This window comes from Salinivibrio sp. ML198, from assembly GCF_001996015.1.
Taxonomy (GTDB): domain Bacteria; phylum Pseudomonadota; class Gammaproteobacteria; order Enterobacterales; family Vibrionaceae; genus Salinivibrio; species Salinivibrio siamensis.
Genome location: NZ_MUEZ01000012.1, coordinates 1 through 57,522 on the forward strand (window position 1 = coordinate 1; position 57,522 = coordinate 57,522).

Below are 57,522 nucleotides of genomic sequence, written 5' to 3' on the forward strand. Positions count from 1 at the left end.
TGTGGCGGAGAGATAGGGATTTGAACCCTAGAAGGGCTATTAACCCTTGCCGGTTTTCAAGACCGGTGCTTTCAACCACTCAGCCATCTCTCCGGAACGGGTCGTATAGTATGAGCAGAGGTGGCTGATGTAAAGTGACTTTTTGCACTTTTATCGCTAAACGCTGAAATAATCAGCAAACGCCCCTGCTCTATACCCAATGGCGCTGGGTCAGCGCCATATCGGCTTAACCAAAGCGACCGTTTATGTAGTCAGAGGTCAGTTTGTGCTCAGGGTCATTAAAGACTTTTTGTGTGCTGTTGACTTCAACCAAGTCGCCAAGGTGGAAGTAAGCGGTGCGATCAGACACACGTGCCGCTTGCTGCATCGAGTGCGTGACGATCACAATGCTGAAGTTTTTCTTCAGATCGGCAATCAGCTCTTCAATGATACCGGTGGCAATGGGGTCTAACGCCGAGCAAGGCTCATCCATCAAGATCACTTCAGGCGCGACAGCAATGGTACGTGCGATACACAGACGTTGCTGCTGGCCGCCTGATAGTCCTGTTGCGGGCTGATCCAGGCGATCTTTCACTTCGTTCCAAAGCCCTGCCCGCGTCAGTGATTGCTCGACCAAGCCATCCAACTCATCTTTGCCGTCAACCAGGCCGTGAATACGTGGGCCATAAGCCACGTTATCGTAAACCGATTTCGGGAATGGGTTAGGACGCTGGAATACCATGCCCACTTGCGAGCGAAGCTCCACAATTTCGGTGTCGCGATGATAGATATCCTCGCCATCCAAAATAATATCACCCGATACTTGGCACCCAGGAATGGTATCGTTCATGCGGTTTAGGCAGCGCAAGAAGGTGGATTTACCACAGCCTGACGGGCCAATCATCGCCAAGACTTCTTTTTCGCCAATATCTAGACTGACATCGGTAATCGCTGATTTTGAGCCGTTCTCGTAATTCACAAATACATTACGGGCAGTCATGCGTGGGTTTTCTACGAAAGGTACACCACACGTCTCAGTCGGTGCCGCGGTATTTTGCGGCGTGGCATCTACTACTTCTTCGGTCATGGCTACATTGTTCATTGTTGTCGTCGTCATGGTTGTTTCTCCCGACTTACCAGCGTCGCTCAAGACGCTTACGCAGAATCACGGCACAGGCATTCATAAGCGCGAGGAATGCCAGCAATACCATGATTGCGCCAGAGGTGTTTTCGACAAAGCCCTTTTCAGGGTTCTCTGCCCATAAGTAAATTTGAACGGGTAACGCAGTGGCAGCATCCAGTGGCCCTGAAGGGATATCTACAATAAAGGCCACCATACCAATCATCAGTAGCGGCGCGGTTTCACCCAGCGCTTGTGCCATACCGATAATGGTCCCGGTTAGCATGCCAGGCATAGCTAATGGCAACACATGATGAATCACCATTTGCATTTTCGATGCGCCGACACCCAAGGCGGCGTCACGTACCGAGGGTGGCACCGCTTTGATAGATGCACGGCTCGAAATAATGATAGTTGGCAACGTCATCAGCGTCAGTACCAAGCCGCCAACAACCGGCGCTGAACGCGGTAGGTCGGCAAAGTTGAGGAACACGGCTAAGCCCAGCAAACCAAACACAATCGACGGTACCGCTGCCAGGTTATTGATGTTGATTTCAATAATCTCAGTGATGCGATTACGTGGCGCGAACTCTTCCAAGTAAATCGCGGCTGCCACCCCGATAGGGAAGCTTAATGCCAGTGTCACCAGCAACGTATAGAAGGAGCCTACGGTCGCGCCCCAGATCCCAGCAAGTTCAGCATCACGGCTGTCACCATTGGTGAAAAAGCGCGAGTTGAACACGGTGCGAACACGATCGTCTTCTTTAAGCTGATTGAACCAGCCAATGTGTTTGTCCTTAAACTGGCGATAAGACTCCGGCAAGCTGCCATCGATATTGCCTTTATTAAATTGGTTGACGTTATCGCCGGCGAGTGCCCAAATTTCTACTTCTTGCCCCACCAAGTCAGGGTTGGCCGCCACACGGTCACGCAAGTCATACTCGGCGCCGTTAGACAGAAAACGGAACAGCTCACGTTTGTCACCACGCGACGTCACGTCTGGCATGGCATCAAAAATGGCATCCGCCAGCACTGAGCGATAACCCAAGTATTTAAGGGTTTCGTCATTTAATGGCTTGCCTTCAATCCCTAGGTTTTCTTCACTTAAATCAACGGTCAAGCGAATTTCCGTGGTGTAGAAAGCCGTATAGCCTTGCGAGACGATCGAGCCGAGCAATAAAACCAAGAAGGTAAACGCAAGGAAAATAGAGCCCATTCCGTAAAAACGAAAACGTCCTTCTTTCCCGCGGCGCTTTGCTAAGCTTGCCCTTACCCTTGCGCGCTTTTCTTGCGCCATTTTTTCGATTTTATCAGTCATATTGTTCCCGGTATTTCTTCACGATGTTCAGCGCAATCACGTTAAGTGCGAGTGTCACAACAAATAATGTCAGACCCAAAGCAAACGCCGCCAAGGTCTTTGGACTATCAAATTCTTGGTCACCCACGAGTAAGGTTACAATTTGCACCGTCACTGTGGTCACTGAGTCAAGTGGATTGGCCGTTAGATTCGCAGACAGACCCGCCGCCATCACCACAATCATGGTTTCGCCGATTGCACGTGAGACAGCCAGCAATAAGCCGCCCACAATGCCGGGTAACGCAGCCGGTAGAACCACTTTACGAACCGTTTCTGACGGGGTGGCACCCAGTCCGAACGAACCATCACGCAGCGATTGGGGGACAGCGGTGATCACGTCGTCTGACAATGACGAAACGAAAGGAATAATCATGATCCCCATTACCGCGCCCGCAGCCAGAGCACTCTCTGACGAGGCACTGCTAAAGCCGATCGCCTGTGCCACATCACGAATAAACGGCGCGGCCACCAATGCGGCAAAGAAGCCATAAACCACGGTTGGAATCCCCGCCAGGATTTCCAAAATCGGTTTGACGACACCACGCACACGCGGCGATGCATATTCGGCCAAGTAGATGGCACTCATCAACCCGACTGGCGCCGCAATACACATGGCGATAAACGAGATCATCAAGGTGCCAGTGAACAAGGGAATCGCACCAAATGAGCCACTCGCCGCCTGCTGATCGGCGCGCAATGCAATTTGCGGCGACCACTCAGTACCAAAGATGAACTCAGTGACCGGAATCATTTGGAAAAAGCGCAACGCCTCAAACAGCACCGAGAGCACAATGCCCAGTGTGGTTAAAATCGCGAGTGTTGAGCAAAGCAGCAAAAACGCCTGCATCACATTTTCAACGCGATTTCGAGCGCGAAGACGTAATCGCAGAGAGCGCCAGCCAAAAGCCAAACCCGCTAACGCGAGCGATGTCATTGCGGTGAAACGCAATGTCGTTCCCAGTTGGTTCAGCATTTGATAGTGGTCAGCCGCTGCCAACAAGACAGCATCGTCAGTTTGGGTGATGCCACGAGCGACGTTTCCAATCTGACTGTATAGCAAGTCGGCGTTGCCGAACTGCGTAACATACGCATCAGATATCTGTGCCATCACCAAACTGTGGATCAAGTTGGGTTCTACCGCTTGCCACAACAATAAGAGAACCAGTGCCGGAATAGCCGCGAGAATCGCAACATAAGAGCCGTAATAATTAGGACGAGAATGAAGCTTACTCAATCCGCCAGCCGTATCGGCGAGCTTGATTGAGCGTGCTCGAGCAATAAAAAAGCCTGAAATTGCAATTACAGCAATTACGGTCATCAGCATGGGTGTTGTCATTGTTCCTCCTGAACACGCACAAAGGTGGCACCTCATGTGTGCCACCTTTTCGTGTTCACACTGCGCTTACAGGTTTGGTTTTAGGTCAACTGCGGCGCTGCGTACTTGTTTCCATTCACTGTTGTCGAGTGGGATAAGGCCACGGTCAGCCAGGTAACCCATGTTGCCGATAGCATCTTCAGCAGTGAATGCGGTCACGTAGTCTTTTAGACCTGGGATCACGTCTTCGTGTGCTTTTTTCACGTAGAAGTACAGTGAACGTGATACGGGGTAGTCACCGCTACCAATCGCGTCAAACGTTGGTTCAACACCCGCGATTTTTGAGCCTTGTACCTTGTCAGCGTTTTGCTCTAGGAAGCTGTAACCGAAGATGCCAAGTGCGTCTGGGTTTGCTTCAAGCTTTTGCACGATAAGGTTGTCGTTCTCACCCGCTTCGATGAAAGCGCCATCTTCACGCATGCCGTGACAAATCGCTTTGAATTTGTCTTCGTTGCTGTCTTCAAGCGCCGCCACTTCTGGGTACTCGGCACAGCCCGCTTCCATGGCTAGCTCAACAAAAGCGTCACGCGTCCCTGATGTTGGTGGTGGACCTAGCACCTCAATTTTGGTGTTAGGCAGTGATGGGTTCACGTCTTTCCACGTTTCATTTGGGTTGTCGATAAAGTTGCCGTTGCCGTCTGGCACGGTTTTAGCGAGCGCGGTGTAGATCTCTTTCAAGCTCAAGTCATATTGCTGAGACATTTTCGAGTTTGCCAGCGCAATACCGTCATAACCGATTTTGATTTCAACAATGTCGTCAACACCGTTTGACTTACAACGGTCGATTTCCGAGCTTTTGATTTTACGTGATGCGTTAGTGATATCTGGCGTGTTTTCACCCACACCTGCACAGAACAGCTTAAGACCGCCGCCTGAACCGGTAGATTCGATTTTTGGTACTGAGTATTGCGACGTGCGACCGAAGCGCTCAGCAACTACAGTAGCAAAAGGGTAAACAGTAGAAGAGCCAACGATGCTAATGTAATCACGGTTTGCGGCCGTTGCGCTACCTGAGGCCAGCACGGCCATTGATACTGTAGTAGCTGCAAAGAGAGCTTTAAGTTTCACATCAACCTCCAAGTCGATTATTTAAGTTAGTGCTGTGCAAATCAATTTATCTACACATAACGAAGAACTCGGTTAACGGGGAGACACATTAAGAGCACAAAGTGACAGTTCCTTTATGCAATCATGAAGGTTTGATGACAGTGCGGCGCATTGGTAACAGATTCAAAAGTTGTTTTTACCACGCTGGCGCTGTGCGTATGGCGGGCTAGGATAGACTCACCAAGGACTGACGCGCGTAGACTCGATGCACCATCGAACGCCCCGTCCTCCACCTTTTTTGATGAGTAAAGGCAATGATAGATGCCAAAGATAATGTCTCGTTAAACGCGCGTGCCGACGAGACACCGATGCATGGCGATACCGTGCCGAGTAAGCCGGTCGTTTTGTTTTTATGCGATGGTAAGCACGGTGCCTCTTTGATGGCCGCCGCGGTGATGGTAAACAAAGCCAGCAGTTTTTTTGATGTCCACTGCGCACATACATCCAGCACTATGCATACTGCGCAAGCGTCAAAAGCGTTAATTCAGTTTCAACTCTCTACGTCCGGGATCACGCCGTCCCCGCTGGCCGAGCTGAGATTGACGTATGTTGATTATCTGGTTGCGATGAACCCCGCTGCCGTGCAGTCCGGATTACCATTACCTGATTATGGAAAATTTGTACCCTGGGATGTGACTGAGCATAGCGAGGCAGGCTTGACCGCCGTGCTCCGAACGATCAATCAAAACATTAACTATTTTTTGTCTTTGTACTTATTTCGCTAACGCTGACAGACATTGCCAAGGTAATAAAAAAGTGCGCCGCGTGGGCGCACTTTTTTTGTTTAGTGCCTCGTGCTTAGTGCACATCATCCGAGCCTAAAGGCTTCCGCTTGCTCTTTGATACTGGCGTTTTCTTTTTCCAACCGTTCGTACGCTTGACGGGTTTGCTCCGCCGTCTCGGCAAGTGATTCCGCTGCCCGGTGAATCGCTGACACATTTTGGTTCAAGTCGGCCGCTGCCGTGGTTTGCTCTTCGGTCGCGGTAGCAATCGCGCCTGTCATTTCTGATACCTGCTGCGTCGCATCATTAATGGTGTCAATCGCTTCTGCCGCCCGTTTGGCATCGTCCAGCCCTTTTTGCGTCAACGTTTGGCTATCGCTCATCACTTTGTAGGCTTGACGCGCTTTCGTTTGCAGCCCTTCAATGATTTGATTGATCTCATCGGTCGATGATTGGGTTTTGGTCGCCAATCCACGCACTTCATCAGCCACGACCGCAAAACCTCGACCCGCTTCGCCCGCGCGAGCAGCTTCAATGGCCGCGTTGAGCGCGAGCAAGTTGGTTTGCTCGGCGATGGTGCTAATCACTTCCGAGACTTTACCAATATTTTCGCTGTCTTCGGTTAACGCCTCAATCACTTGCGATGCTTCATTAACTTGGTCTTTTGCCGCCACGCTTTGCTGGTAAGATTGTTCAAAGGTCTGCCGGCCTTGCTCTGCGTATTCACGCGTCTTATCAGTGTGCTCCGCGGCATTCACCGTATTGCTCGCCACTTCACCAAAGGTCGACTCCATTTGCGTCATCGCACTGGCAAGCTGTGACAGCTCCCCACGCTGTTGTTCAACACTGTTCACGGTATGACTGACCTGGGTCGACAGCTCATCACTGACTGTTTGTAAGCGCTTAGTGCCTTTCACTAACGACCCTATCAGGTCGGTAATGCTTTCTTGCATTTGCGCAAAAGTATTGGCGGCTTGCCCGAGCTCGTCGCGGTTAAAAGCGTTAAGATCCAAACGTTGGGTAAGGTCACCACTTTCCACCCGTTGCATTTGAGTGACCAGCTGCGCCAGCGGCCCACGTATACGCTGTTGTAGCAATAACGCCACACCCGCCATCAGCACAATCAGTGCAACAATCACGGCAATACCGATATAGATTAGTCGCTCGATTTTTTCCGATTCTCGCGTCTTAATCGCGTTGGCTTGATCTTCCAACGTCTCTTGCAGCGTGGCCAAGTTGGCAACTATCTGGTCAAACGGTGCCAGCATAGGCCCCAGCATTTTGCGGCGCGCATCGTCCAGTCGGCCATTATCGATAAGCGAAATGTAATCGTTTTGCATGTCGCGGTAATTGTTGAGGCGTGTCTCGATGGTGTCTACCGCCTCTGTGTTGCTATCACTGACCGTTAATGCCTTCATTTTGTCGAGCGCTTCACCGACTTCTTGATCGTTGCGCTCAATTTTCACCAGAATATCGCGATGCGCTTGTTTGTCATCGGTTAAACCGTAATCGAGTGCGAAGCGGCGATAGGTGACGGTAAAATAGCGAAGATCAGATACAGTGCTAAGCAGGCGAACATTACGCTCTACCACATCATTAAACTGTGCCTTGACGGTGTTTATCTCGCTAAATAGATACGACCCACTCGCCGCGACCGCAATGCCGAGTGCAAGAAACACCACGCGTAAATACTGTATGATCGTCATTGGTTACCCCGCTGCCCTAAATCTCATTATTAAGTTAATTGTTTTTTTGCGCACGAAGTAACGGGTACGGCCTATTACTGCAATAGGTTCATTCTCAGTAAGGTTTTTCTTGGTGGTCTTTTTACCGTTCACACCACAAAAAGCAGCAAGCCATGGCAGGCCACAACCGCCACCGTCAAGCGACCACGCATGGTTTGATAGGCGGAAGACGTGTCCTCACTCTCACTTTTTCGGATCCATTTTTCCGCTAACCATACCGCTAAATAACCGATGGCAAGCAACCCGGTGGCAATCAAGTATTGGGTCGCCCCTTGAATCAACGCCCCCCAGGCCAGTAGTGCAAACAAGTTACTTAGCAGTAACGCATTTCGGCTCAGTTTATGAGAAAAATGATCGATACCATTCCCCCACAGTACACCAGACAAAAAGCTCAAAATCACCGCACTGTAGCTTAAAAATAACTGCTCTCCACTGAGACCAAATAAGGTCAGATCGGCCCAAGTGACGAGGACACCGCCAATAAAAGGCAGCAAGCCAAGGTATCCAAGTTGCAGCATGGTATCGCGTGAAGCGGATTGTGGTTTCATCATCTCACTCCTAAACAATCTATTAAGGTTTTAATCAATCTTGAGTGTACGAAGACAATCTTCCACTGGCCGTCTTATCGACACATTTCGCTGCTTTTCTCAGCACTTCAATCCAACACAATGTGATTAATGGCTCTTTTTTTTGCAAAAAATGGTCGCGTTGCGTAAATTGTTGCGCGTTTTGTTGTTAAAAGAGGAATGATTCATGTCAACACGAAGTACGTCGGATGCGAGCAATGCGAGTGCATTGCAGCATCCGTTTGCCGATTGCGTCACACAAACCGGCCTGTTTAAAGGTGTTCATAAAAATATGATGATCGCCGCCACGCTTCTGGTTTGTGTCTTCGTGTTTTTTACCGGATTTAATACTGATTTAGCTGGCCGTGTATTTGCCGCTGCTCGTGGCTGGGTGGAATCGACCTTTGGTTGGTATTACATGCTGGTACTGGTGCTGTTACTAGTCGCCAGCTTGACGATTGCCGTCACGCGTTTAGGTAACATTCGTTTAGGTGATGACGACGACCGGCCCGAGTTTAGCACCTTCTCGTGGCTATCCATGTTGTTTTCCGCGGGTGTCGGCGTTGGCATACTGTTTTTTGGGGTAGCCGAACCCACGCTCTACTTTGATACAAGTGGTGCGTTCGGCTACCCCAACAACCCGTATGCAGATATGGCCGGTGCCACCACCATGGGCTTTGATCGCGCCGCCGATGCGTTGCGTGTCACCTACTTCCATTGGGGCTTTCACGGCTGGGCGGTGTATGTGATTGTGGGCCTCGCGCTCGCCTATTTCTCGTTTCGGAAAAAGCTGCCTCTGGCACTACGTTCCACGGTGCACCCACTGATTGGTAATCGCATTTACGGGCCCATCGGCCATATTATCGATATCTTGGGGGTGCTTGGCTGCGTGTTCGGTGTCGCCACCTCTCTGGGGCTCGGTGTCAGTCAGATTGCCGTGGGGCTCGATCGCCTATTTGGCATCGATCCAGGTATCGCGACTCAAGTTATCCTTATTGCACTGATTTCTGTGGCCTCTATCTTGTCGTCTCTCTCTGGCGTCGGCAAAGGGATCAGAATCATTTCTGAGTGGAATATCATCGTCTCCGCACTGGTGATTGCCTACTTTTTATTCGGCGGGCCTACGGCTTGGTTAGTGCAAATATTTGGGGCATCACTGAGCGACTATTTGGTCGAGTTTATCCCGATGGGGCTGTGGTTCCCGGAGGCGAAAGGCCCCTCTGCATGGCAAAATGCCTGGACCATTTTCTATTGGGGCTGGTGGATTGGCTGGGCGCCCTTTATTGGCCTATTTATTGCGCGTATTTCTCGCGGCCGCACCTTACGAGAGTTTGTCGTGTGCGTGCTGTGTGCGCCAACCCTAATGATTTTTGCTTGGCTGGCGATTTTTGGCGGTAACGCGTTGCATCAAGAGCTTGTCGCTGATGCCGGGATTGGCACCGCTGGGATTATTGATTTGGTCAATGGTTGGGACTTACCCGCGGCGCTGTTTGCCACCGCCGATGGCATTACTGGCGGCGGGATCTGGGGATGGATACTCAACGCCATGATGATCTTCTTGCTATTTAGTTGGTTCATTACCTCGTCCGATTCGAGCACCCTTGTGCTTACCACGATTCTGTCGATGGGCAATGATAACCCGCCTAAACGCTTTCGAGTATTCTGGGGCACTATGATCGGTGCCGTCGCTGCCGTATTGTTGGTTGCCGGTGGGTTAAGAGCCCTGCAAACCGCGAACATGGTCACTGCCCTGCCCATCAGTGTGTTAGTAATCTTGATGACCATCAGCGTGATGAAGTCTTTACTGGCAGAGTCGGTGGGCAAATCCACCGCCTCGACACCATCACAAGCGAGCAGCTAAACCGCATTTAGCAAACCAAAAAAACGCCACCGCATTGGGTGGCGTTTTTCTTTGCGACGAATATTACGGTGCTACTGGCTCTCCAACCGCCATCGCCAGCACACTCACCGGATGCAAGGCCTCCAGCGATGTGTTTTCTTCAATTTGCCATTTACAGGTTTCACAGTCGGTGATTGCAAAGTCCGCCTGCGCGGCTTCAATCTGAGCAAATAAGCCACTACCGATGGCAATCGAGGTTTGATAGTTCTCGGTTTTAAACCCATAGGTACCTGCCAAGCCACAACACTCGCTATCGAGCACAATAACCTCTAATCCGGGGATCATACGCAACAGCTCAATGGTAAACATCGCATTACCACTGCGCTCCAAGTGACAAGGGGTATGGTAAACCACTCGCTTATTAATTGGGTTGAGCTTGGGCATCTCGCCATTCATGGCCGCTTTGAGTAAAAAGCGGGTCACAAAACTGATCTGCCCTGCCACGTGGGCGTTATCTACTCCCAGTACGTGGGGATACTCTTCTTTTAACGTCAACGCACACGATGAGGAGGTGGCTATTACAGGGCGATGCTCGGCAACCGCATCGGCAATCATCGCCGTATTGGCGGTCGCGTTACGGCGCGCTTTATCGTAAAAGCCATTGGCAATTAAAGGCACGCCACAGCACTTATGTTTCTCGAGCAATTGCACGCCATACCCCATCGCATTCATCACTTTCACTAAGTCTTTACCAAGCTGCGGGTTGTTAAAATTCACATAGCAGCCATGAAAGTAACTGACTTGTTTGGGATAATCCGCTTGTGTCGCTGCTTGGCTTTTCATCCAACGCCGAAAGGTGCCAAACGAATACTTGGGTAGGGATTTATGTTTATCCACCCCAATCGTGGCATGCATCACCGCTTTCACCGGTTTCAGATCCGTCATCACGTTCACCAACGGTGCCACTGGATTAGCGAGCGTGCCAAACAAATCGGTATGGCTCAGCACGTAATCACGCATCAACTTAGGATTGATGTTTTTCTTGCCGTGTTTGCCGCGTGCCACCGCAATGATGTCGCCAATTTTTACCCCGGAAGGACAGGCGGCCTCACAGCGTTTGCAGTTGGTGCATAGCTTGAGCAGGTCATCATAATACTCAGGGTTTTTGATCCGCAGGCGCTCACCATCCGGGCCACACTCTTTGGGGCCAGGATACGCAGGGTTCGCCTTTGATACCGGACAATACACAGTACAGACCGTGCATTTAATGCATTGGTCAAAACTGGTGGGTTGCGGCGCATGGTCGCTATAGTCACGCTGTTTCAGCCATTCAGTTAGCATGGGACGCCTCCTTAGCGCTCGCCATCACCGCGAGCGCACGTTGCGCGGCGGCGTAGCCGGTTGCGATCGCAACGCCACCGCCACAGCCCTCATAGACGGGATCGTAACCACTGAGTACCGCACCACACACAAACAGGTTTTGGCAGCGCTTGCCGCGTGCGGTGGGACGTAGTTGGTTGTCGGTGTTAATGCCAAAGGCCATAAAGGGGTGGCTTTGCTGACTGAAAAAGTCGTCGTTGCGCCACTCACTCCGATCAGGGCTTTGCACCATGTCTAATCCCAACGTCGGTTCGCTCACCTGAGTGCGGTCGGCATTGAGACCGCGACTAAAATAGCTGCCCGTGGCTAAGATCACTGCCTCTGCGGTTAACGGAATATCTTCGAGCTGACGCGTATGCAAGGCGGTAAGGCGACCGTTGTCGTCAAACTCACCGCCAGTGACTTGATCGCCGCGCAGCAATACCCCACCCGCGCTAGCAAAGGCCCGCTGTAACGCACGCTCAATGCGGATCCCCAGCAAAGAAGGCGGCATGGTCGGCACTTCGTGAAAACAGCGATCGGTGCGCTGTTTAAGCGCATCCATCCCCCGCTCGCCGGCCACATCGGCAATGATGGCGGGTAAAATCACCAGCTCATCTGGGCCGGACTGCGCGATTAGTTGCTCGCACAGACTGTCAAAGGCATCAGGCTCAGCCAATAAACGAGAAAGATCCACTGAGCGCAGCTCATTGCGGTTACGGCGTAATCGCTCGGCTCCCGGAATCGACAGCGTAATGGTGCGACTTGGGCAGGATGCAAAATCACGCTGGGCGGTAATGGTGTCTTTCGCTAACGTCGGTTGCGCATCGCGATAGCCTTCAATGGCCACAAAACACAAACCAGAGAAACGACGCGGGCCGCGATGCTGATACACATGCCCTTGCGATAGCCAAGTCGGGCGCACGGTGCCCAATGGCGTAATACGGCCGTGGTTGGCGTTATCTTCTTGATGATACAGACACACCTTTTGCGCACTCAATTGATGTTGGAACCAAGCGAGTGACTGGGTGATTTCCTCTAAACTGACTTTGGCATAGGGATGCTCAGGATGCTGGCGCACCAGTTTCGTAATCGCTTCAAAAGGCTGACTGACCGGCTCACCATTGGGAAAATGGCCCAATACATCAATGGAGCCTGACGAGAAATGTAGCGCGCTTTGTCCGGCGCTAATCATTACGGTTTTCTTGCCCGCTTCCAGTGATCGCAATGCGGCAGTAAACCCGGCAATGCCGCCACCAATCACTGCGATATCGTAGTGGATCATTGTGATACCTCCTGATCAGCCGCTGACGTCGGTGCAGCACGCTTTATCTCAGCGCTACTGCGCGGTGCCTTCGGCGGCGTTGGCACCTCACCGGCGCCAAACAATCCTTGATAAATCCAATAGCTAAATTCGGCTTCGCGTAGCGCATCGCCCCAAAAAATCGGTTTCACGCCTTTCCAGCGCTCTTCGAGAAAGTCCACCAGCAGCCCTGCACTGGCTTGGCCATCTATCCCAGCCAGCTCACTGAATAAGCTAGCGGCACGATAGCTGCACAACTCGCCCTGACAAGGCCCCATACCCAGACGAGTGCGCCGACGCAGATCGGTGAGATTTTTCACATCCAGCGATTGAATCGCATAGTTCACCTCGCCCTTGGTCACCATTTCGCATTCGCAAATCACCGCTTGGCTGTCGTCACTTTCATCTAAAAAATGGCTAACGCGCTCACCGTGGCGGTAATAGGCGGATTGGTAGACAGGTTTCACCAAGCTAGCACTGGCTTTACGGATCCCTTTAGAAGGCTCAGAGCCCGGTAGCGGGCGAATCGCAGTTTGGCAACGGTTGCGGTTACCCAACTTTTCAGCCACCAAGTCTGTGGCTTGCTCGGCCATCAAACGATAGGTCATGAGCTTGCCACCAGTGATAGTGATCAAGCCTTCCAGCCCATCGCGTGCTTGGTGATCGAGTAACACAATGCCGCGACTGATATTACGACCACTGCCGTCGTCATCTACCGAGACCAAAGGCCGCACGCCCGCATAGGCGCGCAACACGCGTGTATTGGCCATGATGGGGGCGAGCTTAGCCCCTTCGCGCATCAGCACATCCACTTCTTGTGGCGTCACCGCGAGCTTATCAATCTGATCGTACTCGATGTGCTCAGAGGTGGTGCCGATTAAGGAAATGGTGTCACCGGGCACCAAGATGTCAGCGTCCGCCGGCTTACGACAGCGGTTAATCACCCGGTTATTAATCCGATAATCGAGGATCAGCAATGAGCCCTTGGCGGGGAACATTTTAATATTCAGATCGGCATACTCGCAGATTGTCTGCCCCCAAATCCCTGCGGCATTGATCACTTGCTTCGCCATAATGGCAAAACGCTCGCCGGTGAGGGTATGCAAACAATGCACGCCTTGCACCGTCGCCCCTTGACGAATTAATCCCGTCACTCGGGTATGGTTAAACACCTTGCCACCGTGCTCTTTGCCGTCCAGTACGTTCGCGGCACACAAACGAAAGGGATCGATAATGCCATCCGGCACCTGTACCGCGCCAATCATCGCTGGATTCGCGTTGGGTTCGAACGCTAACGCTTCACGTGGCGTCAGTTTTCGGGTCGGAATACCGGCTTTATCGCAACTGGCAATAAAGTTGTCTTGGTACGCTAAATCATCTTCCGGCAAGGTGATAAAAAGTCCGCTGGTGTCTTCCACGCAGTGGCGAGCAACGGCTTTAAGGATGGTGTTTTCTTGAATGCATTCACGGGCCGATTCGGTATCTGTGACCGCGTAACGAGCCCCAGAATGCAGCAGTCCATGATTGCGCCCCGATGTGCCTGCCGCAATATCGTCACGTTCGAGCAAAATGCATGAGATGCCACGCAGTGCGCAATCTCGCATGATGCCGGTGCCGGTTGCACCCCCACCGATGATGACCACATCCGTTTCAATATACTGGCTATTTGGCATGGGGCCTCCTTGTTACTGTATCGTAACGGGAGTGTGGCATTTTCCGTGTCACAAAGACGGCGAGATCATCACACAATGCGCGAATTCGAAACACAAACTCACACTTGTTTGATTTAAGACAAACTTTTGGCCGCCAAAAGACGCGCGAATGGTGACACGGGAAGCCACCGCTACAAGGGAAAGGCCCGACGATCGCACCGAAGGCTCCGTCAAGTTGGCAAATTCAATGCGATGCACAACAAACACATTAAGAAAATGCGCGAAAACGCGCATTGTTAATGATTTGTATAGTTACTTGCTACTGGTGCCAGCCACTAAACGCTGACGTGTCATGTACCCGCGGTAACACAGTGCCACTACAAAACATAACCCTGCGGGAAACAGCAGGGCAGCAAAATGGAAGTGCGCAAAAAGCGCCGCACCCACTACCCCGCCGACGATAAAGCCAGACGCGATCAGTAAAAAGAGCATCAGTTTGCGCTTATCCACTGAATTGCCGCGCAGCTTGCCCCCTAGCATTAATCCTAAATCGGTAAAGATGCCGGTTAAATGGGTTGAGCGCACGATCGCGCCGCTGTAGGTGGTCGCCATCGCATTCTGCAAGCCGCACGCTGCCGAGGCTGCTAACTGACCGATGGCAAACCCGCGAGACAGAAAATAAAACGCCACCATAATCAGCCCAGCTTCGACAAACAGTGCCGAGTCATAATGGCGGCCCAATTTAAGCGTGCTGCCATGCAATAAGCACCCGGAAATCGCGGCACCGAGGAAAAAAGCCAACAATAAGCCACCCAGTTGAATAACTTGTGTCCACTGGCCGGCAAACAACCCCGAGCCAAATTGCGTCGCGGTGCCTGACACGTGTGAGACGGCTTGATGTTCAAAGCCCAACAAACCGATCGCATTGATGGTACCGGCGATCAGCGCTAACACAAACGCCCCGGCTTCAACCCACCGAGGCAAACGGGTAATCATTGGCTTTCCTAGTCGTTATTGGATGAGGATGATGGCTGGTCGAGCCTATCCAGTTGGTTGTGGCGGATCATCGCTTGCAACTCCTTCACATAGGCCTGACCACGCTCTGAATAGCGTACCAGCCCATTGGCGAGTGCTGCGCCTGACAGCGGTTTATTCTGCTCACGCAAGCTGGCGCGGATCTCGCGTAGCCCTTGGTACGCGGCATGGGTATTCAAGTTATTGATGTAGCTTTGTACCGAGGCTTGCGGGTTATCAAACGCTGCGACTTCGTGCACTTTCCCTTCCGCACGTTGCTTGGGCACCAGTCCACACCCTTTACTAAAGCACCACTGCCCGAAGTAGTTATTCCCTTCCCGTGCAAACCGCGACGTGCCCCACGCACTCTCGTTCGCCGCCTGCGCTAACACCAACGACGGAGGAATCATATCCACCCGTTGGATCAATGCCATCCAGTCGGCTTCTTGGCCGACATCAAAACCCTCCAGCTCATACTGTTCGGCGAGCGCTCGGACACGTTTTATTTCTCGGCTACTTAGCTCACTTTTACGCGCATGCCATGCCATTAATGCGGTGCGATCCGCCAGTACTTGGCTGTTAATGGCATTAACCACAGGGGTGAAGTAATCAAAAAACGCCTGCTTACGCTCAGCCCCCGCGGCAAAGGATTGGAAATCAGGCACAAGGGGAGCTTGGGGCCGCTGACACGAAATCAAAATGGTGATGGTCACAGCAAGAATCGCCATGCCAATAAAGACGAAGGTACGATGTTTCATAGTGCCCCTAGTGTTGTCGATGTGGGCGGTATTATACGCGAAATACCTGATGGCGACGAATGCCGCCCTTTCAACTTAGCACTGGCTGAGTCACATCATGTTAACAAGGTAAGATGACCCGAAAGCATGCGCCGCCTAAATCACTATGGTCGATTTCAACATGGCCACCGTGGCGGGTGACAATTTGTTTGACGATCGCCAGTCCCAAACCATAGCCGGAACGCTTTTTATCGCGGGAACGATCCGCACTGTAAAAGGCATCAAAGATAAACGGCCAATGTGACGGGTCAACGCCCTCACCATCGTCGTGTACCGCAATCACCAGCTGCGTGTCTTCACAATATACACGCACGGCTATTTGACTAGTCGCATACTTCTCCGCATTACCGATTAAGTTGGTAAGCACGCGTTTAAGCAGGTGCGGATCGGCCTCAATGCAAGGCAAGTCTTGCGGTGCATCCAAAATCACAGACTTATTGCTCAGCGTTTGCCAACGCGGCCATTCATCGTGTAGCCACACCGAAGTATTCAATCTCTCCGGGCTAAAAGGTGTATTAGGGTGATCAACACGTGCCAAATAAAGAAGCTCATCAATCAACCCTACCATTTCGTCGGTATCTTCAACGATACTGACGATTTTTTTTTGCTGCTTGGGGCCCAGTTGACTCTCACTCAACAATTCAGCTTGCCATTGGATCCGAAATAAAGGAGAGCGCAATTCGTGCGCAACCGCGTTGGTTAGCGCTCGACGACTACTGACCAAACTCGCAATTCTGTCTGCCATATGATTAAAGGTCGCGTTTAAACTACCCACGGTATACTGACTCTTTGTTGACGCCCGCGCTTGTAAATTTCCGTTGGCAAATTGGAGAGCCGCTTGCTCGAGTGACCGTACTCGGCGGCTGAGAAACCGCACCATGAAAAAACTGTAGAGGGCGAACCCCAAAAAGAGAAAAACAAACAGCAGATCTTCATTAAACTCTATTGCCCCATGTAGCTCGGAACCCACCGCGGTTCGTAAGCTATAGATTCGCTCCTTATCGGCCAGGCGGAACCATAAGGTTTCGTTTTTATCATCAAACACCGCGGAGGGATCGAGTTGGTGGGAAAATGCCTCATTCAAATGAGAGGGAATGTTGCCAAGCTTGTGTACGGATAATGAATATTCGACGTTATCGGCATAATCCTTTAGCGCGCCTAAAGCCTCTTGTGTTCCCGCCTGTGACTCAATCAACGCTAACATATCAACGACACTTTCAGCCTGTCGCTTCGCCAAGGTCGCCTCATAATTTTCCGTCAGTTCATACACAAGGTATTCGTAGGTCAATGAGCTCACCATAAAAATGACGATCAACCCAAAGAAGAACTCTAAATATATCCGACGCATTACTCACCACTCATACATATTTCTGTTATGCATTTACCATGCATCAGGCACAAACAAGTAACCTTTTCCACGTACTGTTATAATTTTTTGGGGGTTGGAGGACGTATCACCCAGTTTTTTTCTCAAGGTCACAATTTTATTATCCACCGTTCGGTCAACACCGTCATACTCAATACCACGTAATGCACGCGTTAACGTATCTCTTGTATGTACCTCGTCAGGCTGACTTGCCAGGTGCCAAAGCAATGCAAATTCACTGTCTGTCAACGCAATGGGTTTATCATCTAACGAGCAGTAACGTCTCGCCTCATTGAGTGCCAACACACCATAATTAAGAACACTGGGTTTGGACGAGGCGGCTGCAGTGTCGTCTCTCAGCTGGCGTAGTTGCACTCTTACACGAGCCATCAATACCCGAGGTTTAATCGGTTTACTGATAAAATCGTCCGCGCCAACCTCTAGTGCTGCCACATGATCAAAATCATCATCACTAGCGGTTAGCATCACAATTCTGCCTCTAAATCCATCACGGATTTGTCTACAAATTGTCAGTCCATCGTCACCGGGTAACATTAAATCGAGTAAAACCAAGTCAGGTTGTGCGGAAATAACATAGTCAGCCGCCCCTGCTCCTTCAGCAAGTGCCGTTACGCGATAATCTTGTGCTTCAAAATACTCTGTCAGCATTTCTCGCATTTTGGGGTCATCTTCGACAACCACTAAGTGCAGTTTCTCTTCCATTAATCTTGACCTAGAAAAATAAACAAACGAAAAGCCTTGGTATAAATCATTAAAAACTCTGTGCGTCTACAGGCGTAGATACCACGACAGTTATACGACAAATCATGACACTCTGCAGATACATTACCGCGCTCTTCAGCCGTAAAGTACCACTCAAACGTTCCCCCTTTAAGCGAACGTTCCAAAAAGCAATGACTATAAGTCATACGTTCTTAAAAAACACCTACGACGAATAATAGGTTCTTTACAATGAAAAAATTAGCACCTTTAGCTTTACTGATTCTCGCACCGGCGGCTTATGCCTCTTCTTATATGGGAATGGAATTTGGAGCTGGTAGCGCTGATGTGAGTGGCTTAGATAGCAGTGAGTTCAAAAGTGATCTTGAGGACCGAGGAACAGTCAAGCTGTATGGCGGTAAGTATATCACTGACTCAGTACGCACCTACGGCTACTGGCAATCGGGCGCGTCGAGCAAGTCAACGATCAAAGCTGCAGATGAAGAGCTTTCGTTGGAAAATACTGACTATCAATTCGGTATGGGCTTAGACTATGTCCACGAGTTCACTGACAATTTGTACGGTATTGCTGGTGGTACGCTAGGCTACCAACGCAGTAAGCTAGAAATTAAGGACAAAGATGCTCAGGGGACTGACACCTATAACCTCAGAGACTCTGGCCTAGCGAGCGACGTCAATCTCGGACTTGGCTATCGTTTTGACTCCGGTATCGCTTTGGAAGGCGGCCATAAATACGGCTTAACGAAACAAAAGTATGCGGAGGGTATTTCCTTCAAGAACCCAAGTGTGTTTTACCTCGACGTTAACTATAAATTCTAACAAACGATTATAGACGACAGTTGGCTAAACTTATTCGGACAGACCGTTTAAGGTAAGACAAAGACACTATCTCGCCCCCTTATCCAAATAGGCATCCACTCAGTGGGTGCCTATTTTTCTTTCAATAGCGGTGATAACGATGCGTGACAAGCGATGGCTGGTTAAATCTCAGTTCTAAGTGCCAACTCGACCAGCCGTTAACATGACGGCCGATTCATAGCCCCCCTATCATAGTTAATTGTTTGCCTTGTAAAAAATACTTGCCTGCTCCTCTACCTATATTTGCTGGTTAGCGTTTTCGCTTAAGTAACACTTTGTTACATTTCCTAGGCATCATAAAGACTCACGCGCTAGGATGACCATGAAAAACATTTTATTTTTACCCATTGCGATGTTTGCGTTCGGTATGGATGCCTATGTCGTGGCGGGCATTATTCCGGAAATTTCCACCAGTTTTCAGATCACTGAAGCCGAGACAGCGCAAATGGTCACAGCCTTTACGTTGTGCTATGCCCTTTCCGCACCAATACTGGCGACATTGTTGGCAAGCTTTCCGACCAAAAAGGCACTCGTGTTATCGATGCTGATGTTTATCGCCGCTAATCTTGTCACCATTTTCAGCACGCACTTAACCATGTTACTAGCAAGCCGCGCGCTTGCCGGCATAGGGGCAGGCATTTTCTCGCCTTTAGCGGCGGCAAGTGCCGCCTCTTTGGTGCCTGCAGATAAGAAGGGGCGTGCATTAGGGCTGTTGTTGGGTGGCATGAGTGCGGGTACCGTTGTCGGGGTTCCCGCTGGTCTTGCTCTGGCGACTTGGCTTGGGTGGCAAGGCGTTTTCGCCGTCGTGATCGGTATCGCGATCATTGGGCTTATTGGCCTGGTGCTGGGTGTTCCTCAGATCTGTGTCGCCCCGCCGCCATCACTAAAAGCACGCGTCGCGTTACTCGCCAGTCGCTCGGTGTCTATGACCATTACGGTCACCTTCTTGACGGCTGTCGCTAGCTTGGGGCTCTATTCTTACCTCGCACCGGTCATTACGGGAATCACACAACAAACCAACCTCACGCCATATTTATGGGTTTGGGGCCTAGGCGGCATGGTGGGCAGCTTCACCATCGGCCATTTAATTGACTGGGTAAAACACCCACGAGCCATCTTGCTCGGGATACTAACGCTCATGTCCGTGGCCATCTTGAGCATTCCGAGTAGCTTGGCGCTGTCCTCAATCATTGCCTTTGTGCCATTCTTTTTATGGGGTGCGGCCGGTTGGTCGTCGCTCGCGCCACAGCAACACACACTGATAAGCCTCCAACCGGAGCAAAGTGCCGCAGTTGTTGCGCTCAATAGTTCATCAAACTACCTAGGTGGTGCGGTGGGCACCCTTTTGGGAGGGCTGTGGCTCGGCCACGGCCTCTCGGTGACTCAGCTTGTCTATGCCGCCGCGGCAGTTGGTGGCGTAGCAATCGCTATTCAAATCGGGATTCTACGCCATAACACTCACTCCGTGATAAAAGAGTGCAAAAGCGCTTAGCCAGACAAGAGTCAACTCGGCTCATCTCTTAAACGTTACGCATACTTGTCTCGATAAGAAGGAGTGCTACAGATGGTGTTGTTAGCATCTGATCATAAGGAGTTATACTCTCAAAATATGTTCGCTTGCAGCAAGGAAGCAAACCACTACGTCTTACGTGATACTTGCTCGTGTGTCGTGTGATTTTGTGCTTGTTCTGGCGGCGCAAACAAGCACTGCCATCGTTGCCGAACGCTCAGATCGGGCTGCGTGGCGTCTCGCCACATTTGTTGCCATTCGGCAAAGGTCACCACCAGAGGATTGAAACTGTTCACTGGCTTAGGGATCCCATAGCGAACCGATTCAGATTCCGGCTCGAAGGTGCCAAATAACTTGTCCCAAATGATTAAAATGCCCGCGTAGTTTTTGTCGATATACTGAGGATTCACGCCATGATGGACACGATGATGAGACGGGGTGTTAAAAATCCACTCCACAGGCCCGAGTGTCTTTATCCATTGAGTGTGAACAAAAAACTGTAATCCTAAATTCAGCAGTACAACAAACACCACCCATTGCGGCGGAAACCCAATCACCACCAGGGGCAACCAAAACAGCCACATCCCTGCCAGCGGGTACATTAAGCTTTGGCGAAACGCGGTGCTAAAGTTCATCCGCTCAGAGCTATGATGCACCACATGCGCCGCCCACATCCAACGAATACGGTGGCTGGCCCAGTGAAACCAGTAGTAACAAAAATCCTGCGCGATCATCAGTAATAAAAACAGGCTCACCGACATCTCAATGTCGAACAGCCGCCAGCCAAACCACCACAAATAGACCTTGGCAATCAGCAAGCCGGTCAGTAAATCTGCAGCTTGATGCAGCCCCGCCAAGGTAAAGTTACAAAGCACTTCCGGCACGTAATAACGGGCATTATCGCCCAATTTTCCGCGGCGCAGCGCTACCCAGTACTCCCCCAACATGCATAAGAAAAACACGGGGGCCAGCACAAGCAGTAGCCACTCTGGATGAGAGATAAGTTCAGTCACGGGCCTTTATCGCACAGTACAATTTCTTAACATATTAGGTGTTTTTGCCCAACCTGTAAGGAAAAGCATCACCAAGCTGTTAGTTTGCGCACATAAGGGTGATATGTGAGCAGCTTCTCGCCCGCTATGAACACACATTGCACGGCTCAGTCTTCCAAGTCACGAGCATTCTCTGCTGGCTGAAATCTGTTTTTTTCAATCTCTGTGGTTGTTCTAATCAAATTAAAGATGAACACTGCGGTAACCAACGCAAACAGACTAAAAATTGCCGGAACATCATTACTTGTCCGGTAAGCCATCAATATCAGTAAGTAGAGACTGGCGAAAATAATGTAAATGATGATATTTACGACTCTAGAAATCTGAGGAGAGCGTGCGAACTCTGTCATCACCATCATGAAGCCATAAAGCATCATCAACAAGATGGCAGCATAATCTAAATCGTTCCTCATGATTTCTCTGTAAATTTCAGGGAGTACGAAACTTCCAACCAAAGCAAAACCACACAGCAGTACAAGTGCCTTTTTCACTTTCTCACCCCTCAGTCTGTTAAAGGGCGGTAATAGTATAACCGTGCGTTTAAAAACCCAGTCATTGAAGGCAAAAATGCCAGCTGGGTTCAAAACTTACAGCCTAGATGTTACTTTTTTCTGGAACCATTGTTCCATAAATTCAATACAATGTATCACGCGTGGAGGAACAAATTGTCGGTTAGGGTATAACGCATATAGCGTTAATTCTGGACGCGGAAAGTCGTCGAGCACTTCGACAATTTCGCCATCTTGTAACGCGTTATCGCAAACAAAATCGGGTAAAAAGCCTACGCCAAGACCTTTTTTAACCGCCTCAAGAATCCATAGCGTACTATTCGCTTTGAGCGTCCCACCAATATCTACCCCGCCATCAGTGCCAATAGGCCAAGTATTTCGGCCCCGAAAATAGCTATATTCAAAGCAGTTATGTTCGGTAAGCTGCTCAGGATGCTCAATGCCACCATTGGCCTGAAGATATGCGGGTGATGCGCAAATTCGATAACGGAATGTCGTCAACGGTTTTCCTACGTAACTCGAGTCAAACGACCGGCTTGCGGCTCGAAACCCGATATCAAAGCCGTTGGTAATAAGATCAAGCGTGTCGTCACTCAAGACAGTTTCCAGCTCAACTGCCGGGTAACGCAGCATAAACTCAGCAAAGGCTTCTCCTAATATGGTCACCCCCATCGTCATCGAGGCGGTCACTTTTAACTTTCCGCTGGGCTGGGTATGGCTTTGCTGGACCAACGACTCAGCTTGATCCAATTTATCTAAGATCTCTCGACACTGTTGCAAATACGCTTCGCCAACATGTGTAAGGTTTAATCGGCGCGTTGAGCGTTGTAACAGCCTCGCACCTAGCGACGATTCAAGACGGCTTATTTCTTTACTCACGAGTGATTTAGCTAGGCTGTACTCATCGGCTACCTGTGTAAAACTGCCCATTTCCACTACGCGAACAAACAGCCTCATCGCTCGTAGTTTATCCATTATTATTCTCAAATTAAGCACAATTCATTCTCATTGTGCGTATATATTCACACAACCTCAAGCTCTATAGTCGTTATGTCAACAACGACAACCCATCACACAATCAATGGAGCTTTTCAATGTATACACTCTATTATCTTCCTGGCGCCTGCTCTCTTGCGACACAAGTCATCTTGCGCGAACTAGACCAACCTTTTGAACTGATCAATAAAATGAACGTTGACTCGATAAGCGAGATTAATCCAGTCAATTCCGTCCCGACGTTATTGCACAAAGAGAACGTGTTAACCGAAGGCGCCGCGATTATGTGGCACTTACTTAATACCTATCCTTCCCCTTTCATGCCAACGGATGCCGATAATCAGCAAAAAGCGTTAACCGATATCATGTTCGCTAATGCGACTATGCATCCCGCCTATGGCCGTCTGTTTTTTCTTAACCAGCACGCGACAGAATCCGAGCCTTTCACCACCTTGTTTTCTGCGGCCGCGCAAGAGATATCTCGACTATGGCACATTGTAGAGTCACGCCTGCAATCTCAGCCTTATTTGGGCGGCGATGAGGTCTCTGCAGCAGATATTATGCTAACCGTTTATGCGCAATGGGGCGCACTGTTCCCAGTGGATATTCAACTAGGCCCTAACACCCAAGCGATGTTGGCTCGCGTACAATCCAGACCAAGCTTTATCGCTTCAGTCAACGCTGAACAACAAAATAGCCAATAAGGAGTTCCTATGACACAAGAGTCGGGTGCTTTTCTTACCGTGTTAGATGTCGTACAGCAGTACTTTGAGGGATTACATCACGCGGATACGCAGAAGTTGGCACGCATTTTTGACCCTCAAATCGTGTTGATGTCACCCGGTATTCGTCGCACACGCGATCAATGGTTGCAGCTGGTGCGCACTCGCCCTACTCCTCGGGACGCAGGCTATCCATTCGCGTACCAAGTGTTAGCCATTGAAGTAATGGGCAATCAAGCAATGGTTAAGGTCTCATGCCCGTTGCTCGACCAACACTATCTGGACTACCTCGGGCTGGTTCGAGAAAACAATCAATGGACAATTGTCAGCAAGATGTATGCAGACTATCCCTCATGACATAGGAGCATGATATGCCTTACGTAAACATCAAAATCACCGATGAAGGTGTAACAGACGAACAAAAGCAACAGCTAATCCGAGGCACGACACAGTTACTTGTCGATACACTCAACAAAAACCCAGAGGCAACGTTCGTGATCATTGAGGAGGTCAGCCTAAACAATTGGGGAGTTGGCTACCATTCCGTGAAAGAGCGACGGAAATAGAATGATGTGCTCCGCTCGGGAAAGCGAACAGACTCACCTTCCCGAGCGTCATCGCTTATCGATCAAGACGATGCATCCAAATGGCCGATACACAGTAACGCAGTGGGCGCCAAGTTATCGGCTAATTTCAGCGCGTGTTTGGTCAAGGTATCATCAAACCCAGCAACCAGCACACAGCCGACGTTCAGTGCTGTGCTTTGTAGGTGAACATTTTGCGCCAATGCGCCACTTTCCATATACACATAGCGTGCACCACGTTCGCCTAAAGGGGGCTGTGAGTGAAAGTGCTGCATGGTCTCTTCAAGCTTTGCCGCCACCCCCATGACGACCGCCGCCTCGCTTATCCATGGCTGATTTCCGATACCAAGGTGCTGCATATCGCGCGGTACACCGCTCTCAACATGTTCCAGCGAATGGCTGTCGCTATGATAGTCATACAATCCAGCAGCCAGCCCGGCAACACGATTGACAACAAGTCTAATATGGAGGGGATAAAGACCTCCAGCAGAGGGGGTCGCTTTTTTGTGATTGGCGCCCGTGACACCTTGCGCAGACCAAAGTAACTGAGAGAGCACGCTAAGCGATAACGCATCGTCTGCATACTCCCGAATACTGCGACGCGACAAAATACAGTGAACTAACGAATCGGAGTCCTGTAGTTCTGGTGCCGGTAGCGTTACCCTCATCAATGCCTCCTTGTAGCTTGTAATCAGGTTTCCTTTCTAAATCAAAAACGCGGCCAAGCAGTGCAATACCCGTCTTACGGTATCAAATAGGAAGATTTAGGGTCAGAACAAGGTGCTGAATATGTTGATGGGATCTGTCTTTACACGATCAAAAAAGCCGCTGATTTCTCAGCGGCTTTTCGATATGTGGCGGAGGGACAGGGATTCGAACCCTGGAAGGGCTATTAACCCTTGCCGGTTTTCAAGACCGGTGCTTTCAACCGCTCAGCCATCCCTCCGAACAGGGTGGCATACTAATGTTGGCCCGAGTTAATGTAAAGCACTGCAACAAAAATTTTGGTTTAAGTGATGGATATTTATCCATTACTCGCGTCGCTTGGCTTCACATTGGTTAAACAAGTTGGTACAACGTGCATATACTCTCGACGAGAGCTCGCATGTTATTAACTCAGGAACCGACATGACCTTAGACAGCTTTCTCGCCAAAGTCACGCAAACCCCAGATATGGTAATGTTTGACGAGACAATGGCGGTGATAGATGCACATTACGACTACGCCCCTACTCGATTCACTAACGGTGATCTCGCCAATAAAGCAGGCCAGAACACAGGCTCTTGCAAAGTACTCGCATTCTGCCAACTTCATGAGCTCACGGAAGCGCAGACGCTCGCCTGCTTTGGGGGGTATTATCGCGAAGACGTGCTGAGCAATCCTTCGGGGACGGATCACAAAAACATTCGTAACTTTATGGTCACCGGATGGAAGGGGGTCTCGTTTGACAAAATGCCACTCAAGGCCAAAACACGCGCGCACTCATAGCCTGAATAGCAACGTAAAACGGCGACTATTCGTCGCCGTTTTGCCTATCAAACCGACGTTTTAACCAAGGCCTTTAACCCGAGATCGCGGCTTGGTGACGAGGTAGAAAGACTTCTCCCATCATACAACGCACGCTTCCCCCACCCACGGTTTCAATCGTGTTGACATCGATAGGTACCAGTTTACCAAATTGGCGCAGCGTGCGTTTTTGCTCTTCGGTAAAAGCACTGTAAGCAGACAGTGGCATGACGATGAGCGATTCACCGTGGCGATTGCGCAATTGTAGAATATTGCCACAAAGCTGGTTCATTTGTGACTCACTAATGAATACCAAGGTTTTATCTTGGCTCAGTGTGTTACACACGAGGTCGCGCTGCCCAGCTTCGATCACCTCATCGCACACAACGGCAAACTCTTCGCCCACTGCCATCATCACATTGGTATGATAAACGGGATTGCCATCGCTCATCTCCGTGTTGAAACTCACGACTTGCCGCATGCCCACCTTTGCCGCCCACTCAGTTAGCAAAATACTGTCACAACGGTGTGAAAGCGCCGCGTAAACACGCTGGTTGAGATGGTCGATAACCATCGCGCCGGTACTTTCAAGAAACGCATCGTCTTTATCATGACACTTCACTTTGTGTACGTGATTGACGGCATAGCCTGCACGGTCCAATGCAGCCATTAAGCGCTCGGGTTTCACCTCTAGCTGGCGGTTTGGGCATGCCATGGGATAAAGGTAAAGCTCGCCACTGGGGAGCGTACTAAACCAGTTATTGGGAAACACCGCATCAGGCGTCGCAGGATCAGATTCTGGATACTCCATGACCACCACATCGATACCGTGGCGGCGGAGGATCATCACCATGTTATTGAATTCGGCCATCGCGCGCGTTTTCACTTCTTCATCCGGCAGTGACGGCGCATGCTGAAAACCATTATCCTCACTCGTTTGTGCATTAAACTTAAAATGAAGCGGGGGCACCATCACCACAGCAGACGCCGCATGCGGATGAGTCAGCGGATATTGGGTATCACAGCTCGCTAAAAACGCCATAAGCAAACCTTCTAAAAACAACAAGTACTAAGAGTATAGAGTCGCTGTCACGCACGCGATCAATCCGGGTGCGTCACCGCCTCTTCCAACAGTGTGAATACTGAATAAGCGATGGAAAATATCATTGAAACAAGTTTTTTACAAACTGAGTTTTTCGGCCTCTCGCACCCTTAAAAATATCAACGACAAAAAATTATATATAAGATTGAATTAATTGAATTTTTCACCAAAAGCATTCGCGTTTCTAACGATATTTACCGCCACTAACAATTATTGCCCCTACCCTGTGTGTGGTTGGCTACAATAGGAGTAGCGACAAGGAGGAAAAGGCATGGAACCGGCACGTCCCACTCATAATGAACAGCAAAGACTACACGCATTACACGATCTGGGTATATTAGACACTGGACACGAAGACAGATTTGAGCGGATTGTCAGAGTCGCTGCATATGTCTCGGATTGCCCCGTTGTCGCTATTAGCTTGGTCGATGAACAGAGGCAGTGGTTTAAAGCCAAGCGTGGTTTAGCCGTCAACCAAACAAGTCGAAGCGAATCGATTTGTGGTCACGCTATTCAGCAGTTAGAGCCATTAATTGTTGAGGATACTCACAACGATCGTCGCTTTGCTGACAACCCTTTGGTAACCGGTCCTCCCTATATCCGTTTTTATGCAGGCTTTCCTTTTAGCCTAGATAGCGAGCACCTGCTTGGAACGCTCTGTGTCATCGATCATCATCCTCGCGAGCTTACGGATGCCTGTCAGCGCGCGCTGTCAGACCTCGCGCGTATCGTCGAGCATGAATTGATAATGACGCAACAAAATGTCATTGATCCGCTAACAGGCGTATTCAATCGACGTGGCTTTTACCGAGAAGTAAACAGTTATCTAACAGACGATGTTGTCATTGAAGATCAACATACGTTATTACACTTTGATGTTCGCCAGTTACAAGGCGTGAACCAGCGCTATGGCAAGCACGCTGGCGATAAAGTGCTGAAAGAATTTGCTGGCTGTCTAACGGATGTGTTCGGTGACTTAGGCTGGATTGGGCGTCTAGAGGGCTGTGAGTTTGCGGTATTATTGATTCAACAGGATGTCGATGCAGTCGAAGCACAATTGGATCGCGTCTATCTCAGGCTTTGCCGCCGATTATCCTTAGAACGCTATCCGTTTATTTACTCAGTCGGCCTTGCCCACTTTTCGCAGATTGACGAAACCGTCACGCTAGAAACAATGCTTCTAGACGCGACAAGTGATACAAGGCGCTACGCTGTGCCTGAAGAGACACGTCATATTGGGTAAAGGTGATGAGGGAAAGCATGGAGATTGGAGCGACATACGAGGTTCGAACTCGTGACCTCGACCTTGGCAAGGTCGCGCTCTACCGGCTGAGCTAATGTCGCTTATGCAATTGAGCGTTGCATGACGCTGTGTGAAATTGGTTGCGGGAGGCGGATTTGAACCACCGACCTTCGGGTTATGAGCCCGACGAGCTACCAAACTGCTCCATCCCGCGTCCGTAACATCAATTGTTGCTTGATGTGGGCAAAACTTGGAGCGACATACGAGGTTCGAACTCGTGACCTCGACCTTGGCAAGGTCGCGCTCTACCAGCTGAGCTAATGTCGCCTTATGCAATTAAGCGTTGCATGACGCTGTGTAAAATTGGTTGCGAGGAGCTGATTTAACGCGGAATGCAATTTGCGCCGTGCAACGGCACCGACCGAAGGTCGTATTGACTTATGATCAATCGTTAAGTGCTTCTTCAGCAACCTAAAATTGGTTGCGGGAGGCGGATTTGAACCACCGACCTTCGGGTTATGAGCCCGACGAGCTACCAAACTGCTCCATCCCGCGCCCGAATTTTACTGCACCAAGAGAAACATGGAGGCGCGTCCCGGAGTCGAACCGAGGTCCACGGATTTGCAATCCGCTGCATAGCCACTCTGCCAACGCGCCTTAACGCTGCTGCCTCTTGAGTACGGGGAGGCATTCTACGGATTAACGTGATCGAGTCAACACTTATTATTTAAAAAAAGTGTCAGCTGCCTGTTTTGCAAACGAAAACATCAAAATCCACCCAGTTTGCGGATCTTTTCAGCATGGTTTGCCTTTTTATTCTTCACTCCCTGTTTCATTTTCATTTTATCTCTTATTAACATTTTTGTGACAAGTTTTATGTCCGCAATGTGTCTGTCTTAATTTTTAAACAACATGTCTTTTTCCTCTACAGTGAATGGGTTGCAAGGAGTAATGCGACACTATTCAAATCAAGGAGGAAACATGAAATACAAAATGACAATGCTCGCGCTCATGCTGGCCACCAACTTTGCCCACGCGGGTCAAGGCGACGATAAAGTCTGGATTTCCATTGGCGCTGATGCGCAACAAACGGCACGTCACGCTGGCGCCAGACCGATGTTGTCACACGCTGTTGCAAGCAATGGCAAAGCATGGGTAGGTGAAGTCAGTGAATCGCAACTGGCCGCGCTGTCTCATGAGATGCATGAAAATCACCACCGCTGTGGTGGCTACATCGTGCACACCTCAGCACAAAGTGCCATGGCAGCCAGCAATATGCCGGTGTCCCGCGCAAGCTTTACACCACCAGCTATCAAGCAGCAGGCGCTCGTGACACCTTGGCTGGACCAAATTCAATCAAGTTTAATCGTGAATACCATCGATCGCCTGACCGACTTTCCCAACCGCTTCTACACCACGACATCGGGCGCACAAGCATCCGATTGGATAAAGGCACGCTGGCAATCACTCGCCCAGAAGTTAAACGGTGTGACAATCTCTCAAGTGTCGCACAGTGGTTATAACCAAGCGTCGGTGATGATGACTATCGAAGGCGCAGAAAGCCCTGATGAGTGGGTTGTGATTGGTGGGCATCTCGATTCCACCATTGGTGCACGCACAGACGAGCAAAGTATCGCTCCTGGCGCCGATGACGATGCCTCCGGGATTGCGGCAGTGACAGAGATCATCCGGGTTTTATCGCAGAATGACTTTCAACCCAAACGCAGTATCGCCTTTATCGCTTATGCCGCCGAAGAAGTTGGACTCCGTGGCTCGCAAGCTATTGCTAACCAATTTAAACAACAAGGCAAAGATGTACGTGGCGTGTTGCAGCTTGATATGACCAACTACCAAGGCTCAGCAGAAGATATTATCTTTATTACCGATTATACCGATAGCGGGCTCACCCAGTATCTCACTCAATTACTCGATACCTATTTGCCTACACTTAGCTATGGCTTTGATACATGCGGATATGCGTGCTCCGACCACGCGTCTTGGCATCAAGCAGGCTATCCTGCAGCCATGCCGTTCGAAGCAAAATTCAATAACTACAATCCCAATATTCATACCCCTCGCGACACACTCGCCAACAGTGATAGCGAAGGACGTCATGCAACCAAATTCACTAAGCTAGGCCTTGCTTATACGGTAGAGCTAGCCAACGCCGACTCGCAGCCTAATCCGGGTAATCAACTCAAACTTGGGCAGCCTATCAACAACATATCAGGGGATCGTGGCAGCGAGCGCACCTATCGCTACCCGTTAGAGACCACCAGTGATGTCGTCATCCGCACCTACGGCGGTACAGGCGATGTGGACCTTTATGTCAAACAAGGTGGTCAAGTTAGCGCTGATAATTGGGATTGTCGCCCCTATCAAGGCGGAAATAACGAAATCTGCCGGTTTGATGGCGCATCGCCAGGCGAGTTTTCAGTCTTGCTTCGGGGCTATAGGGATTACCAAGACGTCAGCTTGATTGTTGAATAACCACAATCGCTCAAATAGGTAACGGCGAGCGACCCATCGGCTCGCCTTCTTATCAACTTTTTGAGCCACCGTGATTGAAAGGCGTCCGCGTGGCGCCCTATTTGTCAGAGGGGGTAAGGAAGCGAAATGTTAAGTTGATTCGCTCGCTCGTCGGCTTTTGTGTTTTCGGCAAACTGTGCTGCCAATGAGTTTGGGTTATACCTCTCATCACCAACAAGGATCCGTGATTCAATAAAACCTCTCGCTTTTCTTGCCGCTTAGGATGACGAAAGAGAAAACGGCGGCTCGCGCCCAAGCTGACAGAGGCAATCGTAGGTTGCTCTCCCAGCTCGGACTCATCATCTCGGTGCCATCCCATGTAATCGCTGCCGCTGCGATAACGATTTAACAGGACAGTGTTAAAGGGGGTCTGGCACTGCGCCTCTACCCAGCATTTAAGTTGGCGCAAAGGGTGAGTCCAAGGCAGCGGCTGAAGCGTTAGCCCACTGTAGGTATAAGGATGATCACCATACCATGCTAATAGACGCGGCTGCATCACGGTGCGGCCAAACAACGAAATCGGCAATTGTTGCCAAGGCGTTTGTGCAAGTAAGGTTGAAAACAATGTGTCAGCACAGCCCACTGATAACCACTCAGGCCACCAATCCACCTGAGCATCAGGCATATCAGTGATCGGCTGGCTATCAAATGCCGCATCAGAAAAGAAACTTTGCTGCTCGGGAGAGCGAGCCATATAACACTGCCTCGTTCAATAATGTTAGACAGTGAGTATGGCTGTCGTTAGCGGATTGGATCAACTCGCTGACCACTCATACCATTCAGTCGATACCAGCCTGCAATACTAAAACGCTGTCTTTTTGCCGGAAGTACCTCATGGGGGAACGCTTCGGATAAAAACGTCACCAATCGCCCCGCTTTCGGCCATAGGGTTTGCCGATGGCTACCGTCAGGGTTGTAAATGACGATTTCGCCCCCGTCTTGTTCAGACCAATCTTCATTAAGGTACAACACGGTGGTCACTTTACGGTTTGACCGTCCTTCGAAGGCATCATAATGTTTGGCATAAAAGTCACCAGGGTTGTACTTGGCAAAATGCGCTTCATATTCAAACAGCCCCAAAAAAAGGTGACGATTGAATGCCTGCTGAAGATCGGCCATTTTTGCTAATAATGCATCCACGGCAGGCTGGCGCCCGCGCTCTAACCAGTGAATTTTATCCCGGCGAATTTGCGTATTGGTGTGCTGTTTTTGTTCGCGCCCAATGGTGGCTTGCGACCATTGGGCCGGTAGGCATGTGTGCAAGTCATGCACCTCTTGCGCTGACAAAAATCCGTCACACACACTGAGTCCATGCGTCGCAATATCATCGATGATAGCCAGGTTGCTCAAACACTTGCCTCCGCCTAGGAATAGAGACGCTACCTTACTGCGTTTAACGGGCAGGGCAACATGTGTTATTTATCGTAACCATAAGCAAACCTAATCGATAACGTTATTTCCTTTCAAGATATCAACGGACTAAATCCTCGAGTTTTGCTTTCCAAATCGCAAGCGCGAGCGCTGGGCTACGTAGCATTTTTGGCGTGGGGATCCAGCCATGCTTTAGACGAGCAAACACATCAAAGCGACTGGCTTGGCCATCGATGGCCTCTGCAACCACTCGCCCCGCAATATTGGTTAATCCAACGCCATGCCCTGTATAACCATGTGCGGTATATATATCATTGCCAAGATGCGCAATGTGCGGCATGTAACTGCGGGTCACGGCAAACATCCCGCCCCAATGATAGTCCATTTTTACCTGGGCCAGTTGAGGGAAAACCTTAGTCATCCGCCGGTGGAGCCGCTGGGTCGAATCCTTATATTCTCGATTAAAGGGATGATTGACACCCCCAAACAACAAGCGCCCCTCTGCCGTCGGGCGGAAATAATCTAAACAGTTGTTGAGATCTGACATCGCCATGCGATTGGTAATTGGCATGCGCTCCCCGAGCGGTTCGGTAACAGCAATAAACGAGGCAACGGGCAGAACCTTGGCTTGCGCTTGGCGGTGTAACCCCTCTAGATAGGCGTTACAAGCAAGTAAAACTCGAGGTGTATTCACTCGACCTTGAGGCGTGATCACCGCATGAGGTTGCCCCTTAACCAAACGTGTAGCAGGGGTGTGCTCATAGATTTTCACACCCATTTGCGCCGCGGCGCGAGCGAGGCCTAGCGTGTAGTTTAACGTGTGAATGTGCGCACTATTGGGATCGTATAATCCGCCTAGATAGCGGTCAGTATTTGCAACATCTGCCACTTGCGCTTTATCCCACCACTGGGCATCAGGATACTGATAACGTCCTTGCTTTAATGCATGCCAGCTTTGCAGCTCCTTTTGCTGCGCGGAATCTAAGGCAAGCTCGATATAGCCGGGTTGAAAGTCACAGTCAATCTGGTGATGTTGGATACGCTCACGCACAATATCAACGGCTTCAACCGACAAGTCCCACAACTGTTTGCCCCAAGCTTGCCCATAGGTTTCGTCAACTTCTCTCAGCCCAAGGCAATATCCCACGAGGCATTGGCCACCATTCCGGCCAGACCCTCCCCACGCCACCGTTCGCGCATCTATAACGGTGACACTGTAGCCACGCTGTCGCAATTCAATGGCGGCATTCAGGCCCGTTAAACCCGCTCCAATGATACACACATCTGCCTCTTGTGTGCCTGCCAAAGCAGGAAATGATAGCGTTTGGTTTTGGCTGGCGACATAGTAATTTGTCGCCGCGTTGAAGTTATTATCAGGTCGAACCGTTTTGACCATGCTCTCAATGGTTACTCTTAGTATTAAAAAGAAAAGGTAGTAAAAAAGACAAGCACTATGGCTTAGCGCCAACACACTCTCAAAGGCCGCAAATACTGGCACCGTCCTCCCTTTCTGACAAGCCCTTATTCTCATCACTTTACCCGACCATTTGGGGGAGATGGCGACGGTTATGCTAACGTTAGCAAGGTATTGCACTTTATCCAGGTTGGTAAAAAACTCGTTGACACTAAGGTCAAGTACAATATGATGCGCTCGACGTGTACTCGGCCAGTAAGCCATTGAAGGATCATGACAATGAAAAAAATTTCTCACGGAATCACCGCCACGACACTTGCGCTTTCAGCCATCTTTGCAAGCGGCGTTCATGCAGACGATAAGGTACTCAACCTCTACAACTGGGCAGAATACATGCCAATGGACGTGATTGAAGCGTTCGAAGAGGAGTATCAAGTCGACGTGAATTACTCGACCTTTGAGAGTAATGAAGCCATGTATGCCAAGCTTAAACTCCTAAATAGCGAAGGCTACGATCTGGCGTTTGCCTCAACCTATTTCATTGAGCGAATGGTCAATGAAGAGATGCTCGCCAAAATTGATAAGAGCCAAATTAGCCATTTTAATCAATTGCGCCCAGGCCTACTGGGTCAGCCTTTTGACAAAAACAATGACTATTCGCTGCCGTATGTGTTTGGTGTGACTGGCATTAGCTACAACAGTGATTACGTCGATGGCAGTAAAGTGGCCAAGTGGGCTGACTTATGGCGTGACGACTTCAACGGCCAAGTCATGCTATTGAATGATGTGCGTGATGTGTTTGGCATGGCGTTGAAAGCGCAAGGTCATAGCATTAACAGCACCGAAGAGGCTGAAATTAAACAAGCCTATGAATACCTGCGTGAGTTACGCGATAACGTGGTCGTGTACAACTCTGATGCGCCGCATGTGCCGTTTGTTACCGGTGAAGTGAGCATTGGCCAACAATGGAACGGCAATGCTTACATGGCGCAACAAGAAATCGAAGGCATTGAGTTCGTCTACCCACAGGAAGGGGCGATCTTATGGATGGATAATTTTATCATCCCAAAAAACGCAGAACACAAGACCTTGGCACACCAGTTTATCGATTTTATGTATCGTCCTGAGAATCAGGCGAAATTGGTGGAAGAATTTGGCTATCCAGCCCCGAACACCAACGCGGCTGAGTACTTAGAGGCCGAGCTAAAAGAGAACAGCACCATCTTCCCATCCGATGAAGCAGTTAATAAAGGTGAATTCACCAATGATGTCGGTGAAGCGGTGAAAATCTATCAAAAGTACTGGCAGATGTTGAAAAGCTAATCGCGCGCGTCTGTGATAACAATCTGTACCAAGGCCTCATCGGAGGCCTTTTTTGTTTTCCAAGTCAATAACCCACATTTGTCACTATTTTTAGTCAATGGGTTTTTGCTATGCTCAGACGTAAACGCGCATCACCCACTTAAATAACTGACGACAAGGACGTTACCCCATGATTGACTTTCGCTCTGACACCGTGACCCAGCCCGATGCTGCCATGCGAGACGCCATGGCTAACGCCCCTGTGGGCGATGATGTGTATGGCGACGACCCGAGCATTAACGCGCTGGAAACATGGGCGGCTGAACGACATGGTTTTGAAGCCGCACTCTTTACCGCCTCGGGTACCCAAGCCAATTTATTGGCCCTGATGGCGCATTGCGAGCGCGGTGATGAGTATTTGTGTGGTCAGCAAGCGCACAATTACAAATACGAAGCAGGCGGTGCTGCTGTGTTGGGCTCGATTCAGCCACAACCCATTGAGAATGAGTCAGATGGGACCTTGTCTTTCGATAAAATCGCCGCAGCTATCAAGCCCGATGACTTTCATTTTGCCCGTACTAAGCTGCTCAGCTTGGAAAACACCATAGGTGGCAAAGTGTTACCTTTGTCTTATTTAGCCAAGGCGCGAACATTTTGCGACCAACATCAACTGCAGCTACATCTTGATGGCGCCAGGGTTTACAACGCGGCTGTCGCACTGGAGGTGGACATCAAGGCGATCAGTTGTCACTTTGACTCGATGACGATTTGTCTATCCAAAGGGTTAGGCGCTCCTGTCGGCTCACTGCTACTCGGCTCGAAAGCCCTGATTCACAAAGCCCGTCGTCTTCGTAAAATGTTAGGTGGCGGCATGCGTCAAGCGGGCATATTGGCCGTTGCCGGCTATAAAGCACTCACCGAAAACGTGGAACGCTTGACAGAGGATCACGCTAATGCGCATTACCTTGCCAGTGAGTTGGAAAAACTGAACGGCTTTTCCACCAGCGACTATCCTGTGCAAACCAACATTGTTTATGTCGATGTGGCCGAAACAATCAATCGTACACGCCTGCAAATGCGACTGATGGAAAAGGAGATCCGCGTCTCTCTGTCCGGCAATCCAGCCCGTTTGGTGACACATAAAGACATCTGCCGCGCAGATATCGATACCCTGATCGCCGCGATAAAGGCATCTCACTAAGCCGTTCCAACGCACAATCGTACCGGGCCCAACGGCCCGTTTTGTACATAAAACCACCAGGCAAAGCAAAATTGTGACCCCATCACAGCTTTCTCCACCAAGGTCACTAAAACAATCACTTACAGCCGCTACACTGAAAGTCATCACCGACAAAATGCCAATATGGGAAGCGCTATGGCTATCACTCCGCTAAAAAGCGATCGTTTATACCGTGAGTCCAGCTTAAAGCACAGTGACATCACTTCAACCAAACACCTTGCGCCACTCGACGAGATTGTGGGCCAAGATCGTGCCCGTCACGCGGTTGAGTTCGCCATGTCCATCAAAGAGAAAGGCTATAACATCTATGCCATTGGCCAAAATGGACTTGGAAAACGCACCATGATGATGCGCTACCTCAACCAACACTGGCAAAGTGAGTCACCGGTTTATGACTGGTGTTACGTCGCTAATTTTCATGAAGCGCGCTCCCCAGAAGTATTGAAGCTGCCTGCGGGTAAAGGCAATGAACTCAAAAAGCATATTGAGCAACTGATGGGCAAACTGGCCAACGCCCTGCCCATGGCATTTGACAACGAAATGTATTACCAGCGTGCTGAAACACTGAAAAACCAGCTTACTGAGCGCCAACAAAACGTCCTTCAGGGATTAAGTGAAACAGCAGAAAAAAACAATGTGAGTTTGACCATCACCCCTCAAGGTGATTACCAATTTGTGGCACTAAATGGCGAGGAGCCTCATACCGAGGAGACCTTTGACGCCCTCTCACACGACGAGCAGATGGCCTTTGGCAAAGTCATCGATAAGCTAGAGACGGAACTGCGCGGTATTGTTCGCCAACTTGGCGAATGGGAGTCTGAGTACGCGGAAAAACAAAAAGCCTTGGATGAGGATATCGCCCAAGAAGTCATCGCCACGCAAATGGCACCGCTTAAGAAAAACTTTGCTGACTTGCCTGACATTTTAACCTTTTTAGACGCCATGCAAGCTGACATGCTTGAGCACCTCGATATTTTCCTTGAAGACAGTGAGGAGCAAGCCGCACTCGCGTATGCAGCGCTGGATAAAAAACTCCCTCGCCGCTACCAAGTCAATGTGTTAGTCAGTCAGAATGACGCACAAGCGCCGATCGTGGTTGAGGATAGCCCTAGTTACCACAACCTGTTCGGTTATGTTGAGAATGCCACGTTTAAAGGCACGGTGTTTACCGACTTTTCATTGATTCGTTCAGGGAGCCTTCACCGCGCCAATGGCGGCGTGTTGCTGATGGATGCGATTAAAGTCCTTGAGAAGCCTTATGTGTGGGATGGCATCAAGCGGGCCCTCAGTAGCCGCCAGTTAAGTGTTAGCGCCTTAGAGCGAGAAGTGACCCTAAGCGGGACTGTGTCTCTCGATCCGGCGCCGATTCCTCTGGATGTTAAGATCATTTTGTTTGGCGACTATCAAACCTATCAGCTACTCCAACGTTACGATGCGGAGTTTATTGAGCTGTTTCGGGTCACCGCCGACTTTGAAGATGACATGCCGCGCACTGAGAGCACCGAGCAACAATACGCCAAGTTCATTTCAAGCATTATTCATGACAGTCATCTTCTTCACTGCAGTCGCAGTGCCATTGCGCGTATTATTGAGCACAGTGCTCGCCAAGCTGACGATCAAAATCGTTTATCACTACACTCCGCTGATATTGCCAACCTATTGCGTGAATCTAATTATTGGGCCCACCACGCCAACGCAAACAGTATTGGTGCCCTGCATGTAGAAAAAGCCCTCGCCAGCCGCAATATGCGCGTCAGTCGATTGCGTGACAGCATGATGCAGAATGTGGAAAACGGCGTCACACTTATCAACACGCATGGCACGGCACTTGGTCAAATCAATGGCCTTTCGGTGCTGAGCACATCGGATTACAGCTTTGGCTTACCCAACCGTATCACCGCGACCACGGCGTTTGGGGAAGGAGAAGTGCTGGATATCGAGCGAAGTGTGAAACTCGGCGGCCGTATTCACTCCAAAGGTGTGATGATCTTGTCAGCATACCTGGCAAGTTTATTGGGCAAAACGGACACCATTCCACTCAAAACCCATCTCACTTTTGAGCAATCATACGGCGGTGTGGATGGCGATAGCGCCTCAATGGCGGAATTTTGTGCGATTTTCTCTGCCATCACCGAGGCCCCCCTTCGTCAAGATATTGCCATTACTGGCTCGATGAATCAGTTCGGAGAAGCGCAACCCATTGGTGGTGTAAATGAAAAAATCGAAGGCTTTTTTGATGTGTGTACGCTTAAAGGTCCGAGCAACACTCAAGGGGTGATCATCCCAGAAGCCAATATCCAAAACCTGATGCTCCGCAAAGATGTGGTACTCGCAGTAGAAAAAGGCGAGTTTCACGTGTACGCCGTTTCACATGTCAGTGACGCCCTTGCTTTATTAGCGGGACAGGCCGCAGGCTTTGGCCCTGACCATACGGGTACATCAGGGCTGTTAGAGGTCGCGATCGACAAGTTAAACCGTCAGCGCAAAAGACAAAAAGAGTCGTCGCCCCCTCATTCGCATTAGTTATTCACTCACTCCCTGGCGACCAGACTGCCAGGGAGTGAAATAATTTCTTACACATTTCACCGCCCGTTGTTTACTTTTATCTGCCATTACCTCCTTTTTCGCCTCTTTTCGCATCATCGCCCTATTTTCAGGACACGTTGTTCATTAAAAATTGCTTGATCCGACGCAAAAAACAACGTGAAATTTACGCGTAATATCCAATGAAAACCATTCTTATTTGGATCTCGCACTATGAAACTGTCCACGCTTGGTCGCGGCCAATCCGCGCGTATCACCAGTGTCCATCATGTGCCTGCCTCTATCCGCCACCGCCTCGCGATCATGGGCGTGATTCCAGGCACAGGCGTTGAGCTTGTCAGACGCGCCCCACTGGGTGATCCACTTCAAATTCGTCTCGATAGCGAACAACTGATCGTACGTCGTGACGTCGCCAAACTGATTGACGTGGAGGTACTCTGATGAGCTCACGCCGCATTGTACTCGCAGGCAACCCAAACTGCGGGAAAACCACCTTATTTAATGCGCTCACCGGCTCACAACAGAAAGTCGGAAATTGGGCTGGCGTCACTGTCGACAAAAAAGTCGGTACGCTCACTCTGGCGCATAACGACTGTCAGATCACAGATTTACCCGGCCTTTATGCGCTAAACGCAGGCTTTGACGCCAGTATTGATGAGCAAATTGCCACTTACGCCATCGATAGCGGTGAGAATGATTTTATTATTAATGTCTTAGATGCCAATTGCCTAGAGCGCGGTCTATACCTCACCCTTCAACTGCGTGAACGCGGTGTTCCTATGGTGGTGGTAATCAATAAAATGGATTTGCTTGATCGTAATGGTCAACAACTCGACACCGCCAAATTACAAACGATGCTGGGCTGTCCCGTATTGACCGTCACCGCATGTCAACCGGCGACCGTCGACACCCTGTGCCATCAGCTCGCCCACCTGACCACCCATTTACCCGTATGTGAGGCAATGTACCTGAACTACGGTGCGCCATTAGAAAACTGGATTCAAAACCAGCTTGGCGCCCGTTTTCTTCATTCTGCCGCGGCACAAGTGAATCAACGTGCGCACTTGCTCGAATGCTTAGAGCGGGGACGCTTGCCTGATGGTAGTACCGATGCTGACCAGCAGCAGTTTACGATGGCAAACCAAGCCCTTTCAGACTTAGACACTGACATCGTCATTGCTGATACACGCTACAGTGCGATTCGTGACATGGTTCACCAGGCTCGCCGCGAGCTTCGTCATCTCAGTCGCAATAATACCGAGAAGCTAGACAAAGTCATTCTCAACCCCTTCTTATCACTGCCCATTTTGCTCGCCGTCCTCTATGCGATGTTTGTGTTTGCCATCAACATTGGCGGCGCCTTTATCGACTTTTTCGATATTGCCGCCGGCGCGATACTGGTAGATGGCACCCACCAGCTTCTTGACGGCGTACTGCCAGCGGCGATTGTCACTATTCTCGCCGATGGCCTCGGAGGAGGCATTCAAACCGTTGCGACCTTTATTCCTGTTATTGCAGGCTTGTACCTGTTTTTAACGGTATTAGAAAGCACAGGCTACATGGCACGTGCCGCCTTTTTATTAGACGGTTTAATGCAAAAAATGGGGTTGCCGGGCAAAGCCTTTGTTCCCTTAATCCTCGGCTTTGGGTGCACCGTCCCCGCCGTGATGGCAACGCGCACATTAGAACAGATTCACGAGCGCAAAACCGCGGCCGCGATGGCAACGTTTATGTCCTGTGGCGCTCGCCTGCCTGTATACGCCCTCTTCGCCGCGGCGTTTTTCCCACAAAACGGACAAAACCTTGTTTTCGGCCTCTACTTGCTTGGCATTGTCGCTGCGATAATCACCGGCCTGATACTGCGTCACACCCTTTATCCAGGGCATAGTGAAAGCCTGCTGATGACACTCCCTGACTACGAGCTGCCGCGTGTGCGCCATGTGATGAACAACACGTGGCAAAAACTGCGTCGGTTTGTCCTTGGTGCAGGTAAAACCATTGTTATCGTGGTGACGATTCTGACCTTCTTCAACTCGTTAGGCACCGATGGATCGTTCGGACACGAAGACAGCGAGTCCTCCGTCCTTTCGAAAACCGCACAAGTGATCACGCCGGCCCTATCACCTATCGGGATTGAAGAGGATAATTGGCCTGCTACCGTCGGGTTGGTGACCGGGCTATTTGCCAAAGAGGCCGTCGTCGGCACCTTAAATAACCTTTATGCGCCAAGCGAAGAAGCCGAAGAAGAGACCACACTCGGAGAAGCGCTGGTCGAAGCGGTTCAGAGCATTCCTGAAAACTTATTTGGCATTGATTATACCGACCCATTGGCTATCGACGTCGGTGAGATTGAAAACACCGAGGCCGCCGCACAAGCGCAAGAAGTCAGTATGACAACGTTTGATAATCTGCATCGTCAATTCACTAGCACCGCCAGCGTGATGGCCTATCTCATTGTTATCCTACTATACACCCCATGTGTTGCCGCTCTGGGCGCCTACACACGCGAGTTTGGTCGCCGATTTGCCCTGTTTGTGGCGAGCTGGTCAATGCTGCTCGCGGTAAGCGGTGCCACGTTATGCTACCAATTCAGTCAGTTGAGTGTCGCCACCACGCCAGCCACACTCTACATCACTGGCCTTTGTGCCTTACTGATTGTCGTGGTGGCACTCATGCGCTATGTCGGCAAACATCCCCATTGGTTTAAGGAGACCTATTATGATCCTGCAAAAGCTCAAAGCCAGTGTCAGTCAGGCGGGTGTCATTAGTCGCACAGACCTCGCCAACCAGTATGGGATAAGCCCAGACGGTATTGAAGCAATGATGGCAACCTGGGTCAAACGCGGGGTGGTTATTCGACAATCGGGGCGTAAGGATCCGCAAGATATCCACTACCGTTTGGCACACCAGAATGAAATACAATGCTTTAGCATGATTTAGCCCTCCTAACCGCGTGATGATCACAAGGCAGCCTTAGCGTTGCCTTGTTGATCAACAGACTCCGTGACTCACCTTATCCATTCGACGATCACACATCGCATTTATCGCCTTGCGCCCTTACACACGTCTCTGAACTAAAATCAAAGGAGTCGATGTAGAGGGAGAAGCCATGAGCCGCTATCAAACACAATCCAGTGAGGCACAATACCAACCTGGCTCTAACGAACGCGTCCTCAAAAACCACATGGGGGTGACTGATCCCACCAAAATGGAAGACATTGAAGCTGTCTTACTTGCGAAGCTTTACGAACGTGTGTTCACCGGCGGTCATTTTCCACGCCAATTAAGGGTTAACACCCTCGCCAGCTGGCATCGACAATGGCTGGGCAATGTTTACCCATGGGCAGGTCAGGTGAGGAATGTTGAGCTGAGTAAAGGTGGGTTTCGTTTTACTTCCCCCAAGCAGATAGGACCCTGTTTGCAGCATTTTGAAAGCGTCTTTCTCAACCAGTACGCGGGGGTATCGGTAATGCCGCACGCGACGCTCATTCGTTACCTTGCACAAAGTCACGTTGAGTTCATTCTTATTCACCCATTTCGAGAAGGAAATGGACGAATATCGCGTTTACTCATTGATGTGCTATGCCAACAGGCGGGATTAGGATTGTTGGACTATCGACTTTGGGAAGAAAACAAAGACTTTTACATTGCGGCAATTCAAGCTGGTGTCGGGCATGACTATCAGCACATGGAGCGGCTGATTAACGACATTTTACCCCTCACATTTTCATCTCTCTCAATCAGCGAGCGCTAAGTTTTGATATTTCTGCCTGCTCGCTTTAAGCCTTGCCTCCACTTCTTCGGTTGATGCTTGCGTCTCAATCGCGGTCGAGCTTGCTACCGCACGCGTTATCATCGCCGTCGTCACCTTTTTTGTTTTTTTCTGCATTAATCGCCTTTTCACAGTCACCCTTGGCATCAATGATTAAATTTTAGTCAAAAAATAGCGTTAATTCAACGCAGATACCTGTCTGTTTTCTTCAAAATTGTGAAGCACAACGTGCGCATTGAACACGGAAAAGACATACAAAAACGGCGACCCTTAAGGTCGCCGTCTTGCTTATTAATGGTGCCCCGGGCCGGACTTGAACCGGCACAGCGCGAACGCCGAGGGATTTTAAATCCCTTGTGTCTACCAATTCCACCACCAGGGCACACAATCTTTTCAGCCGCTTACGCCACTGTTTTGTGTTTGGAGCGACATACGAGGTTCGAACTCGTGACCTCGACCTTGGCAAGGTCGCGCTCTACCAGCTGAGCTAATGTCGCTTATTAATTCAAACGTTAAGAAACGCTTGGAAAATTGGTTGCGAGGAGCCGATTTAACGCTGAATGCAATTCGCGCCGTGCAACGGCACCGACCGAAGGTCGTATTGACTTATCATCAATTGTTAAGCGCTTCTATAGCAACCTAAAATTGGTTGCGGGAGGCGGATTTGAACCACCGACCTTCGGGTTATGAGCCCGACGAGCTACCAAACTGCTCCATCCCGCGTCCGTATTATTTTAGCCAGAGTTCATGGAGGCGCGTCCCGGAGTCGAACCGAGGTCCACGGATTTGCAATCCGCTGCATAGCCACTCTGCCAACGCGCCTTCGCGCTTCACCTCTCGGCTAAGTGGTTTGAATTCTACATAAGTTTTTCCGCCTGTCACGCAAAAATTATCATTTTAGCGTCTAACCGACGATTATTTATCCAAACATAACATTTCAATACTCTATCGACTCTTTTTCGGCCGAAAAAGGCCTAAAGAGTGGTGATGTTTACGCGAGGTTTGAAAATTAGTGTGCCTATACCTCGGCGAGCAGCCGTTCACGTTCATCTTTTTCAATCAATTCCCAATGACGCCCCTGCTGTGCCCCAGCGAGCTTCCACAGTAGATTGATATCGATATCTTTACCGTGTGTCATCTGCACCCGACGAAACATTTCTTGCGGCGCCATGCTGTAGAACGTCGACACGTCTCTCACGCCCGACTTTTTTAGCATTCTTTCAATCGTTAATCGTAAGTTGGGTAAATCCCGAAGCCGAAGACTGGATGCCGATGCTTTCCACGCTTTGTCTTTGATCGCACGCTGTAAGGACTGTTCAACCATCGTGGGCAAGTCGGGATCATGGCCTAAGTAGAGTGCGGTCACATCATAATAGTTAACCGCCGCGGAGGTACTTTTTTTTACATGAACAAATTTATCACAACCTTTGGCAATCAACTTGTCCGTTAGCACGCCTCCTCCTCGTAAATAAACATGCTTTCCGGTAAGCAACACAAACATCGCCTCTTGGCAGAAAAAGCCAATACCACCAAACATAGAGCGTTGCTCCATCTCCCCATAACTATCAAGAAAATGCATTAATTGGGCTTTAAATTGCTTCGCCATCCAATTTTCTCCTTCAGTGAATGCGCTTTAATACAAGCCGGAAAACCGACCCACTGATTGACTTATAAGTTAGTCATTGTGCATGATTATTTTCACAAAGAGATTGCATTAAATAGCGACCAAATACTATGCATCTGATCACTTATCGCTATATAGAGGTTTGGTCTAATGAGGTCCTTGTCGCATTTACTGCAGACATCTTTTCGTTGTTAAATAAAGTCTTCGATGCATCTATGCTTAACGCAGGGCGATGAGTGCGCTAAATTAATAGTGGTAAGCTAATAGTCAGGGAGCCGACATGTCGAGACACCCGCTGTTAATAGAAGTAAATCATTTATTGCCTGGGGGATTGCACAGCTATGTGCTGTCTGAGTCATGTTACTTACAAATGCTCCAACAGGCAGGCGAACCACCTCGCCTTTTGGTCGCGATGAAAAATGAGGATGAAGGTCAGCAGCGCCCGCACGCCATTTCTCCTATCGTTACGCTTTGCGAGATTGCAGACTTCAATCGTCATGGTGCGCATGAAATCGCGTTGACGTTACAAGGGATTGAAAGTGTCAAAGTGAATGCGATTGACGCGGGTGAAGGTGACGTCAATATGGCGCGTTATACACCGTTGCCAAAATGGCAACGTCATGCCGTTCCCAAGCACTACCTCTATCTGAGTGAGAAGCTGCAGCAGTATTATCGATCGAATCCGACACGCCACGAACACTTCCAGTTAACACAGTACGATGAAATTGGCTGGGTTTGCCTGCGCTGGTTGGAGTTACTCCCCATCGAAGTGAAACAAAAACAGCTTCTACTCTCCCAGCCTACGGCCTTATTGGTGGCCGAGTTTATTGATAAACTATTGCGGTATCCACTGATTGACGACGACTAAGCGACAGATGAGTGACTGTGTAAATTATCATCAAAGACGCCAGCAGGCTCACTGATTCAGAGAAAGGCGGTTCTCTTTTATTCTTCGCCGCATTACTATGCAGTCTGCTGACAAATACTATCAGGACTTATGGATCATCTTTCATTTTTTTGGGTCTCACCGGATCGTGATAAGTACTTACGCTCCCTAGAAACCGAGTTTTACAAGCGTGCCGTCGAAACCATCCGTGTCAATCGCCTGTCCCTACCTCCTTTACCGGATGCTGTTCTGTCAATACAACGCGCTAGCAAGCGGTCGGATACTACCATGCGGGATATTGCCAACCTCTTGTTGGACGATCCAAGCTTATGTGGGGCCGTGCTTAAAGCTGCAAACTCCGCTTTATTTGCTCCCCGCGCCACAGGTCAATGCAAAGATGTTCAAACCGCTGTCTCTCGGCTTGGCGTTGATCGCGTTTTAGGGATCATCACAGCCGCCGCCGTCTATCAGCTCAAGAGTGATGCCACGTTTTCCAAGGCCTGCAACGCGCTATTGAAAAAAAGTGCGCAAAAGTCTCGTGAACTCGCCGCTGCGATGGCACTGGTGACGCAAAAAGTCAGAAACTATTGTGATGAACCGCTTTCAGTGGAGCCCGAAAAAGCACTGATTGTGGGGTTGCTTGCTGATATTGGCTTATACAGCGTGATTGGCGAGTTTCAGCGCTTTGTGAATCAGGGACACTATCTAAAATTTGACATTGCAGAGCGCGTCTTCTTCTCACTGGCGGGCGACTGCAGCCGTCTTGTGCTCAAACAATGGCAGTTTGACCGTGACTTTATCGAAGTCGCCATTAACAATAAGCTCTACACTAAGCCGCGCCCCGATATCACCTATTTAGATATCGCGAGAATGGCAAATCACTTGTTAATGTTTCGCAATCAAGATGACGCAATAGAGGATCATGAAGTGGAAATCACTGCGCCTGGCGCAGAAGCTTTATATGAGCTATCCAACCTCGATGAAAAAGAGTTCTCTCGTCAGCTAAACCAAGTCATGGACGCAAGCAGTATCTGACCCAAGCCAGGGTGGTCTTTCCTTTAACCACCCTTGTCTGATTTTATTGACCAACCTATTAACCGGTTGATAACCTCAAGCTCTACTTTCTTAACACCGAGCAAAATCAGATGTTTTCAGGGATGCTACTCATCTTCTCGCCGCTTATTATCGGCTATTTAATCCCCATTAAGCAGGCGCGCTACCTCAACGCCGTCAATACCCTGACGATGCGGCTAGTGATGGTCATTTTAGTGTTGATGGGCTTAAGCCTCGCAGGCTTAGATAACCTCGGGCAACATATTTCCACCATTTTGTATTTCGCTGCCACTTTCTTTATTTGTATCGGCGCGGCCAACCTGCTTGCCCTGCCTGTTCTCGATAAGCTCTTCCCAACCGAGACCCATGGCCACCAACATAAACTGACCCTCAGCGCCATGATGTCAGAGTCCGGTAAGCTGATTGCGGCTGTGGCCGTTGGCTTAGTCGTAGGGCTACTACTCAATCAAGATCTTTCTTGGGTCGATACGGCCAGCGAGGGTATTTTATTACTTTTGCTCTTATTGATTGGCATTCAGCTCCGCAACAGTGGCATGACGCTGAAGCAAATCATTCTCAATAAAAGTGGGCTGATGATTGCGGCTCTCGTTGTCGCGACCTCCTTGCCAGGTGGCTTGCTGGCGGCATGGTGGTTAGATATTCCTTATCATCACGGGTTAGCGATGGCATCCGGCTTCGGTTGGTACTCGTTGGCAGGGATCTTAATGGGCGACGGACTGGGGCCTGTCTACGGCGGTGCATCATTTATTCTCGAGCTCGCGCGCGAGCTTGTGGCGATTATGATTATTCCAGTGTTAATCCGGCGCTATCCGCTCACCGCAATTGGATATGGTGGTGCCACCGCGATGGATTTCACCTTGCCGATCATTCAAAGCACAGGCGGGATTCGCTGTGTACCGATTGCGATTGTCAGTGGGTTCATACTCAGCGTGTTGGTGCCCGTTTTGATGTTGTTTTTTCTCTCACTCGGTGCCCGTTGAACAAAAAGAGGGGTAGCAAGATGCTACCCCTCTTTTTACATTTCCTGGTTTAGCGCATGCAATTATTGGCTGCGCATCCAGTTATCCATTTCAGTACGCAGGTTGTCTGACTTGGTACCAAAGATAGCTTGTACGCCACCCGATACCACAACCACACCCGCTGCACCTAGCTGCTTGAGCTTGTCTTGGTCAACAATTTCAGTGTCAGCCACTGAGACACGTAGACGAGTGATACAAGCATCAAGACCTGTGATGTTGTCTTTACCACCGAATGCAGCCACCAAGTCGCCCGCAAGCTCAGAGCCTGTCGCGGTTGACACGTCAGCGACCGCTTCGTCTTCACGACCAGGGGTTTTCAGGTCAAGGGCACGAATCACTACACGGAACACGATGTAGTAGAGTACCGCATAACCAAGGCCCAGTAGCACCAGTGTGGTCACGTTCTCAGCACGTGGCATTTGCACGATGAAGTCGATAAAACCGTTCGAGAAAGTATGGCCGTGAACAACGCCCAACGCGTTAGTCAGAACATACGCCGCACCTGCCATGATAGCGTGGATACCATACAGCACTGGCGCGATGAATAGGAACGAGAACTCGATAGGTTCAGTGATGCCGGTCAAGAATGACGTCAGTGCACCTGATGCCATGATACCCATGATTTTGGCACGGTTTTCTGGCTTGGCAGAATGTGCGATAGCAAATGCCGCCGCAGGTAGACCGAACATTTTGAACAAGTAGCCGCCAGCTAACTGACCAAAGCCGTTACCTGCTTCACGAGTGACATCGTTCGCGGTCAAGAAACAGGTCATGATGCCGTTTACTTGCTCGCCTGCGTTGTTCACACAGCTACCCGCTTCATAGAAGAAAGGTACGTTCCAAATGTGATGCAGACCGAATGGGATAAGCGCACGCTCTACCACACCGTAAATACCAAATGCAGTAACAGGATCTTGTGTCGCCGCCCAGTGAGAGAAGGATGCGATAGCACTGCCGATTGGTGGCCAGATAACAGAGAGGATCACACCAAGCGCGATAGAGATGAAACCGGTAATGATTGGCACTGACCGTTTACCGGCAAAGAAACCAAGGTAGTCAGGCAGTTGAATCGTGTAGAAGCGATTAAAGGTCCACGCCGCGACACCACCGGCAAGAATACCGCCAAGTACCCCTGTCTTGATAACGTCAGCGCCCATAACTGGTGCCATCACGTCCAGTGTCGCCACCATGATGCCGTAACCGACAATCGCAGACAGACCCGAGACACCATCGTTATTGGTGAAGCCTAGCGCCACACCCACAGCAAACAGCAAGGCCATTTGACCAAATACAGACCCACCAGCTTGTTCCATCATGTGTGAGACAATATCTGGCATCCAGCTAAAGTTGGCAGCACCAACACCCAAAAGTATACCTGCGACCGGAAGCACAGATACTGGAAGCATCAGCGCTTTACCGACTTTTTGCAGGTTAGCAAAGAGGTTTTTTGACATAGTTCTTGCTCCTGACAAGGACGTTTAACAATGTGTCTCGTCGGACTAACCTTCCGATTCCCCCGCAAGAGGCCAACCGATACCACAGGCGCCGAGAGCACAAACGATTTGTGATTATTGAACTCACCCAAACTATAAGGGGCGAATCATCACCTTGCCTATCAGTGACGATTTTACTGATTAAAAAGTAAATATAGATCACAATTAGAATTGGCGACAAAAACAGCAAAAAACAACATAAGATCATGATTTAAAATGACAAAAAATCTATTGACCAGGGGAAAGGATACGAACAAAAAAATAGCAACCCCTTCACCCCTAACGTTATTTTACGTAACGAATTAATACAGCGCGTAATGCCTAGGACGTAGATTGATAATTCCTAATCATTTCAAAAAGGTAGATGTGAAATTGCGCGAGATCAACTTTGATAGGCTAGCGATATAAATCGGTTATTTTGTTGCAAACATAACCGAAAAATGACGCAGAATTGACCAAGTGGGATGGTGCCTTATCAACGCCGAGATAATCAAAAAGCGGTGTTTTCTTGCGGCGAAAGGAGCGTGACGTGCTAAGCAAGAAAAACGCCCGACAAGGTTATCGGGCGACTTGAATTATTGCGGGTTTGCACCAGAAAAAAGCGTAAAAAAGTTACGGCTGGTGATGTCACAGACCGTTTCCACCGATTCACCCTTTAACATCGCGACGTACTCAGCAACTTCTTTCACATAAGCTGGCTGGTTTTGCTTGCCACGATGGGGAACAGGTGCCAAGTAAGGCGAGTCTGTTTCAACCAGCAGGCGCTCAAGCGGTATACGACGCACCACATCTTTCAGCTCTGTGGCCTTGTTGAACGTCACTATCCCAGAAATTGAAATGTAGAAACCGAGTTCAATCGCCGCCTCTGCCATCTCATAGCTTTCTGTAAAACAGTGTAGCACACCCCCGACGCGCTCAGCGCCCTCCTCACGTAAAATCGCAAGCGTGTCTTCACGTGCCGCGCGAGTATGGATAATCAAGGGTTTGTTAAGCTCAACCGCGAGACGGACGTGCTGGCGGAAAATCGCTTGCTGCTGCTCAGCAAGCTCTGGCTGATAGTGGTAATCAAGCCCTGTCTCTCCTACCGCCACGACACGCTCATCAGCCGCTAAGGCTTTCAATCGGTCGTAATCGAAACCATTTTCGATATCCAAAGGGTGCACACCACATGAGGCAAAAACATGCGAGTAAGGTCGGATCATGTCTAGCATCGCCGGAAAGCTATCTAGCGTTACCCCCACCGAAAGGAAATAGTCGACGCCCCTTGCCTGCGCTTTATCTAAAACATCGCCAACATTCTGGTGCAGCGAGTCGTAATCCAGTTTGTCGAGATGGCAATGAGAGTCTATTAACACGTTATTCTCCAATCGATAATAACCACTGGCTAACAACCAATTCGGTATTTAGCCCTGTATGAATTTGTAACTGACGCTGTAATTGATGCAGCGCACGTAGTAGTGAATGAACTTGCTGGGTGGTCAGCACATTGGCCACCTCGGCAACCCGTTGATGATGATGCCGATGTACAATGGTCTGCCCCACACCTTGACGCCATTTAAGTACATCAAGCAGAAAATGACTGAGCCAGTTCAATGAAGCGGGATAGTGTGCGACCAACACCTCGATAGTGTCAAACAGGCCCGTTCTCTCGCGCACATAGGTAGAAAAGCCTTCCACCACACTATGGTGATGATCTAACCCGCCCGATGCCACAAAGTCACGAGCAGCCAAGGGGGCGCCCCGATATAAGCTTACCGCATGGTCTGGCACCGAGCGCTGCAATGCTTGCTCGATCCACGCCTTGGCTGTGTCAGCTTCAGCCTGCGGTGCCTTCCACACACTGCAGCGACTGACAATGGTCGCAAGTAAACTATCCAGCGAGTCTGTCAATAACACGAAGTAACACCCTGAAGGTGGCTCTTCTAGCGATTTAAGCAACGCATTGGCCGCGGCTTCCCCTAAACGCTCGACACACTCTATGACAATAAAGCGCGCCCCGCCCAATTGCGACGTTTCCAGCGCTTGTCGTTGCACTTTGCGCACTGCATCAATACCAATCTGCTTGCCGGGCTTCTCGGGGGCTAGCCAGTGAATATCGGGGTGGTTACCCGCCGCGAAAAGCTGGCAATGATGACAATGCCCACAGGCGCTATCGTTTTGATGGCCGCACAGTCGCACCTTGGCAAGCTGGCTTATCAACGCGCGACGGCCGCTGCCCGGGGGAGCGGCCAACAAGAGCGCATGCGGAAAGCGCGCACTCGTCAAGAGTTGCTGCCAATGCGCCCAAACGCCTTCAAACCAGGGATAAACGTAAGGCGCTGGGTATGCCAATGTTATCTTGTCACTCATACGCCTGGTTGCTGCTTAAGCCAATTTTCTAGTGCCGTTTTAATCTGAGCGGTCACTGTGTCTAGCGACTGGCCCGCATCAATCACCACCACACTGGGATCGTCGTTTGCCAATGCCAAATAACGCGCTCGCGTGCGCTCAAAAAAATCCAGTTGCATGGTCTCAATCCTATCCAACTCACCTCGACCCCGCGCACGTGCAAGGCCTACCTCTGGGTCGATGTCCATATACAAGGTCAGTGAGGGGGCAAACGTCCCCAAGACCGTTTCTTTGAGGCTTTTCATCAGCGACGTGTCCATACCCCGTCCCCCACCTTGGTAAGCCTGTGATGACATATCATGGCGATCACCCACCACCCATTGGCCCTTCGCCAGGGCGGGTTTGATCACGTTTTCGACAAGCTGTACCCGTGCGGCGTAAAGCATGAGAAGCTCGGCTTTATCCGTGAGCGGTTCATCTGGGTGACCTTGTTTGACAAGCGTACGCAACTGTTCCGCAAGCGGCGTACCGCCGGGCTCTCGCGTAGTGATCACATCCTGGATTCCGGCGTCGAGTAACACCTGTTTGATCTGATTGATGGCCGTACTTTTGCCCGCGCCTTCAAGGCCTTCTACAACGATGAAATGGTTCTTCATTGATTCTTCAACACTTTTAAGTAATCACGCACGGCCCGATTGTGTTCGGCCAAGGTGGTAGAAAATTGGTGGCCGCCTTTACCCGTGGCGACAAAATAGTAGTAATCCGTTTTTGCTGGCTGGGCAGCGGCAAAGATGGCCGCTTTACCTGGCATCGCGATCGGCGTCGGGGGCAAGCCATTAATCACATAAGTGTTATAGGGCGTCGGTGTACGTAAGTCACGTTTACGAATATTCCCCTCATACTGATCGCCCATACCATAAATCACGGTGGGATCGGTTTGTAAACGCATACCGCGTCGCAACCGATTAACAAATACCGACGCCACCTTTTCTCGCTCACTCGCCACCGCGGTCTCTTTTTCAATGATGGAAGCCAGGATTAATAGCTGATAAGGGGTTTCTATCGGTAAGTCCTCGATACGTTGCTGCCAAGCCTGCTCCAAGGCCACTTCCATTGCACGCGCGGCGCGTTTTAGCAATGCAATATCGGTATCCCCCACATCATAAGCGTAGGTTTCAGGAAGCAGTAATCCTTCTAATTTATCGTGTTTGAGCCCAAGCGCATCAGCAATTGCCTGTTCACTCATGCCATCCAATGTTTTGTCAAGATGCGGCGCGGAGGCAAGCTGCTTGCGCCACTGGGCAAACGTACTCCCTTCGACAAAGGTGATTTCATCTTGATATTGCTGCCCTGAACGCAGAGTCGCGAACGCCTCGGCTAGTGTTTGTCCAGGTTGGATCTGAAAGGTGCCCGCTTGCACCCGAGTCAGCTCTGGATAAATCCGTGGCGCAAACTTCGACCAGATGCTTGATGCCATCCAACCGTTGTTTTCAAATTTTGCAATGACCTTATGGTAATGTGCACCGCTAGGGACAGTGAATAGCTGAGGCGTCTGCAAGGATAACGGCGTGGAAATAAACGCCTTCGTTTGCCACAGCACCCCAGCGACTGAGGCCAAGACTATCGCCATCAATACGCTCACCAGCCCCAAAAATCGCTTTTTTAGCACGCGTTTAACCTCTGTTGTAATCGCCTTGTCAGCGTATGCGTTTTATAACTTGTTTCATTGATGGATGTCACTGGCACCACCTTCATCAAGGTATTGCAAATAAACACTTCATCGGCACACCACAGCGCCGTCTCATCGACCGCGACCGTTTTACATTGGTAGTCCGTGAAACCTTCAATCACGGCCATCACTTTTTCTCGCATCAGTCCCGCCACACCGGCATATGCCAAATCAGGTGTATAAATGACATGGTCTTGGCACCAGAAAAGATTGGACGCCGTGGTCTCAACCAGGTTGCCAAACATGTCCGCGACCACGAAATCATCGGCCTCCACGTCTTCCAGTGCCAGCTTTAGACGCACCTGCTCTAACCGATTGAGATGTTTAAGCCCCGCAAATGGTGACGCGCCAAGTTGCATCTGCGTCGTCGCCAACGCCACCCCATGCTGTTGCCAATGATGATAATGGCGAGGAAACGGATGTAGGCTAACAATGACGGTTGGCGACGAGCAGCCTTTGGGACTGTAACCGCGTCCCCCCTGGCCTCGGGTGATAATCACCTTCAACACCTGTTCATCCTGCGAATACTGACACGCTTGATCGAGCGTTATCGCGAGTGCCGACCAATCAACCTCGCGAATGGCTAATCGCTCACAAGTGCTTTGTAAACGCAGTATATGTGCATCGCGATCAAGTAATAGCCCCTGATACACATGGCCAGTGGTAAAGCAACCATCACCAAATTGGAGCCCTCGGTCAGCGACCGCTAATTCGCGACAAGGATGTCCGTTTACCCAGATCATCTATCAACCTCGACAGTCAACTATTCTTACCGACAATAAAAACCTTACCGACAATAAAAAACGGCCCGAATCGTCGGGCCGTTACTATAGCAGACTCTTTTTAGGCTGTATAAACGCCTATGCGTATTACAGCTTTTTGAAGATCAAAGAGCCGTTGGTGCCACCAAAACCAAAGGAGTTACACAAGGCGTACTCCATTTTTACGTCACGCGCTTCGTGCGGTACGTAATCTAAATCGCAACCCTCATCGACATTATCAAGGTTGATCGTTGGTGGTACGGCTTGATCAATCAGCGACATGGCAGTGATAATTGACTCAGCAGAGCCTGCCGCACCGAGCAAATGACCGGTCATCGACTTGGTTGAAGAGACCAATACACTGTCCGCCGCCTCGCCCATTGCACGACGGATCGCTTTACTTTCCGCCACATCGCCTGCCGGTGTCGAGGTACCGTGCGCGTTAACGTAACCGATTTGTGCTGGGTTAATCCCCGCATCACGAATCGCTGCTTCCATCGCCAGTGCCGCCCCTGAGCCATCTTCACTGGGTGACGTCATATGGTAAGCATCCCCGCTCATGCCAAAACCGGCTAATTCACAGTAAATGGTCGCGCCACGTGCTTTCGCGTGTTCATATTCTTCAAGCACCATGACGCCAGCACCATCACCCAGCACAAAACCATCACGATCTTTGTCCCATGGGCGAGAGGCCGACTGTGGATCATCGTTACGTGTTGATAATGCTTTGGCGGCGGCAAAACCGCCAATACCAAGCTCGGTAGAGGCTTTCTCTGCGCCGCCGGCCACCATAGCGTCTGCATCACCGTATGCAATCATACGGGCGGCATGACCAATATTATGCAGGCCTGTGGTGCATGCGGTGGAAATCGAGATGTTTGGGCCACGCATGCCGTAATTAATCGACACGTGCCCTGCAATCATATTAACGATGGTTGATGGGACAAAGAAGGGGCTGATTTTACGTGGACCCTTCTCCATATACGCACGATGGTTTTGTTCTATCAAACCAAGACCACCAATGCCTGAACCTATCGCGACACCAATACGGTGTGCATTGTTGTCATCAACTTGCAGTCCGGAGTCTTTAATGGCTTGCACACTGGCAGCAATGCCATATTGAATGAACAAGTCCATTTTTCGTGCATCTTTTTTCGACATGTAGTCTTCACAATTGAAGTCCTTAACCATGCCCGCAAATTGAGTAGCAAAGTTAGTGGCATCAAAATGCTCAATCGCTGAGATACCGCTTTGCCCGGCTAGCAGAGCTTTCCATGAAGACTCAACTGAGTTACCCACGGGTGACAACATACCCATGCCAGTCACAACAACACGACGCTTAGACACGATGATATTCTCCGGAGAATATAAGTTTGGAAATTAGAATAGCTTAAAAAGAACACAGGCGGTCGAGGAGACCGCCTGGTAGGATTCTGAGATTACGCTGAAGCGCCGACAACGTAGTCGATAGCTGCCTGTACAGTAGTAATCTTCTCTGCTTCTTCATCTGGAATCTCTGTATCGAATTCCTCTTCAAGAGCCATTACCAGCTCAACGGTATCCAGAGAGTCCGCGCCCAAGTCGTCTACGAATGAAGCTTCGTTTTTCACTTCTGCTTCGTCGACACCTAGTTGCTCAACGATGATTTTCTTTACGCGTTCTTCGATGTTGCTCATATTAATACTAGTCCTTACAAGATTCGCAGATGCGATATGTGCTGTAGTTTATTCATTAATGTGGAAGTTGCAAGACCTCCACGGCTGGTCAAACCACGATTTGGGGACAAATCAATCGGAGTTTGACGTGTGTCATTCGAGATTGCAACGGTCTCGATCAAATCATGTACATACCGCCATTGACGTGCAAGGTCTCGCCCGTCATATAAGCAGCATCATCAGAGGCTAAAAACGCCACCGTTGCAGCAATCTCTTTTGGATCACCCAAACGCCCTGCTGGCACTTGTGCCAGCGTCGCAGCGCGCTGTTCATCATTTAGCGCCTTGGTCATATCGGTTTCGATAAAACCAGGCGCGACTGTATTCACTGTGATGCCACGCGCAGCCACCTCACGTGCCATGGATTTGGTAAAGCCAATCACGCCGGCTTTTGCTGCCGCATAATTTGCCTGTCCCGCATTACCCATCACACCGACCACAGAACCAATATTAATGATTCGGCCACAGCGTTTTTTCATCATCGCACGCAATACTGCCTTTGATAAACGGAAGATTGACGTTAAGTTGGTGTCCATAATGTCCTGCCACTCATCGTCTTTCATCCGCATCAATAGGTTATCACGAGTGATACCCGCGTTGTTAACCAGAATATCAACGTCGCCAAATTCTTTTTTGATCGTATCAAGCACCTCTGCGACCGACTCTGGCGAGGTCACATTGAGTGCCAGGCCTCTACCGTTTTCACCGAGATAATCGCTAATTGCAGCGGCGCCTTTTTCGCTGGTCGCCGTACCAATCACGGTGGCACCACGCTCCGCTAAAAGCTCTGCCGTTGCTCGGCCGATCCCACGGCTTGCGCCTGTCACCAGCGCTACTTTTCCGTCTAGTTTCATTCGGTTACCCTTTTAGTTGATTCTGCCGGCATGCACCGGCAGTCACAAAGTGTCTTCGTAATACGGTTTATGCCTTCGCAGTGGCGAGGCTGGCGCTATCATTGACGGCCGCGCTGCTCAACGCCTTGTTGATGCGTTTGGTCAAGCCAGTCAGTACTTTACCTGGGCCAAATTCCAACAGCTGTTCCACCCCTTCAGCCGCCATATGCTCAACCGTTTCGGTCCAGCGCACCGGGCTATGTAATTGACGCACTAAGGCTTCTTTAATTGCAGCCGGCTCTATCGGCGTTTCCACATCAGCGTTGTTGACCACAGGAATATGTGGCGCATTAAACGTGACAGATTCCAGTGCTTGCGCCAGTTTTTCTGCTGCCGGTTTCATCAGCGCACAGTGAGAAGGCACCGACACTGGCAGCGGTAATGCACGTTTTGCACCCGCGTCTTTACACAACGCATTGGCGCGCTCCACCGCTTCTTTATTACCCGCAATGACCACTTGGCCTGGCGAGTTGAAGTTAACCGGTGAGACCACCTGGCCTTGCGCCGCTTGCTCACAGGCTGCCGCAATCGCATCGTTATCCAAGCCAATAATTGCCGACATCGCTCCCACACCGGCTGGGACCGCCTCTTGCATCAATTGACCGCGCAGCTCGACAAGCTTAACGGCTTCTTTAAAATCCAATACACCCGCACAAACCAAAGCAGAATATTCACCCAAACTATGGCCAGCAAGCATCGCGGGCGCGGCACCACCTTGTGATTGCCAGACGCGCCAAATAGCCACAGACGCCGTCAACAAAGCTGGCTGTGTGCGGTGCGTTTCATTTAAATCCGCTTCTGGCCCTTGCTGGACCAATGCCCAAAGGTCATAGCCAAGCACTTCTGAGGCTTCTGCAAACGTCTGCTGGACAACACCATATTGTTCGGCGATCTCCCCGAGCATACCCACGGTTTGGGAGCCTTGACCGGGAAAAACAATCGCAGTTGAAGACGTCGCTGTTGAAGAACTAGCTGTTGAAGACATAGCTGTTTTCCTATTAATTTTAGAATCTTACGAGCGCGGATCCCCACGCAAAACCACCACCAAAGGCTTCGAGTAACACGGTGTGTCCGCGTTGAATACGCCCATCACGTACCGCCTCATCCAGTGCGGTCGGTACTGACGCTGCCGACGTATTGCCATGACGGTCAAGCGTCAATACCACTTGATCCATCGACATCGACAGTTTTTTCGCTGTCGCTTTAATAATGCGGTAATTGGCCTGATGCGGCACCAACCAGTCAATGTCTGTCTTTTCAATTTGGTTGGCCTGAAGCGTTTCTGTCACAATATTGGCCAGTTGTGTCACCGCCACTTTAAAGACTTCATTCCCCGCCATATAAAGCCAAGCTTCACCGGCCTCTAACGATTGACCACGCTCTGGATACTTAAGTTTCAAGAGCTCACCAAATTTACCGTCGGCTTTTAAGTGGGTGGACAAAATACCATCATTTTCATCGGCGGAAAGCACGACGGCGCCTGCACCATCACCAAACAAAATGATGGTGGAGCGATCATCGGGATCACAGGTATGTGAAAGGCGATCAGCGCCCACAACCAGTGCATTTTTGGCTAACCCGTTTTTAACATATTGATCCGCGACACTTAACGCATACACAAACCCAGAGCATGCCGCCGCAATATCAAAAGCGGGACAGCCTTTAATCCCCAACATCGCTTGCACATCACAAGCGGCAGCGGGA

The 57,522-nt window shown here is 50.0% G+C and carries 54 protein-coding genes and 11 tRNA genes (1 of these 65 only partly in view); 20 read left to right on the top strand and 45 right to left on the bottom strand.

The genetic code is table 11. From position 1 onward, the window contains the following. Window positions 1-2: 2 nt before the first annotated feature. The 5 genes from BZG25_RS09700 to BZG25_RS09720 form a co-directional block, all read right to left on the bottom strand. Window positions 3-93, bottom strand: a tRNA-Ser gene (locus tag BZG25_RS09700). 133 nt (window positions 94-226) lie between these two features. Next, complete coding sequence (gene pstB, locus BZG25_RS09705; RefSeq protein ID WP_198531482.1) at window positions 227-1,066, bottom strand: phosphate ABC transporter ATP-binding protein PstB; 840 nt, start codon at window positions 1,064-1,066, stop codon at window positions 227-229. A gap of 46 nt (window positions 1,067-1,112) precedes the next feature. After that, window positions 1,113-2,417: a phosphate ABC transporter permease PstA gene (gene pstA, locus BZG25_RS09710; RefSeq protein ID WP_077600397.1), complete on the bottom strand. Its 1,305-nt coding sequence runs from the start codon at window positions 2,415-2,417 to the stop codon at window positions 1,113-1,115. After that, a complete protein-coding gene (gene pstC / locus BZG25_RS09715) occupies window positions 2,410-3,792 on the bottom strand; it encodes a phosphate ABC transporter permease subunit PstC (RefSeq protein ID WP_077638996.1) in 1,383 nt (460 codons plus the stop codon). The genes pstA and pstC overlap by 8 nt, the downstream gene beginning before the upstream one ends. A gap of 66 nt (window positions 3,793-3,858) precedes the next feature. Then, complete coding sequence (locus tag BZG25_RS09720; protein WP_046075217.1) at window positions 3,859-4,899, bottom strand: substrate-binding domain-containing protein; 1,041 nt, start codon at window positions 4,897-4,899, stop codon at window positions 3,859-3,861. Window positions 4,900-5,192: 293 nt separating this feature from the next. Between BZG25_RS09720 and BZG25_RS09725 the strand changes: the two genes are divergently transcribed. Continuing rightward, window positions 5,193-5,663 carry a hypothetical protein gene (locus tag BZG25_RS09725; protein ID WP_077578997.1) on the top strand — a complete coding sequence of 157 codons (471 nt, stop codon included), beginning with the start codon at window positions 5,193-5,195 and terminating at the stop codon, window positions 5,661-5,663. Between the two features lie 83 nt (window positions 5,664-5,746). On the opposite strand, the gene BZG25_RS09730 is transcribed toward BZG25_RS09725, so the two are convergent. Together BZG25_RS09730 and BZG25_RS09735 are read right to left on the bottom strand one after the other, a co-directional pair. Then, the gene (locus BZG25_RS09730; RefSeq protein WP_077638997.1) at window positions 5,747-7,366 is read right to left on the bottom strand and encodes a methyl-accepting chemotaxis protein; all 1,620 of its coding nucleotides are present in this window, start codon (window positions 7,364-7,366) and stop codon (window positions 5,747-5,749) included. Between the two features lie 128 nt (window positions 7,367-7,494). After that, window positions 7,495-7,956, bottom strand: coding sequence for a DUF3429 domain-containing protein (locus BZG25_RS09735; RefSeq protein ID WP_231637438.1), 462 nt, complete (start codon window positions 7,954-7,956; stop codon window positions 7,495-7,497). 202 nt (window positions 7,957-8,158) lie between these two features. Here BZG25_RS09735 and BZG25_RS09740 point away from each other — a divergent pair, with 202 nt between their 5' ends. Beyond that, a complete protein-coding gene (locus tag BZG25_RS09740; RefSeq protein WP_077638998.1) occupies window positions 8,159-9,832 on the top strand; it encodes a BCCT family transporter in 1,674 nt (557 codons plus the stop codon). Window positions 9,833-9,895: 63 nt separating this feature from the next. On the opposite strand, the gene glpC is transcribed toward BZG25_RS09740, so the two are convergent. The 7 genes from glpC to BZG25_RS09780 all read right to left on the bottom strand — a co-directional run bounded on the left by glpC (window position 9,896) and on the right by BZG25_RS09780 (window position 18,025). Then, a complete protein-coding gene (gene glpC / locus BZG25_RS09745; protein ID WP_077638999.1) occupies window positions 9,896-11,152 on the bottom strand; it encodes an anaerobic glycerol-3-phosphate dehydrogenase subunit GlpC in 1,257 nt (418 codons plus the stop codon). Beyond that, a complete protein-coding gene (gene glpB, locus BZG25_RS09750) occupies window positions 11,142-12,455 on the bottom strand; it encodes a glycerol-3-phosphate dehydrogenase subunit GlpB (protein ID WP_077578993.1) in 1,314 nt (437 codons plus the stop codon). Before glpB ends, glpC begins: the two co-directional genes overlap by 11 nt. After that, complete coding sequence (gene glpA, locus BZG25_RS09755) at window positions 12,452-14,146, bottom strand: anaerobic glycerol-3-phosphate dehydrogenase subunit A (RefSeq protein ID WP_077639000.1); 1,695 nt, start codon at window positions 14,144-14,146, stop codon at window positions 12,452-12,454. The genes glpB and glpA overlap by 4 nt, the downstream gene beginning before the upstream one ends. A 291-nt stretch (window positions 14,147-14,437) precedes the next feature. Further along, window positions 14,438-15,121, bottom strand: coding sequence for a YoaK family protein (locus BZG25_RS09765; protein ID WP_077639001.1), 684 nt, complete (start codon window positions 15,119-15,121; stop codon window positions 14,438-14,440). Between the two features lie 8 nt (window positions 15,122-15,129). Continuing rightward, a complete protein-coding gene (locus BZG25_RS09770) occupies window positions 15,130-15,897 on the bottom strand; it encodes a glucosaminidase domain-containing protein (RefSeq protein WP_108744023.1) in 768 nt (255 codons plus the stop codon). Window positions 15,898-15,997: 100 nt separating this feature from the next. Next, entirely contained in the window at window positions 15,998-17,284 is a 1,287-nt protein-coding gene (locus BZG25_RS09775) for an ATP-binding protein (RefSeq protein ID WP_077639002.1), read from the bottom strand. A 33-nt stretch (window positions 17,285-17,317) separates the two neighbouring features. Continuing rightward, window positions 17,318-18,025 (bottom strand): response regulator, encoded by a 708-nt coding sequence (locus BZG25_RS09780; RefSeq protein ID WP_077639003.1) that lies wholly within the window; start codon window positions 18,023-18,025, stop codon window positions 17,318-17,320. Between the two features lie 249 nt (window positions 18,026-18,274). Here BZG25_RS09780 and BZG25_RS09790 point away from each other — a divergent pair, with 249 nt between their 5' ends. Next, entirely contained in the window at window positions 18,275-18,862 is a 588-nt protein-coding gene (locus tag BZG25_RS09790) for an outer membrane beta-barrel protein (protein WP_046075228.1), read from the top strand. A 361-nt stretch (window positions 18,863-19,223) separates the two neighbouring features. After that, on the top strand, window positions 19,224-20,393 hold the full coding sequence (locus BZG25_RS09795) for an MFS transporter (protein ID WP_046075229.1): 1,170 nt from the start codon (window positions 19,224-19,226) through the stop codon (window positions 20,391-20,393). A gap of 146 nt (window positions 20,394-20,539) precedes the next feature. Here BZG25_RS09795 and BZG25_RS09800 read toward each other — a convergent pair whose 3' ends face one another. The 3 genes from BZG25_RS09800 to BZG25_RS09810 form a co-directional block, all read right to left on the bottom strand. Beyond that, a complete protein-coding gene (locus BZG25_RS09800) occupies window positions 20,540-21,424 on the bottom strand; it encodes a sterol desaturase family protein (RefSeq protein WP_241828691.1) in 885 nt (294 codons plus the stop codon). 146 nt (window positions 21,425-21,570) lie between these two features. After that, the gene (locus BZG25_RS09805; protein ID WP_131826109.1) at window positions 21,571-21,954 is read right to left on the bottom strand and encodes a hypothetical protein; all 384 of its coding nucleotides are present in this window, start codon (window positions 21,952-21,954) and stop codon (window positions 21,571-21,573) included. Between the two features lie 96 nt (window positions 21,955-22,050). Beyond that, entirely contained in the window at window positions 22,051-22,947 is an 897-nt protein-coding gene (locus BZG25_RS09810) for a LysR family transcriptional regulator (protein WP_077639005.1), read from the bottom strand. A 119-nt stretch (window positions 22,948-23,066) separates the two neighbouring features. Here BZG25_RS09810 and BZG25_RS09815 point away from each other — a divergent pair, with 119 nt between their 5' ends. Genes BZG25_RS09815 through BZG25_RS09825 form a run of 3 tightly spaced genes read left to right on the top strand, consistent with a single transcriptional unit; the run spans window position 23,067 to window position 24,256 of the window. Next, window positions 23,067-23,672, top strand: coding sequence for a glutathione S-transferase family protein (locus BZG25_RS09815; protein WP_077639006.1), 606 nt, complete (start codon window positions 23,067-23,069; stop codon window positions 23,670-23,672). A gap of 9 nt (window positions 23,673-23,681) precedes the next feature. Further along, a complete protein-coding gene (locus tag BZG25_RS09820) occupies window positions 23,682-24,047 on the top strand; it encodes a nuclear transport factor 2 family protein (protein ID WP_077639007.1) in 366 nt (121 codons plus the stop codon). Between the two features lie 14 nt (window positions 24,048-24,061). Beyond that, window positions 24,062-24,256 carry a 2-hydroxymuconate tautomerase family protein gene (locus BZG25_RS09825; protein WP_077639008.1) on the top strand — a complete coding sequence of 65 codons (195 nt, stop codon included), beginning with the start codon at window positions 24,062-24,064 and terminating at the stop codon, window positions 24,254-24,256. Between the two features lie 62 nt (window positions 24,257-24,318). Here the strand turns inward: BZG25_RS09825 and BZG25_RS09830 are convergent, their stop codons facing one another. Continuing rightward, a complete protein-coding gene (locus tag BZG25_RS09830; protein ID WP_077639009.1) occupies window positions 24,319-24,942 on the bottom strand; it encodes a SagB/ThcOx family dehydrogenase in 624 nt (207 codons plus the stop codon). Window positions 24,943-25,129: 187 nt separating this feature from the next. Further along, window positions 25,130-25,220 (bottom strand) — tRNA-Ser (locus BZG25_RS09835). Between the two features lie 182 nt (window positions 25,221-25,402). Between BZG25_RS09835 and BZG25_RS09840 the strand changes: the two genes are divergently transcribed. Beyond that, window positions 25,403-25,762 (top strand): HopJ type III effector protein, encoded by a 360-nt coding sequence (locus BZG25_RS09840; RefSeq protein ID WP_046075234.1) that lies wholly within the window; start codon window positions 25,403-25,405, stop codon window positions 25,760-25,762. Between the two features lie 73 nt (window positions 25,763-25,835). Here BZG25_RS09840 and BZG25_RS09845 read toward each other — a convergent pair whose 3' ends face one another. Continuing rightward, on the bottom strand, window positions 25,836-26,822 hold the full coding sequence (locus tag BZG25_RS09845; RefSeq protein WP_077639010.1) for an arginine deiminase-related protein: 987 nt from the start codon (window positions 26,820-26,822) through the stop codon (window positions 25,836-25,838). Between the two features lie 331 nt (window positions 26,823-27,153). Here BZG25_RS09845 and BZG25_RS09850 point away from each other — a divergent pair, with 331 nt between their 5' ends. After that, on the top strand, window positions 27,154-28,125 hold the full coding sequence (locus tag BZG25_RS09850) for a sensor domain-containing diguanylate cyclase (protein ID WP_077639011.1): 972 nt from the start codon (window positions 27,154-27,156) through the stop codon (window positions 28,123-28,125). A 25-nt stretch (window positions 28,126-28,150) separates the two neighbouring features. On the opposite strand, the gene BZG25_RS09855 is transcribed toward BZG25_RS09850, so the two are convergent. The 5 genes from BZG25_RS09855 to BZG25_RS09875 form a co-directional block, all read right to left on the bottom strand. After that, window positions 28,151-28,226: transfer RNA gene (locus BZG25_RS09855), tRNA-Gly, on the bottom strand. A gap of 36 nt (window positions 28,227-28,262) precedes the next feature. Next, window positions 28,263-28,339, bottom strand: a tRNA-Met gene (locus BZG25_RS09860). A gap of 37 nt (window positions 28,340-28,376) precedes the next feature. Further along, a tRNA-Gly gene (locus BZG25_RS09865) sits at window positions 28,377-28,452 on the bottom strand. 151 nt (window positions 28,453-28,603) lie between these two features. Next, window positions 28,604-28,680 (bottom strand) — tRNA-Met (locus BZG25_RS09870). Between the two features lie 28 nt (window positions 28,681-28,708). Beyond that, window positions 28,709-28,782, bottom strand: a tRNA-Cys gene (locus BZG25_RS09875). 324 nt (window positions 28,783-29,106) lie between these two features. On the opposite strand from BZG25_RS09875, the gene BZG25_RS09880 reads away from it, so the two are divergent. Then, window positions 29,107-30,615, top strand: a complete 1,509-nt coding sequence (locus BZG25_RS09880; protein WP_077639012.1) for a M28 family metallopeptidase — start codon at window positions 29,107-29,109, stop codon at window positions 30,613-30,615. Window positions 30,616-30,712: 97 nt separating this feature from the next. Here BZG25_RS09880 and BZG25_RS09885 read toward each other — a convergent pair whose 3' ends face one another. From BZG25_RS09885 to BZG25_RS09895, 3 genes are all read right to left on the bottom strand, one after another. Then, window positions 30,713-31,348, bottom strand: a complete 636-nt coding sequence (locus tag BZG25_RS09885) for an alpha-ketoglutarate-dependent dioxygenase AlkB (RefSeq protein ID WP_371326855.1) — start codon at window positions 31,346-31,348, stop codon at window positions 30,713-30,715. 47 nt (window positions 31,349-31,395) lie between these two features. Then, window positions 31,396-32,004 (bottom strand): 2OG-Fe(II) oxygenase, encoded by a 609-nt coding sequence (locus BZG25_RS09890; RefSeq protein ID WP_046075459.1) that lies wholly within the window; start codon window positions 32,002-32,004, stop codon window positions 31,396-31,398. A gap of 121 nt (window positions 32,005-32,125) precedes the next feature. Then, on the bottom strand, window positions 32,126-33,421 hold the full coding sequence (locus tag BZG25_RS09895; protein WP_077639013.1) for an FAD-binding oxidoreductase: 1,296 nt from the start codon (window positions 33,419-33,421) through the stop codon (window positions 32,126-32,128). Between the two features lie 297 nt (window positions 33,422-33,718). On the opposite strand from BZG25_RS09895, the gene BZG25_RS09900 reads away from it, so the two are divergent. The 7 genes from BZG25_RS09900 (at window position 33,719) to BZG25_RS09930 (ending at window position 42,279) form a co-directional block, all read left to right on the top strand. After that, window positions 33,719-34,762: a PotD/PotF family extracellular solute-binding protein gene (locus BZG25_RS09900; RefSeq protein WP_046075456.1), complete on the top strand. Its 1,044-nt coding sequence runs from the start codon at window positions 33,719-33,721 to the stop codon at window positions 34,760-34,762. A 169-nt stretch (window positions 34,763-34,931) separates the two neighbouring features. Beyond that, entirely contained in the window at window positions 34,932-35,942 is a 1,011-nt protein-coding gene (ltaE, locus tag BZG25_RS09905) for a low-specificity L-threonine aldolase (protein WP_077639014.1), read from the top strand. A gap of 174 nt (window positions 35,943-36,116) precedes the next feature. Continuing rightward, complete coding sequence (locus BZG25_RS09910) at window positions 36,117-38,504, top strand: Lon protease family protein (RefSeq protein WP_077639015.1); 2,388 nt, start codon at window positions 36,117-36,119, stop codon at window positions 38,502-38,504. A 234-nt stretch (window positions 38,505-38,738) separates the two neighbouring features. Continuing rightward, complete coding sequence (locus BZG25_RS09915; protein ID WP_077639016.1) at window positions 38,739-38,966, top strand: FeoA family protein; 228 nt, start codon at window positions 38,739-38,741, stop codon at window positions 38,964-38,966. Next, on the top strand, window positions 38,966-41,293 hold the full coding sequence (gene feoB, locus BZG25_RS09920; RefSeq protein ID WP_077639017.1) for a Fe(2+) transporter permease subunit FeoB: 2,328 nt from the start codon (window positions 38,966-38,968) through the stop codon (window positions 41,291-41,293). Before BZG25_RS09915 ends, feoB begins: the two co-directional genes overlap by 1 nt. Then, window positions 41,244-41,465, top strand: a complete 222-nt coding sequence (locus BZG25_RS09925; protein WP_046075451.1) for a FeoC-like transcriptional regulator — start codon at window positions 41,244-41,246, stop codon at window positions 41,463-41,465. Before feoB ends, BZG25_RS09925 begins: the two co-directional genes overlap by 50 nt. A gap of 169 nt (window positions 41,466-41,634) precedes the next feature. Continuing rightward, window positions 41,635-42,279: a Fic family protein gene (locus BZG25_RS09930; protein ID WP_077639018.1), complete on the top strand. Its 645-nt coding sequence runs from the start codon at window positions 41,635-41,637 to the stop codon at window positions 42,277-42,279. On the opposite strand, the gene BZG25_RS16060 is transcribed toward BZG25_RS09930, so the two are convergent. The 6 genes from BZG25_RS16060 to BZG25_RS09955 all read right to left on the bottom strand — a co-directional run bounded on the left by BZG25_RS16060 (window position 42,262) and on the right by BZG25_RS09955 (window position 43,903). After that, window positions 42,262-42,414 carry a hypothetical protein gene (locus BZG25_RS16060; RefSeq protein WP_172969963.1) on the bottom strand — a complete coding sequence of 51 codons (153 nt, stop codon included), beginning with the start codon at window positions 42,412-42,414 and terminating at the stop codon, window positions 42,262-42,264. The two genes, BZG25_RS09930 and BZG25_RS16060, sit on opposite strands and share 18 nt — an antisense overlap. Before the next feature lie 178 nt (window positions 42,415-42,592). Continuing rightward, a tRNA-Leu gene (locus tag BZG25_RS09935) sits at window positions 42,593-42,679 on the bottom strand. A gap of 39 nt (window positions 42,680-42,718) precedes the next feature. After that, a tRNA-Gly gene (locus tag BZG25_RS09940) sits at window positions 42,719-42,794 on the bottom strand. 149 nt (window positions 42,795-42,943) lie between these two features. Then, window positions 42,944-43,020, bottom strand: a tRNA-Met gene (locus BZG25_RS09945). Between the two features lie 25 nt (window positions 43,021-43,045). Next, a tRNA-Cys gene (locus BZG25_RS09950) sits at window positions 43,046-43,119 on the bottom strand. 196 nt (window positions 43,120-43,315) lie between these two features. After that, entirely contained in the window at window positions 43,316-43,903 is a 588-nt protein-coding gene (locus BZG25_RS09955; RefSeq protein WP_077639019.1) for a TfoX/Sxy family DNA transformation protein, read from the bottom strand. 298 nt (window positions 43,904-44,201) lie between these two features. On the opposite strand from BZG25_RS09955, the gene BZG25_RS09960 reads away from it, so the two are divergent. The 3 genes from BZG25_RS09960 to BZG25_RS09970 all read left to right on the top strand — a co-directional run bounded on the left by BZG25_RS09960 (window position 44,202) and on the right by BZG25_RS09970 (window position 46,861). Further along, window positions 44,202-44,789 carry an LON peptidase substrate-binding domain-containing protein gene (locus BZG25_RS09960; RefSeq protein WP_052708088.1) on the top strand — a complete coding sequence of 196 codons (588 nt, stop codon included), beginning with the start codon at window positions 44,202-44,204 and terminating at the stop codon, window positions 44,787-44,789. 129 nt (window positions 44,790-44,918) lie between these two features. Beyond that, window positions 44,919-45,842, top strand: a complete 924-nt coding sequence (locus BZG25_RS09965) for an HDOD domain-containing protein (protein WP_077639020.1) — start codon at window positions 44,919-44,921, stop codon at window positions 45,840-45,842. A gap of 110 nt (window positions 45,843-45,952) precedes the next feature. After that, window positions 45,953-46,861 (top strand): lysine exporter LysO family protein, encoded by a 909-nt coding sequence (locus BZG25_RS09970; protein ID WP_077639021.1) that lies wholly within the window; start codon window positions 45,953-45,955, stop codon window positions 46,859-46,861. A gap of 62 nt (window positions 46,862-46,923) precedes the next feature. On the opposite strand, the gene ptsG is transcribed toward BZG25_RS09970, so the two are convergent. The 11 genes from ptsG to BZG25_RS10025 form a co-directional block, all read right to left on the bottom strand. Beyond that, a complete protein-coding gene (gene ptsG / locus BZG25_RS09975; protein WP_046075446.1) occupies window positions 46,924-48,354 on the bottom strand; it encodes a PTS glucose transporter subunit IIBC in 1,431 nt (476 codons plus the stop codon). 614 nt (window positions 48,355-48,968) lie between these two features. Beyond that, a complete protein-coding gene (locus BZG25_RS09980) occupies window positions 48,969-49,748 on the bottom strand; it encodes a TatD family hydrolase (RefSeq protein ID WP_077578972.1) in 780 nt (259 codons plus the stop codon). A gap of 1 nt (window position 49,749) precedes the next feature. After that, window positions 49,750-50,742 (bottom strand): DNA polymerase III subunit delta', encoded by a 993-nt coding sequence (gene holB / locus BZG25_RS09985; protein ID WP_077578971.1) that lies wholly within the window; start codon window positions 50,740-50,742, stop codon window positions 49,750-49,752. Next, window positions 50,739-51,377: a dTMP kinase gene (tmk, locus tag BZG25_RS09990; RefSeq protein WP_046075443.1), complete on the bottom strand. Its 639-nt coding sequence runs from the start codon at window positions 51,375-51,377 to the stop codon at window positions 50,739-50,741. Before tmk ends, holB begins: the two co-directional genes overlap by 4 nt. Next, window positions 51,374-52,390: an endolytic transglycosylase MltG gene (gene mltG, locus BZG25_RS09995; protein ID WP_077578970.1), complete on the bottom strand. Its 1,017-nt coding sequence runs from the start codon at window positions 52,388-52,390 to the stop codon at window positions 51,374-51,376. Before mltG ends, tmk begins: the two co-directional genes overlap by 4 nt. Continuing rightward, window positions 52,384-53,193, bottom strand: coding sequence for an aminodeoxychorismate lyase (gene pabC / locus BZG25_RS10000; protein ID WP_077578969.1), 810 nt, complete (start codon window positions 53,191-53,193; stop codon window positions 52,384-52,386). Before pabC ends, mltG begins: the two co-directional genes overlap by 7 nt. Window positions 53,194-53,319: 126 nt before the next feature. Beyond that, complete coding sequence (gene fabF / locus BZG25_RS10005) at window positions 53,320-54,558, bottom strand: beta-ketoacyl-ACP synthase II (RefSeq protein ID WP_046075440.1); 1,239 nt, start codon at window positions 54,556-54,558, stop codon at window positions 53,320-53,322. A 92-nt stretch (window positions 54,559-54,650) separates the two neighbouring features. Further along, entirely contained in the window at window positions 54,651-54,887 is a 237-nt protein-coding gene (acpP, locus tag BZG25_RS10010) for an acyl carrier protein (protein WP_046075439.1), read from the bottom strand. Window positions 54,888-55,044: 157 nt separating this feature from the next. Then, window positions 55,045-55,779 (bottom strand): 3-oxoacyl-ACP reductase FabG, encoded by a 735-nt coding sequence (gene fabG, locus BZG25_RS10015; protein ID WP_046075438.1) that lies wholly within the window; start codon window positions 55,777-55,779, stop codon window positions 55,045-55,047. Window positions 55,780-55,846: 67 nt separating this feature from the next. Further along, window positions 55,847-56,803 (bottom strand): ACP S-malonyltransferase, encoded by a 957-nt coding sequence (gene fabD, locus BZG25_RS10020; RefSeq protein WP_077578968.1) that lies wholly within the window; start codon window positions 56,801-56,803, stop codon window positions 55,847-55,849. Window positions 56,804-56,822: 19 nt separating this feature from the next. Further along, on the bottom strand, window positions 56,823-57,522 hold the 3' portion of the coding sequence (locus BZG25_RS10025) for a beta-ketoacyl-ACP synthase III (protein ID WP_077639022.1). The gene runs 260 nt beyond the window's last position; only the last 700 of its 960 coding nucleotides appear in the window; the start codon falls outside the window, past its right edge; the stop codon is at window positions 56,823-56,825.

Excerpts from the sequence above, each read along its gene's own strand:
- BZG25_RS09895 (WP_077639013.1), bottom strand. The coding sequence starts at position 33,421 with ATGGTCAAAACGGTTCGACCTGATAATAACTTCAACGCGGCGACAAAT.
- BZG25_RS09850 (WP_077639011.1), top strand. The coding sequence starts at position 27,154 with ATGGAACCGGCACGTCCCACTCATAATGAACAGCAAAGACTACACGCA.
- pstC (WP_077638996.1), bottom strand. The coding sequence starts at position 3,792 with ATGACAACACCCATGCTGATGACCGTAATTGCTGTAATTGCAATTTCA.
- BZG25_RS09830 (WP_077639009.1), bottom strand. The coding sequence starts at position 24,942 with ATGAGGGTAACGCTACCGGCACCAGAACTACAGGACTCCGATTCGTTA.
- glpA (WP_077639000.1), bottom strand. The coding sequence starts at position 14,146 with ATGCCAAATAGCCAGTATATTGAAACGGATGTGGTCATCATCGGTGGG.
- BZG25_RS09780 (WP_077639003.1), bottom strand. The coding sequence starts at position 18,025 with ATGGAAGAGAAACTGCACTTAGTGGTTGTCGAAGATGACCCCAAAATG.
- BZG25_RS09770 (WP_108744023.1), bottom strand. The coding sequence starts at position 15,897 with ATGAAACATCGTACCTTCGTCTTTATTGGCATGGCGATTCTTGCTGTG.
- BZG25_RS09930 (WP_077639018.1), top strand. The coding sequence starts at position 41,635 with ATGAGCCGCTATCAAACACAATCCAGTGAGGCACAATACCAACCTGGC.
- ltaE (WP_077639014.1), top strand. The coding sequence starts at position 34,932 with ATGATTGACTTTCGCTCTGACACCGTGACCCAGCCCGATGCTGCCATG.
- glpC (WP_077638999.1), bottom strand. The coding sequence starts at position 11,152 with ATGCTAACTGAATGGCTGAAACAGCGTGACTATAGCGACCATGCGCCG.
- BZG25_RS09965 (WP_077639020.1), top strand. The coding sequence starts at position 44,919 with ATGGATCATCTTTCATTTTTTTGGGTCTCACCGGATCGTGATAAGTAC.
- pstB (WP_198531482.1), bottom strand. The coding sequence starts at position 1,066 with ATGACCGAAGAAGTAGTAGATGCCACGCCGCAAAATACCGCGGCACCG.
- ptsG (WP_046075446.1), bottom strand. The coding sequence starts at position 48,354 with ATGTCAAAAAACCTCTTTGCTAACCTGCAAAAAGTCGGTAAAGCGCTG.
- feoB (WP_077639017.1), top strand. The coding sequence starts at position 38,966 with ATGAGCTCACGCCGCATTGTACTCGCAGGCAACCCAAACTGCGGGAAA.
- holB (WP_077578971.1), bottom strand. The coding sequence starts at position 50,742 with ATGAGTGACAAGATAACATTGGCATACCCAGCGCCTTACGTTTATCCC.
- fabD (WP_077578968.1), bottom strand. The coding sequence starts at position 56,803 with ATGTCTTCAACAGCTAGTTCTTCAACAGCGACGTCTTCAACTGCGATT.
- BZG25_RS09765 (WP_077639001.1), bottom strand. The coding sequence starts at position 15,121 with ATGATTACCCGTTTGCCTCGGTGGGTTGAAGCCGGGGCGTTTGTGTTA.
- BZG25_RS09810 (WP_077639005.1), bottom strand. The coding sequence starts at position 22,947 with ATGGATAAACTACGAGCGATGAGGCTGTTTGTTCGCGTAGTGGAAATG.
- BZG25_RS09725 (WP_077578997.1), top strand. The coding sequence starts at position 5,193 with ATGATAGATGCCAAAGATAATGTCTCGTTAAACGCGCGTGCCGACGAG.
- pstA (WP_077600397.1), bottom strand. The coding sequence starts at position 2,417 with ATGACTGATAAAATCGAAAAAATGGCGCAAGAAAAGCGCGCAAGGGTA.
- BZG25_RS09825 (WP_077639008.1), top strand. The coding sequence starts at position 24,062 with ATGCCTTACGTAAACATCAAAATCACCGATGAAGGTGTAACAGACGAA.
- BZG25_RS09880 (WP_077639012.1), top strand. The coding sequence starts at position 29,107 with ATGAAATACAAAATGACAATGCTCGCGCTCATGCTGGCCACCAACTTT.
- BZG25_RS09845 (WP_077639010.1), bottom strand. The coding sequence starts at position 26,822 with ATGGCGTTTTTAGCGAGCTGTGATACCCAATATCCGCTGACTCATCCG.
- BZG25_RS09910 (WP_077639015.1), top strand. The coding sequence starts at position 36,117 with ATGGCTATCACTCCGCTAAAAAGCGATCGTTTATACCGTGAGTCCAGC.
- tmk (WP_046075443.1), bottom strand. The coding sequence starts at position 51,377 with ATGAAGAACCATTTCATCGTTGTAGAAGGCCTTGAAGGCGCGGGCAAA.
- BZG25_RS09970 (WP_077639021.1), top strand. The coding sequence starts at position 45,953 with ATGTTTTCAGGGATGCTACTCATCTTCTCGCCGCTTATTATCGGCTAT.
- acpP (WP_046075439.1), bottom strand. The coding sequence starts at position 54,887 with ATGAGCAACATCGAAGAACGCGTAAAGAAAATCATCGTTGAGCAACTA.
- BZG25_RS09815 (WP_077639006.1), top strand. The coding sequence starts at position 23,067 with ATGTATACACTCTATTATCTTCCTGGCGCCTGCTCTCTTGCGACACAA.
- BZG25_RS09925 (WP_046075451.1), top strand. The coding sequence starts at position 41,244 with ATGATCCTGCAAAAGCTCAAAGCCAGTGTCAGTCAGGCGGGTGTCATT.
- glpB (WP_077578993.1), bottom strand. The coding sequence starts at position 12,455 with ATGATCCACTACGATATCGCAGTGATTGGTGGCGGCATTGCCGGGTTT.
- BZG25_RS09900 (WP_046075456.1), top strand. The coding sequence starts at position 33,719 with ATGAAAAAAATTTCTCACGGAATCACCGCCACGACACTTGCGCTTTCA.
- pabC (WP_077578969.1), bottom strand. The coding sequence starts at position 53,193 with ATGATCTGGGTAAACGGACATCCTTGTCGCGAATTAGCGGTCGCTGAC.
- BZG25_RS09795 (WP_046075229.1), top strand. The coding sequence starts at position 19,224 with ATGAAAAACATTTTATTTTTACCCATTGCGATGTTTGCGTTCGGTATG.
- BZG25_RS09915 (WP_077639016.1), top strand. The coding sequence starts at position 38,739 with ATGAAACTGTCCACGCTTGGTCGCGGCCAATCCGCGCGTATCACCAGT.
- BZG25_RS09775 (WP_077639002.1), bottom strand. The coding sequence starts at position 17,284 with ATGCGTCGGATATATTTAGAGTTCTTCTTTGGGTTGATCGTCATTTTT.
- BZG25_RS09960 (WP_052708088.1), top strand. The coding sequence starts at position 44,202 with ATGTCGAGACACCCGCTGTTAATAGAAGTAAATCATTTATTGCCTGGG.
- BZG25_RS09790 (WP_046075228.1), top strand. The coding sequence starts at position 18,275 with ATGAAAAAATTAGCACCTTTAGCTTTACTGATTCTCGCACCGGCGGCT.
- BZG25_RS09885 (WP_371326855.1), bottom strand. The coding sequence starts at position 31,348 with ATGGCTCGCTCTCCCGAGCAGCAAAGTTTCTTTTCTGATGCGGCATTT.
- BZG25_RS09740 (WP_077638998.1), top strand. The coding sequence starts at position 8,159 with ATGTCAACACGAAGTACGTCGGATGCGAGCAATGCGAGTGCATTGCAG.
- fabG (WP_046075438.1), bottom strand. The coding sequence starts at position 55,779 with ATGAAACTAGACGGAAAAGTAGCGCTGGTGACAGGCGCAAGCCGTGGG.
- BZG25_RS09955 (WP_077639019.1), bottom strand. The coding sequence starts at position 43,903 with ATGGCGAAGCAATTTAAAGCCCAATTAATGCATTTTCTTGATAGTTAT.
- BZG25_RS09820 (WP_077639007.1), top strand. The coding sequence starts at position 23,682 with ATGACACAAGAGTCGGGTGCTTTTCTTACCGTGTTAGATGTCGTACAG.
- BZG25_RS09735 (WP_231637438.1), bottom strand. The coding sequence starts at position 7,956 with ATGATGAAACCACAATCCGCTTCACGCGATACCATGCTGCAACTTGGA.
- BZG25_RS09730 (WP_077638997.1), bottom strand. The coding sequence starts at position 7,366 with ATGACGATCATACAGTATTTACGCGTGGTGTTTCTTGCACTCGGCATT.
- BZG25_RS16060 (WP_172969963.1), bottom strand. The coding sequence starts at position 42,414 with ATGCAGAAAAAAACAAAAAAGGTGACGACGGCGATGATAACGCGTGCG.
- BZG25_RS09840 (WP_046075234.1), top strand. The coding sequence starts at position 25,403 with ATGACCTTAGACAGCTTTCTCGCCAAAGTCACGCAAACCCCAGATATG.